This is a genomic window from Streptomyces phaeochromogenes (genome assembly GCF_001418655.1).
GTDB lineage: Bacteria > Actinomycetota > Actinomycetes > Streptomycetales > Streptomycetaceae > Streptomyces > Streptomyces phaeochromogenes.
Genome location: NZ_LIQZ01000192.1, coordinates 1 through 46,276, shown reverse-complemented (window position 1 = coordinate 46,276; position 46,276 = coordinate 1). Strand labels below are relative to the sequence as shown.

Below are 46,276 nucleotides of genomic sequence, written 5' to 3'. Positions count from 1 at the left end.
CTTCCTCGGTGGTCAGGCCCTCGATCGGGATTGCAGTCCCGGACGGGGGCCGTCGCATGTTCTGAAGTTGTCTTGCTGGGTGGCTTGCTGGGTGTCTCGGTTGTCGCGGGGCGAGCATATGCCCGCCAACCGGACGGAAATCCAGCTGAGTTGGCGATTGTCACCCTTGTGGGCGATGTGGCCTCGCGGTGCTGACGAGGTGCCGATGAGGTGCCTACTGGTCCTGATGCGGAGGGTCGGGTTGGGTTTGGTGAGGTTCTCTCCCGAAGTTTTTTAAGAGCTTTGATGTCGTGCGGTACCGGCCGGCCGCTCACCGGGACGGGAGGCTCCGGGGGCCGGTGGGAGCGGCGGGGTGCGCTTGGGGGCTGCGGTACTACTGCATGTTCTGCACGTGCGGATGGTCGGGCGAGGCCGTGCACACGTACAGCTGCAGGTTGTAGCTGCGGCCGATGTTCAGGCGGGTGGCGCAGGCCGGGCCGAGGAAGTGCAGGCCCGTGTAGTCGGCGTCCTCGGTCGGGCGCCAGCTTCCGCTGCCGCCGTCCCATTCGGTGCCGTCGATGGTGAGCAGCGGGCGTACGTCCGAGCCGCACTCGGGGCAGGCCATGGGGAACGGATCGCTGAAGCTCCAGGGCGCGTGGCCGCCGAGTTTGCAGCCGGGGGCGACGCTGAGGTCGTACTGATAGTCCACGACGGTGACGTCGTCCAGGTCGTCCAGGTCGTCCAGGTCGTCCGGGTCGTTGGGGTCGTTCGAGCCCTGGCCCTCCTCCCAGGCCTCGATGCGTTCCGCGAGGTCCTCGGGCAGCTCGTGCGGGGCCGGGTACTCGGTGACCGTCTCCGGGTGGAGGACGCAGGGTTCGGGGAGGTAGTTGTCGCTGCCGATCACCGACGGCTGTGGGGCGGCAGTCAAGGGGTCGGTCACGTCGGAGGACGCCCGCCAGTACAGCTCGACCGCGGGGAGGTAGTCCTCACCGTGGTCGAGGGCACCACAGCACCTGGAGCAGGTCGGTACCGGCCGGGCCGGGCAGCGCGGGGACGTCCGAGGCGTACAGCTGGACCACGGGGATCATGGGGACCGGACCGTCCTGGGGTATCCGCGTCCTGCCGGAGATCGAGGCACGGTCGACGATCACGCGTTCCTCCGGTGTGAGGAGGTCGGCGCCCTCGGCGCGCGGCCGGGCCCAGGCCTCGGCGAGGATGCGTCGCCCCAGCCGTACGTCGTCGGGGGCGACGCCGTGGTGCCGGGGGGCGTCGTGATCCGGGCAGGTGGGCCATGGCTCATCGGCCGGCCACAGCAGGGGGCCGCCGATCGAACTGTCCGCGGCGGTGGGACTACCGGAGCGGGGGTGCAGCCGGACGGCGGTACGTGCCAGGGGCGCCAACTCCGGGAAGAGGGCTAGGACATCGGCGGGCCGGGGTGGGGTGGTGCGGGGCATGGGGAGAGGTTATGGGTTGGACGGGCCGTCGCGGATGTCCCGTATCGGCTGGGCCTCGACAGATGACCTGCACGAGACTGTGGGGGTGTCCAAGCAATGCGAAGCAGGGGCCGAGAGTACGCCCGTACCTGAGGAGTCGCTCGCGCGTTCGGTGTTCGCGTCGCTCGGGGGCGTCGTGGAGATCGGTGCCGTGAATTTCACCGGTACCTGGAAGCTCGCCGACGTCTCGGTGGATGGCTTCCTGGCGGGCAGACGACAGGAACTGGGGCGTCTGATGGACGGCATTCAGGAGGTCTGCCGGTTCGGCGCCCCGGGCATGGCGATCGCGGACGAGCTGGGGTATTTGCGCGAGCACGAGGTGACGCCGGAGTTCCTGTTGCTGTGGTCGGCGGGCCTCACGGGCGTTCCGGAGCCTCTCGAAGAGCTTGCCGAACCGCGTGTGGTGCGGCGCATGTGCCGGATGGGCGCGGACCTCCAACTGACGCGATTCCTCCAGGATTTGATCACTGCGGCCATCTGCGCCGAGGTGGAGGAACGGGCCGGAGCGGCCCACATCGCCGAGATCCTCGGCATCGCCTCCGAACTGGTGGACTCCTCGGGCCGCAACTCCCCTGAAACGGCCTTCCGGATGTGGAGAGTCGCCCAACTGCCGGACCTCCTCCGCCCGGATTCCCCCGCCCCGCAGTGGGGCCGGGCCGCGTTCCGCGCGTACGACTTTGAGCTGGAGAAGGTTCTCGCGTCTGCCTGAGACCGGGTGGAGTGCCGGCTCACTCCTGTCCGGCTCGGAGTTTCGGGCGGCAGCTTGATCGCACCGGTGTTCCCGGTAAGTTCACGTGTGCACACGGATGTCTTTGGTATTGGCGTGACGGGGGTTGCGGCGTGGCGGGCTATCGGCCGACGGACTGGCATGTGCTGGATCTTGAGAAGGATCCGACGCCGGGGGATCCGGTACGGGTCAAGTCCTTGGCGAAGAGCCTGCACGACTTCGCCGATGACGTGCAGGACGCTCTGCGGCTGGTGAAGGGGATGGCGGACGAGGATGCCGTCCTGACGATGGTGGGCAAGACCGCCGATGTGTTCCGGGACGAGTTCTCCGGGGTTCCGAAGAATCTCAAGAAGCTGAAGAAGTCGTACGACCTTGCCGGGGACGCGCTGGCGGCGTACTGGCCGCAGTTGGAGCGGGCGCAGGCGTTGGCGGACAAGGCGCTGGCCCAGGGGCGGGAGGCTCAGGCGGATCTGTCTTCGGCCAAGTCCCGTCTGTCGTCGGCCGATTCATGGGTGACCCGGGCGAACAAGGAGGCGGACAAGTACAAGGAGGACAAGGACGCGGGCAAGGATGTCCCGAAGCCGGACGAGTCCAAGGTCCGTGCTGCGACGAGGGATGCGCAGAGCGCCGAGTCCGCGCAGACGTCCGCCCAGTCGGATGTGACCTCCGCTTCCAACGCCCTCGACGCGGCGAAGAAGATGGCGGCCGACGCGCGCAAGATGCGCGAGGACGCCGCCGGCGACGCCAAGCGGAAACTCGACGAGGCGTCGGACGCCGGTATTCAGAACCGCAAGTGGTACGAGGAGGTCGGCGACTGGTTCACCGACAACTGGGACACCATCGTCGCGGTCTGCAAGGTCGTTGTCGCCGTCCTCGGCATCATCGCGATGATCATCGGTGGGCCGATCCTCGGCGCGATCGTCCTCATCGCAGCGCTTGTCGTCCTGGCCGACACCCTCAACAAATATATGAAGGGCCAAGCGTCCCTGTTGGATGTGGCCTTCGCCGCGCTGGACTGCATCCCGGGCATGAAGGGCCTGACCAGCCTGGGTGGACTCGCCAAGGGTTTGAAATCCCTGGGCAAGGTGGGCCTCAAGGGCATGGCCATGGGCCTCAAGGGCCTCGGTCCGCGTGTGCAGGGTCTTGGACGCCAGATGAAGAACCTCTTCACCTGCGGTGATCCGATCGACATGGCCACCGGCCAGATGGTGATGTCGATACCGGACGTCTCGTTGCCCGGCGTCCTGCCCCTTGTCGTCGAACGCAGCCACCGCACCGGCGTGAAGGCCGGGCGCTGGTTCGGAGCCGGCTGGACATCGACCCTGGACCAGCGGCTCCTGGCCGACGACGAGGGCATCCGGTTCATCGCGGACGACGGCACCGTGCTGTACTACGCCGTTCCTGAAGCCGCCGAGCCGGCGCAGCCGATCGTCGGCCCCAGCTGGCCATTGAGCTGGGACGGCACCCCCGACGGCGAGATCACGGTGTGGCGGCCGGACAACGGCACGACGCTGCGGTTCAAGCGAATACCGAGCGGCGGGGCGGGCGAACTGCTGCTGGCCGGAATCGAAGACCGCAACGGCAACACCATCGATGTCCGGTACGCCCCCGACGGTTCCCCGGAAGAGCTGATTCACCACTCCGGCTACCGGCTCGGAATCACCACGGCTTCGAACCGCATCACCGCCCTCACCTTGCTCAGCGCTCCCGGCCGGCCGCGCCTCATGGCCTACGAGTACGACGAGCAGGGCCGCCTCACCGGTGTCAGCGACTCCTCCTCGGTGCCCCAGCGCTACAGCTACGACGACCGGCAGCGGATCACGGGCTGGCAGAGCAGGCAAGGCGACTGGTACCGCTACGCGTACGACGACGTCGACCGGTGTGTTCGCTCGGGTGGTGCGGACGGAGTCCTCGCCTACTCCTACGCGTACGACGACGAAACGCGCACCACCGTCGCGACCGACTCCCTCGGGCATTCCCTGGCGTACAGCTTCGACGAGGCGTACCGGCCTGTCAGCGAGACCGATCCGCTCGGCCACACCACGTCGCGCACCTGGGACGATCGCGGCCGACTGGTCGCCCTCACCGACCCGCTCGGGCACACCACGCGCTACCGCCATGACGTGGCGGGCAATGTCACGGAAGTCGTCCGCCCCGACGCGGGTGTCATCACCACCGAGTACAACGAACTCGATCTGGTCACCAAGGTGACGCAACCGGACGGCAGTTCATGGGAGTCGGTCTACGACGAGCGCGGCAACCGCGTGGCCGTCGTCGACCCGCTCGGTGCCACCACCTCCTTTACGTTCGACGAGCGCGGCGGCCTCACCGGCGTCATGGACGCGCTCGGCCACCATCAGCAGACCGTCGTCAACGACGCCGCCGGCCTGGTCGTCGGCATGACGGACGCGTTGGGTGCGAGCAGTTCCTTCGTCCGGGACGCCTTCGGCCGGATCAACGAACTCACCGATCCCCTCGGGGGAATCACCCGGGTCGGCTGGACGGTGGAGGGCCAGATCTCCTGGCGTGAGCTTCCGAACGGGACCACCGAGCGCTGGTCGTACGACGCCGAGGGCAATCCCCTGGAGTACTCGTCGTCGACCGGCCGCCACACCGCGTACCAGAACACCCACTTCGACCTCTGCTCCGTGCGCGAGAACGAGGACGGGACGCTGGAGCGGTTCGAGTACGACACCGAACTTCGGCTGAGGAGCGTCACCAACGGAGCCGGGCAGGTCTGGAGCTACGAGTACGACCCAGTGGGCCGGTTGACGTCCGAGACGGACTTCAACGGCCGCGGACTGACCTACCGCTACGACGCGGTGGGCCGACTGGTCGAGCGTGTCAACGGAGCGGGACAGGTCACGGCGTTCAGCCATGACTCGCTCGGCAACGTCGTGACCATGGACGCCGACGGCGCGACAACGACGTATGCCTACGACCCGCTCGGCAGGCTTGTCCGGGCGCGGAACACCGATGTCGAACTCGGTGTCGAGCACGATGCGGCGGGGCGGGTCCTGGCGGAGCGGTGGAACGGACACGAGGTCCGCACCGAGTACGACACCACAGGGCGCCGCACCCTTCGGAGGACGCCGAGCGGCGCGGTCACGCGCTGGACGTACGCGCCCGAACGGCGTTCGCTGGTGCAGCAGTTGGGGCGGCACGACGTCACCTTCCAGTACGACGTCGTGGGACGCGAGATCGAGCGGGCACTCGGCGATGCGGCACGTCTGACCCATGACTGGGACGTGGACCGTCTGCGGACGACGCAGCAGGTGCGCTCGTCGGGCTCGGGCGAAGTGGTACGGCGTACCTACCAGCACAGTGTCGACGGCGGCCTTGTCGGGATGTCCGACCTCCGCCAGGGCGAGCGGTCCTTCGAGCTGGATCGGGCGGGGCGGGTGACCGCCGCGCGGGGCGGCGCCGGCCGGGACGAGACGTATCGGTACGACGGCCTCGGCAATCTCGTCGCCTTCGGTACGTCCGCGCCGGTGGACGACACCGAGACGGGCCCTGGGGACCGGACGTATTCGGGCACCCTCATCGACCGGGCGGGCCGTACGTTCTACCGGCACGACGGTCAGGGCCGGGTGGTCCGGCGGGTCACGAAGCTACTGTCCGGCGGCAGGCGTGAGTGGCGCTATGTGTGGAACGCCGAGGATCAGCTCACGGACGTCCACACGCCGGACGGCGGCCACTGGCACTACGTCTACGATCCGCTCGGCCGGCGTGTGGCGAAGCAACTGCTCGGGGACGACGGCACGACCGTTGTCGAGCAGATCACCTTCTTCTGGGACGGTGACCGGCTCGCGGAGCAGACGGACGGCGTCGTCAGTACGTCGTGGGACTGGGGCAGCGGAACGACACCGGTCGGCCAACGGGTCCGCGGTCGCGGACCGGTGGGGCCGGATTCGCCGCAGGAAGAGATCGACGAGCGCTTCTACGCGATCGTCACCGACCTCATCGGAACGCCGACGGAACTGGTCGACGAGGACGGAGACGTCGTCTGGACGCGGTCGTCGACGTTGTGGGGTGTTCCGGCAGGACCGGCAGGAACGGCCGGTGGTGACCGCGCCGACTGCCCGCTGCGTTTCCCCGGCCAGTACTTCGACGCGGAAACCGGGCTGCACTACAACCATCACCGCTACTACGAGCCCGGCACGGCACGCTATTTGAGCCCCGATCCGCTGGGGCGCACACCCGCGCCGAATCACTACGCTTATGTGAAGAATCCCCTGCAGTGGATGGACCCCCTGGGGCTCAAGGCCCCGTGCATGGTGGATCTCTACCATGGAACTTTCGGGGGTGCCGCGGACAGCATTGTCAATGACGGAATCAATCTCGCGGTCAGCAATCGCAAGATGGACTTCGGCAGGGGAGGTTTCTATGTGACGAATGATCCCCGGCAGGCGCTCACCTGGGCCAAGAGGCTGGCCGATGACAAGGGTGATGTCCCTGCCGTACTGCACTTCAGAGTTCCGAAGAGTGAAATGGACAAGTTGAACGGCAAGATATTCGATGGTCCGAGTGATGAACTCGCTTCCTTCATGAAGCACCACCGCAGCGGGGGCGCAATGCATAACTATGAGCTCGTGGAGGGGCCCATGCTGAGAAATCCCGGAAGTTTTGTAAGGGGCAAAGCCGACCCCGTGTTCTCAGGCCACCAGGTAGCGATCTATTCGGACCGGGCGGCAGAACTCTTCAATAATTCATTCCATCAGAGGTTTGGGCCGGCATCATGAGAACCGAAGAGTTCCTGACTCGACTCGATGGCGAGATGCTCGACTATTTTCGAGAAATGGTGGACGTGCTGGTTGAACATTTCGGAATCTCGAGAGCTGAGGCCGTGGCGAGGATTAACGAGAGGTATGCCGACGAGGAGATCTCCGGTATGAACCAGGACCTTATGTGTCATGAGTTCCCGGAATTCTGGGCCTACCATCTCTACTTCAAGGCGACACGTGACGCGCAACCGCTTCCCTCAGGTGATCCGGATGTGGACGGTGACCTCTCGGAGTGGGAGGTTCGCCCACCGCCACCCAGAGAGTCCCCCTTCTGGACCCTCAAGGACGAGTAGGGCTAGGGCTGAAACAGATGAGTACCACTTTCAGGTATCGCCTCCAGGGCCCTCTGGGCGGCCTGGCCGCAGACCTGACGGCGGAGCACCGCGCCCCTGGTGCTGGTGCTGGTGCTGGTGCGGGTGAAGGGTTCCGGCTGCAGATCTACCGCAAGGTATGGCTGGCGCCTCCCCGCGGCATCAACTGGCGTGACGCCGCATGGCTCTCCTTCGGGCTCTCGGTTCACTCCTCCGACCTGTCCTCCGCGCACCCCGACGGTCTGCTCATCGAGGTCGCCGCGCTCACCTTCCCGCTCGCCCATTTCCGGTCCGAAGTGGCGGCACTGGCGATGGATGGCTGGGTGCGCAAGGAATTCGACCTTCCCGATCGCGGCCTCCTCGCTGTTTTCGACAGTGGAAGTGACGGCTATCGATTCCACTGGGGAGAGAATTCCGACCCGTTTTCGGACGAATTCTGAGGGCCGGTCATGGTGTCCGAGTGGGATTGGGGCAGCGGCGAGGGTCTGCTGGGGCTCGATGACCCCGATGAGTGGGACGCCGCGTTCGAGCGCGGCGAACCGCATCTCGGTACAGCGGTGATCGGGTTGGCATTCCAGTGCTCGCTGGAGGAGGCGTCACCGCGGATCGTCAGGGCGATGCGGTTGCCGGACCTTGGTCAGCGCGGGTTCGCGTTCACTGCGGCCGGCGTTGCGGCGCGGCTCAACGGCGAGTTGACGCCGGAGCTGTACGCCGCGCTGCGGGCGGAAGGGCCCGGGCGCATGAGCATCGCCGAGAACGCCATCGACGACACCCTCGACTACGTGCCGTTCCGGCAGCTGCCGCTGTGGCTCAAGTGGTGGAAGCTCGTGTCGAAGGTGCTGGACAAACTGGAGGCCTGGCGGCTGACCATCACGTACGCGGCTGAGGACGCCTGGAAGGCCCTGCGTCGACGCCGCTCCTGAGCGAGGGGCGTCCGCCGGAGGGCGTGTTCAGGGCCGCGCCGGAGTTGCAGGAGAGGAGCGGAGTGGTGGAACCGCAGGCCGGTGCGCGAGCCCCCGGGACTGGCTGACGCCGCAGAGATGTGGCGGCACGTGTCGACAGGTGATGACGCGGCCGAGAGCGTCCTGATGGGAGTGCGTGCTCCGTAGAACGTGCGGACGTGCGGTGGGTTGCTCGGGACGAGTACGCCGGCCGGTGGGGCGTTCGCGTTCACTGCGGCCACGACAAGGACGGCAGGGACGCTTGACGGAGTGCTGATCGCCGAGAGTCCGCGGGTCGGGGCCCAGTTGACCGGAGTCCCGCTGCGGATCACCGAACTGACACGGTCGAGATGACCAGTACCGGAGTTGACCAGCCGCGGTACGGGACACTGCTCTACTTCACCGCCGCGGAGTCCGAAGCCCCGCGGCCGGCAGCCGAGTTGGCCACCTGCCTCGCCCCGACGGGCGGCTGGTACACCGACTTCCACACCGCGACAGACACCTTCGTGGTCTTCGCGGAGAAGGTCTCCGCTACTCACGGGGTCAGGCGAAGGCCGTCGCGAGGCTCAGAGTCACGGACGTCCCGTCGGAGTCCCTGAACAGCGACTCGACTGGCAGGCCCGACCTCGGGATCCGAACTGATCTTGCATGCGAGGGACGCCGACGCCTAGTAAATTCGCTGCTGCGTACGGTTTCGTACGGGGCAGTTGTGACGGGGGTTGAGGCGTGGCGGGATATCGGCCGACGGACTGGCATGTCCTCGATCTGGAGAAGGATCCGACGCCGGGGGATCCGGTCCGGGTGAAGTCGCTGGCCAAGAGCCTGCATGACTTCGCGGACGATGTGCAGGATGCTCTGCGGCTGGTGAAGGGGATGGCGGACGAGGACGCCGTCCTGTCGATGGTCGGTAAGACCGCCGATGTGTTCCGGGACGAGTTCTCCAGCGTTCCGAAGAACCTGAAGAAGCTGAAGAAGTCGTACGACCTGGCGGGGGACGCGCTGGCCGCGTACTGGCCGCAGCTCGAACGCGCGCAGGCGCTGGCCGACAAGGCCCTCGCCAGCGGGCGCGAGGCTCAATCCGATCTCTCCTCCGCCAAGTCCCGTCTCTCGTCGGCCGACTCGTGGGTGACCCGGGCGAACAAGGAGGCGGACAAGTACAAGGAGGACAAGGACACGGGCAAGGATGTCCCGAAGCCGGACGAGTCCAAGGTCCGTGCCGCCACCCGGGACGCGCAGAGCGCCGAGTCCGCGCAGATGTCCGCCCAGTCGGATGTGACCTCCGCCTCCAACGCCCTCGACGCCGCGAAGAAGATGGCGGCGGACGCGCGCAAGATGCGCGAGGACGCGGCCGGCGAGGCGAAGCGCAAGCTGGACGAGGCGTCCGACGCGGGGATCCAGAACCGTAAGTGGTACGAGGAGGTCGGGGACTGGTTCGTCGACAACTGGGACACCATCGTCGCCGTGTGCAAGGTCGTCGTCGCCGTCCTCGGGATCATCGCCCTCATTATCGGTGGGCCCATTCTCGGCGCCATCGTGCTCATCGCCGCTCTCGTCGTCCTGGCCGACACCCTCAACAAATACATGAAGGGGCAGGCGTCCCTGTGGGATGTGGCCTTCGCGGCGCTGGACTGCATCCCGGGCATGAAGGGCCTCACCACCCTCGGCGGACTCGCCAAGGGGCTCAAGGGCCTCCGGACCATGAACGGGCTCAAGGTCGGGCTCAAGGGCATGGCCGAGGGCGTTCGCGGCATGAGCGGCGTCTTCAAGGGCGCAGCCCGCATGCCGGGTGGCCAGATCCCTTACCGGGCACTGTCCCCGAAGGCCAGGCAGCTCACCCGGGCGCTGGAGAACGGGCACATACCCATCCGGCCCGGAGAGGTGAATGTTTCCCACCTCTCCGAACTCCAGAGCTTCCACGGGGTCGAGCACGCCATCATCCAGAATCCGGCGGGAGATCTGCGTCTCTTCCGGGGGACGGAGCGGACGAGTTCCATTCCACGGGACCTCAGGGGGCAGGACTACGATTTCATCGCCCATACGCACCCCGAAGACCGAATTCCCGGACCGCCCAACCGAATAGAAGAGGCGCGAGGGATTCCCAACAGCATGTCGCGGGACCTGGAATACAAAGCGTCGGATCATATGGAAGTGGTCGTCAGCAGGGACGGGAACCTGAGATTCTTCGACGGTGCGGGAATCCGTGAGCTGCCGCAGGGGACATATCCTGAGGGTGGTCCGGTGAATCCGTTGGGGTTCATCGTTCCCGTGCGAATGGGATGACCGATGGGCACACCTGGCATGAACCGCGCCGCGGAAAGGGAAAGCTGTAATGAGTAATGAACACGCTTCGTGTGTCTTCTGCGGGGAATTCGTCCTGCACATCCCCGGGTGGGCCAGCAGCGTTCCTTCGTACCGCCTCATGCGGGCGACCTGGCAGGAGGACCACGCGTTCGTGGTCGGGTCGCTCCACTTCTCCTGCCTGCGTGCCTCGCCCGCCCGGTCGGAGTTCGCCGCCGAGTTCGCGCAGATCGCGACAGGACACGGAAGGGAGATCACGTATCAGGCGGCCGGCGAGACCCAGACCCTGATCCAGCCCGGTCTCGGCTACGTCGAGCAGATCTTCCGGGGCGACGAATGCGCCATCCATCGCAGTGACACCCGGGACAGCTGGTTCGTACAGGAGTATGCCGGGCCCTGGTACGTACTGGACCGGCCCCAGTTGGAGGACATCGCACAAGGGAAGCAGCCTCGTCTCGACCCCGGTGTGGAGCGGATCGTGCTCCCGGGCGAGCCGATGGTGAATCTCGCCGATGCCACGCTTACCGAACTCCTGGACAGCCTCGGTGTCACGGACCGGTATCCGGGTCTCGCGGCGGGGGAGCCGGAGTACGAGTTCTGGAAGTACTTCGCCCCGAAGCGCGTACTGGAGTACGCGGTGATCGCGACCCCGCCCCTGCCGACGGAGGCGACCGCGTTCCTGCGCGGCTACGCCCCGGGCTATCGGCCGATCGACTTCGACGCACTCGAACGCGACGAGCCCCGGAGCTGAGAAGGCGGACGACGCGGGCCGGGGCAGGCCCGCCCCTGCGAGCCTGTGTTTGACCTGCGTCACCCTGGGGGTATTCTCTCCGGCTCGATTGGCCAGCCGTATGCCCCGTATGGCAGACTGTCGGGGTTGCTCGGTTGAGTGCCGATGCTGCGCGCCTCCCGCCGGGAGGACCGGAAGCGAGTCCCACAGTACTCGTCGCCCCAACTGCCGTAAGGCAGCGCTGGAGCGGACGTACGGGAATCTTCCGGGAAGTGTCAGCGGGGTGCAGACCAGGCGCCCGGTGGGTGTTCAGCCCCCGGTCCAGCGGTTGTCTTTTGGGCTCAGCCGCGTCCCTCGGCAGGGAAAATCCACTCGTGGACATCTCTGTCAGCAGGAGCGCGACACGCCCGACCGCGTGGGTCGGAGGCAAGGGACGCGAACCCCCGGGTTCCAGAGCGTTAAACGAGACTAAGGACTACTGAGTAGCCATGGCGGGACAGAAGATCCGCATCCGGCTCAAGGCCTACGACCACGAGGTCATCGACAGCTCGGCGAAGAAGATCGTCGAGACGGTGACGCGAACTGGTGCGTCTGTCGCGGGCCCGGTGCCGCTGCCCACTGAGAAGAACGTGTACTGCGTCATCAAGTCGCCGCACAAGTACAAGGACTCGCGCGAGCACTTCGAGATGCGCACGCACAAGCGCCTGATCGACATTCTCGACCCGACGCCCAAGACCGTTGACTCCCTGATGCGACTCGACCTCCCGGCCGGTGTCGACATCGAGATCAAGCTCTAGGGGCCGGTGATCTGAGAATGGCTAAGCAGATCAAGGGCATCCTGGGCGAGAAGCTCGGCATGACGCAGGTGTGGGACGAGAACAACCGTGTTGTTCCCGTGACGGTCGTCAAGGCCTCCCCCAACGTCGTCACCCAGGTCCGTACGAATGACTCCGACGGCTACGAAGCGGTCCAGATCGCCTTCGGCGAGATCGACCCGCGCAAGGTGAACAAGCCCCTCAAGGGTCACTTCGCCAAGGCCGACGTCACCCCCCGCCGCCACCTCGTCGAGATCCGCACCGCGGACGCCTCCGAGTACACGCTGGGTCAGGAGATCTCCGCGGAGGTCTTCGAGGCCGGCGTGAAGGTGGACGTGACCGGCAAGAGCAAGGGCAAGGGCTTCGCCGGTGTCATGAAGCGTCACAACTTCAAGGGCCTCGGCGCCGGTCACGGCACCCAGCGCAAGCACCGCTCTCCCGGCTCCATCGGTGGCTGTGCCACCCCGGGCCGTGTGTTCAAGGGCCTCCGCATGGCGGGTCGCATGGGCAACGAGCGGGTCACCACCCAGAACCTGACCGTCCACGCCGTTGACGCGGAGAAGGGTCTGCTGCTCATCAAGGGCGCGGTTCCCGGTCCGAACGGCGGCCTCGTCCTGGTCCGCACTGCGGCCAAGGGGGCCTGAGGTAACGATGAGCACTGTTGACATCCTTTCGCCGGCAGGCGACAAGACCGGGACGGTCGAGCTCCCCGCGGAGATCTTCGACGTCGAGAAGATCAGCATTCCGCTGATCCACCAGGTCGTCGTCGCCCAGCTGGCCGCTGCCCGCCAGGGCACGCACAAGACCAAGACCCGTGGCGAGGTTCGCGGTGGCGGCAAGAAGCCGTACCGCCAGAAGGGCACCGGCCGCGCCCGTCAGGGCTCGACCCGCGCGCCCCAGTTCGCCGGTGGTGGCGTCGTGCACGGTCCCGTGCCGCGTGACTACTCGCAGCGGACCCCGAAGAAGATGAAGGCCGCGGCCCTGCGCCACGCCCTCACCGACCGGGCCCGCAACGCTCGTATCCACGTCGTCACCGGCGTGGTCGACGGCGAGATCTCCACGAAGGCCGCGAAGTCCCTGCTGGGCAAGATCAGCGAGCGCAAGAACGTGCTCCTGGTCATCTCCCGCGAGGACGAGCAGGGCCTGCTCTCCGCCCGCAACCTGCCCCAGGTGCACATCCTGGAGCCGGGCCAGCTGAACACGTACGACGTTCTCGTCTCGGACGACGTGGTCTTCACCCAGTCCGCGTTCGAGTCCTTCGTGTCTGGCCCCAAGGCCGCTGACACCGAAGGGAGCGAAGCCTGATGGCTACGCGTCACCCGAGCATTGCGCCCAAGGCGGCCAAGGCCGCCAAGGCCGCGCGCGTCGCCAAGGCGAAGCGCCACGCCACCGAGGGCAAGAACACCGTCGAGACCCCGCTGAGCAAGAGCTTCACGGATCCCCGTGACGTCCTCCTCAAGCCGGTCGTCTCGGAGAAGAGCTACGCGCTTCTCGACGAGGGCAAGTACACCTTCGTCGTGGACCCGCGGGCCAACAAGACCCAGATCAAGCAGGCCGTCCAGGCGGTCTTCTCGGTCAAGGTCACCGGGGTCAACACGATCAACCGTCAGGGCAAGCGCAAGCGCACCCGCACCGGCTTCGGCAAGCGTGCGGACAGCAAGCGCGCGATCGTGACCCTCGCTGAGGGCGACCGTATCGACATCTTCGGCCAGGCCTCCTAACGGAGCGCCCTGGTCCGAATATCGGACGAGGACTGAGAAATGGGAATCCGCAAGTACAAGCCGACTACGCCGGGCCGTCGTGGCTCCAGCGTCGCCGACTTCGTCGAGGTCACGCGGTCCACGCCGGAGAAGTCGCTGGTTCGCCCGCTGCACAGCAAGGGCGGCCGTAACAATTCCGGTCGTGTGACCGTTCGCCACCAGGGTGGTGGACACAAGCGCGCCTACCGTGTCATCGACTTCCGTCGCCATGACAAGGACGGCGTGCCGGCGAAGGTCGCGCACATCGAATACGACCCCAACCGCACCGCGCGCATCGCGCTGCTGCACTACGCGGACGGCGAGAAGCGCTACATCCTCGCCCCCCGCAACCTGTCGCAGGGCGACCGCGTCGAGAACGGTCCCGGGGCCGACATCAAGCCGGGCAACAACCTGGCCCTCCGCAACATCCCGGTCGGTACCACGATCCACGCGATCGAGCTCCGTCCCGGTGGCGGTGCCAAGTTCGCCCGCTCCGCCGGTGCCTCCGTGCAGCTGCTCGCGAAGGAGGGCCAGATGGCCCACCTGCGCATGCCGTCCGGAGAGATCCGCCTGGTCGACGTGCGCTGCCGCGCCACCGTCGGCGAGGTCGGCAACGCCGAGCAGTCGAACATCAACTGGGGCAAGGCCGGCCGCAAGCGCTGGCTGGGCGTCCGCCCGACCGTTCGCGGTGTGGCGATGAACCCGGTTGACCACCCGCACGGTGGTGGTGAAGGCAAGACCTCCGGTGGACGTCACCCGGTCTCGCCGTGGGGTCAGAAGGAGGGTCGTACTCGTTCGCCGAAGAAGGCTTCGAACAAGTACATCGTCCGCCGCCGCAAGACGAACAAGAAGCGCTAGGAGCGGGTTTAGATGCCGCGCAGTCTCAAGAAGGGGCCCTTCGTCGACGACCACCTCATCAAGAAGGTGGACGTACAGAACGAAGCCGGTTCCAAGAACGTCATCAAGACCTGGTCCCGTCGCTCGATGATCATCCCGGCCATGCTCGGCCACACGATCGCGGTGCACAACGGCAAGACCCACATTCCGGTGTTTGTCACCGAGTCGATGGTCGGCCACAAGCTCGGCGAGTTCTCGCCGACGCGCACCTTCCGGGGTCACGTCAAGGACGACCGGAAGTCGAAGCGCCGCTAACGCGGGGTGGAATCGACCATGACAGACACTGGAAGGACAACCATGGAAGCCAGGGCCCAGGCGCGGTACATCCGCGTCACGCCCATGAAGGCCCGCCGCGTGGTGGACCTTATCCGTGGCATGGATGCCACGGAGGCTCAGGCGGTCCTGCGTTTCGCCCCGCAGGCCGCGAGCGTGCCGGTCGGCAAGGTGCTTGACAGCGCCATTGCCAACGCCGCACACAACTACGACCACACCGACGCCGGCAGCCTTGTCATCTCCGAGGCCTACGTCGACGAGGGCCCGACCCTGAAGCGGTTCCGTCCGCGTGCCCAGGGCCGTGCCTACCGGATCCGCAAGCGGACCAGCCACATCACCGTGGTCGTCAGCAGCAAGGAAGGAACCCGGTAATGGGCCAGAAGGTTAACCCGCATGGGTTCCGGCTCGGCATCACCACGGACTTCAAGTCCCGTTGGTACGCCGACAAGCTGTACAAGGACTACGTCAAGGAAGACGTCGCCATCCGTCGGATGATGACGTCCGGCATGGAGCGCGCCGGCATCTCGAAGGTTGAGATCGAGCGCACCCGTGACCGCGTCCGTGTGGACATCCACACCGCGCGCCCGGGCATCGTCATCGGCCGTCGTGGCGCCGAGGCCGACCGCATCCGCGGCGACCTCGAGAAGCTGACCGGCAAGCAGGTCCAGCTGAACATCCTTGAGGTCAAGAGCCCGGAGACGGACGCTCAGCTGGTGGCCCAGGCCGTCGCCGAGCAGCTGTCCTCCCGCGTCTCCTTCCGTCGTGCCATGCGCAAGAGCATGCAGGGCACGATGAAGGCCGGCGCCAAGGGCATCAAGATCCAGTGTGGTGGCCGTCTCGGCGGCGCCGAGATGTCCCGCTCGGAGTTCTACCGCGAGGGCCGTGTGCCCCTGCACACGCTCCGCGCGAACGTCGACTACGGCTTCTTCGAGGCCAAGACGACCTTCGGCCGCATCGGTGTGAAGGTCTGGATCTACAAGGGCGACGTCAAGAACATCGCCGAGGTCCGCGCCGAGAACGCCGCTGCCCGCGCGGGTAACCGCCCGGCCCGCGGTGGCGGCCCGGGCGGCGACCGCCCGGCCCGTGGCGGTGGCCGCGGTGGCGAGCGTGGCGGCCGCGGCCGCAAGCCGCAGCAGCAGTCCGCGCCGGCTGCCGAGGCCCCCAAGGCCGACGCTCCCGCCGCCGCTGCCGCTCCGGCTGAGAGCACCGGAACGGAGGCCTGACCGAAATGCTGATCCCCCGTAGGGTCAAGCACCGCAAGCAGCACCACCCCAAGCGCCGTGGTCAGGCCAAGGGTGGTACGGAGGTTTCGTTCGGCGAGTACGGCATTCAGGCCCTCACGCCGGCGTACGTGACGAACCGCCAGATCGAGGCGGCTCGTATCGCGATGACCCGTCACATCAAGCGTGGCGGCAAGGTCTGGATCAACATCTACCCGGACCGCCCGCTGACCAAGAAGCCCGCCGAGACCCGCATGGGTTCCGGTAAGGGTTCCCCCGAGTGGTGGGTCGCGAACGTGCACCCGGGCCGGGTCATGTTCGAGCTGTCCTACCCCAACGAGAAGATCGCCCGTGAGGCCCTGACTCGCGCAGCCCACAAGCTGCCGATGAAGTGCCGGATCGTCAAGCGCGAGGCAGGTGAAGCGTGATGTCGGCCGGTACCAAGGCGTCCGAGCTGCGCGAACTGGGTGACGAGGAGCTTCTCGCGAAGCTCCGCGAAGCCAAGGAAGAGCTGTTCAACCTCCGCTTCCAGGCGGCGACCGGTCAGCTCGAGAACCACGGTCGGCTGAAGGCCGTCCGCAAGGACATCGCGCGGATCTACACCCTGATGCGTGAGCGCGAGCTGGGCATCGAGACGGTGGAGAGCGCCTGATGAGCGAGAGCAACGTGACTGAAGAGACCAACACGAGCCGCGGTTTCCGCAAGACCCGTGAGGGTCTGGTCGTCAGCGACAAGATGGACAAGACCGTCGTCGTCGCCGTCGAGGACCGCGTCAAGCACGCGCTGTACGGCAAGGTCATCCGCCGTACGAACAAGCTCAAGGCGCACGACGAGCAGAACGCTGCGGGCGTCGGCGACCGGGTTGTCATCATGGAGACCCGTCCGCTGTCCGCGACGAAGCGCTGGCGCATCGTCGAGATCCTCGAGAAGGCCAAGTAGTCCCCTTAGGGGAATACGACAGTTCCAGGATTCTCCTGCGGGGCACCCCCCGCAGGACAGTTCCGCCAGGCTCGGCAGGGGTCCGAATCCCGTACAGGACAAGGCCCCTGCCGGGAACCGGCAGACAAACAGGAGATAGACGTGATCCAGCAGGAGTCGCGACTGCGTGTCGCCGACAACACTGGTGCGAAGGAAATCCTTTGCATCCGTGTGCTCGGTGGCTCCGGTCGCCGCTACGCGGGCATCGGTGACGTGATCGTCGCCACCGTCAAGGACGCGATCCCCGGCGGCAACGTGAAGAAGGGTGACGTCATCAAGGCGGTCATCGTTCGCACCGTCAAGGAGCGCCGCCGTCCCGACGGCTCGTACATCCGCTTCGACGAGAACGCCGCCGTCATTCTGAAGAACGACGGCGACCCTCGCGGCACCCGCATCTTCGGCCCGGTGGGCCGGGAGCTGCGCGAGAAGAAGTTCATGAAGATCATCTCGCTCGCGCCGGAGGTGCTGTAAGCATGAAGATCAAGAAGGGCGACCTGGTACAGGTCATCACCGGTAAGGACAAGGGCAAGCAGGGCAAGGTCATCGCGGCCTACCCCCGCGAGGACCGCGTCCTGGTCGAGGGTGTCAACCGGGTCAAGAAGCACACCAAGGCCGGCCCGACCGCTCGCGGTTCGCAGGCCGGCGGCATCGTCACGACCGAGGCGCCCGTCCACGTCTCCAACGTCCAGCTGGTCGTTGAGAAGGACGGCAACAAGGTCGTCACGCGTGTCGGTTACCGCTTCGACGACGAGGGCAACAAGGTTCGCGTTGCCAAGCGGACGGGTGAGGACATCTGATGGCTACCACCACGACTCCGCGTCTCAAGACGAAGTACCGCGAGGAGATCGCGGGCAAGCTGCAGGAAGAGTTCTCCTACGAGAACGTCATGCAGACCCCGGGCCTCGTCAAGATCGTGGTCAACATGGGTGTGGGCGACGCCGCCCGCGACTCCAAGTTGATGGACGGCGCGATTCGCGACCTCACCACGATCACCGGCCAGAAGCCGGCCGTCACCAAGGCCCGTAAGTCCATCGCGCAGTTCAAGCTGCGTGAGGGCCAGCCGATCGGTGCCCACGTCACGCTTCGTGGCGACCGCATGTGGGAGTTCCTGGACCGCACCCTGTCGCTCGCGCTGCCGCGCATCCGCGACTTCCGTGGTCTGTCCCCCAAGCAGTTCGACGGCCGTGGCAACTACACCTTCGGTCTCACGGAGCAGGTCATGTTCCACGAGATCGACCAGGACAAGATCGACCGCGTCCGGGGTATGGACATCACCGTGGTCACCACGGCGACCAACGACGCCGAAGGCCGTGCCCTTCTCCGTCACCTCGGCTTCCCCTTCAAGGAGGCGTAAGCGAGATGGCGAAGAAGGCTCTGATTGCCAAGGCTGCTCGTAAGCCCAAGTTCGGCGTACGTGGCTACACGCGCTGCCAGCGCTGCGGCCGTCCGCACTCCGTGTACCGCAAGTTCGGCCTCTGCCGCGTGTGCCTTCGTGAGATGGCTCACCGTGGCGAGCTGCCGGGCGTGACCAAGAGCTCCTGGTAGTCCCGTACTTCGGGATTCCGGAAGCTCTCGGTAAGTAATGGGTGATGTCAGGCGCCCACCCCTTCATGGCTTAGGCTAGGAGGGTTGGGCGCTCTGACGCCCGTACGACTTACTACGCCGTAGGTCCCCGCACCGCACCCGTCCCGCCACTGAGTGGGGAGAGGGATGGCGCACTGGAAACCCCGGCGAGAGAGGCCGAAGGCCAATTCATGACCATGACTGATCCCATCGCAGACATGCTTACTCGTCTGCGTAACGCGAACTCGGCGTACCACGACGATGTCGCGATGCCGCACAGCAAGATCAAGTCTCACATCGCGGAGATCCTCCAGCAGGAGGGCTTCATCACCGGCTGGAAGGTCGAGGACGCCGAGGTCGGCAAGAAGCTCGTCCTCGAGCTGAAGTTCGGCCCGAACCGTGAGCGCTCCATCGCGGGCATCAAGCGGATCTCGAAGCCGGGTCTGCGTGTGTACGCGAAGTCCACCTCCCTGCCCAAGGTGCTCGGTGGCCTCGGCGTGGCGATCATCTCCACGTCGCACGGTCTCCTCACCGACAAGCAGGCCGGCAAGAAGGGCGTAGGCGGAGAAGTTCTCGCCTACGTCTGGTAGCGGAAGGGAACGGAAGAAGCTATGTCGCGTATTGGCAAGCTCCCCATCACGGTTCCCGCCGGCGTGGACGTCACCATCGACGGCCGTACGGTTTCGGTGAAGGGCCCCAAGGGCGCTCTCTCCCACACCGTCGCGGCGCCGATCGAGATCGCTAAGGGCGAGGACGGCATTCTCAATGTCACCCGCCCGAACGACGAGCGTCAGAACAAGGCCCTGCACGGCCTGTCCCGCACGCTGGTGGCGAACATGATCACCGGCGTGACCACGGGTTACGTGAAGAAGCTCGAAATCAGCGGTGTCGGTTACCGAGTCCTGGCGAAGGGTTCCAACCTGGAGTTCTCGCTCGGCTACAGCCACCCGATCCTGGTCGAGGCCCCCGAGGGCATCACCTTCAAGGTGGAAGCCCCCACCCGTTTCTCGGTCGAGGGCATCGACAAGCAGAAGGTCGGCGAGGTTGCGGCCAACATCCGCAAGCTGCGCAAGCCCGACCCGTACAAGGCCAAGGGTGTCAAGTACGAGGGCGAAGTCATCCGCCGCAAGGTCGGAAAGGCGGGTAAGTAAGCCATGGCATACGGTACGAAGATCGCTAAGGGCGACGCTTACAAGCGTGCTGCCATCAAGCGGCGCCACATCCGGATCCGTAAGAAGGTCAACGGAACGGCTGAGCGTCCTCGCCTGGTCGTGACGCGCTCGAACCGCCACATCGTGGCCCAGGTCATCGACGACATCAAGGGTCACACCCTGGCGTCGGCGTCGACCCTGGACGCGTCGATCCGTGGCGAGGGCGAGAAGTCGGCTCAGGCCGGCAAGGTCGGCGCACTTGTCGCCGAGCGTGCCAAGGCCGCCGGTGTCGAGGCTGTCGTATTCGACCGTGGTGGCAACCAGTACGCCGGGCGCATCGCTGCCCTGGCGGACGCCGCCCGCGAGGCCGGACTCAAGTTCTGAGTCCTGGTTCCGTAGCTAGCGGAAACAGAGAGAGGTAATTCCAATGGCTGGACCCCAGCGCCGCGGAAGCGGTGCCGGTGGCGGCGAGCGGCGGGACCGGAAGGGCCGTGACGGCGGCGCTGCTGCCGAGAAGACCGCGTACGTTGAGCGCGTTGTCGCGATCAACCGCGTCGCCAAGGTTGTGAAGGGTGGTCGTCGCTTCAGCTTCACTGCGCTCGTCGTAGTGGGCGATGGCGATGGCACCGTCGGTGTCGGCTACGGCAAGGCCAAGGAGGTGCCGGCCGCCATCGCCAAGGGTGTTGAGGAGGCCAAGAAGCACTTCTTCAAGGTCCCCCGTATCCAGGGCACCATCCCGCACCCGATCACGGGCGAGAAGGCCGCGGGCGTCGTCCTGCTCAAGCCTGCTTCCCCCGGTACCGGCGTTATCGCCGGTGGCCCGGTGCGTGCTGTCCTCGAGTGCGCCGGCGTCCACGACATCCTGTCGAAGTCGCTCGGCTCGTCCAACGCGATCAACATCGTGCACGCGACCGTGGCGGCCCTCAAGGGCCTGCAGCGTCCCGAGGAGATCGCGGCCCGCCGCGGTCTGCCCCTCGAGGACGTCGCCCCCGCGGCTCTGCTTCGTGCGCGTGCGGGAGCGGGTGCGTAATGGCTCGCCTCAAGGTCACGCAGACGAAGTCGTACATCGGTAGCAAGCAGAACCACCGTGACACCCTGCGGTCCCTTGGTCTCAAGGGGATCAACACCGTGGTCGTCAAGGAGGACCGCCCCGAGTTCCGCGGAATGGTTCACACCGTCCGCCACCTCGTGACGGTTGAGGAGGTCGACTGATCATGGCGGAGAACAACCCGCTCAAGATCCACAACCTCCGTCCCGCCCCGGGCGCCAAGACCGCCAAGACCCGTGTGGGTCGTGGTGAGGCGTCGAAGGGTAAGACGGCTGGACGTGGTACCAAGGGCACCAAGGCCCGTTACCAGGTTCCGGAGCGCTTCGAGGGTGGCCAGATGCCCCTCCACATGCGTCTCCCGAAGCTCAAGGGCTTCCGGAACCCGTTCAAGACCGAGTTCCAGGTCGTGAACCTCGACAAGCTGGGCGCGCTGTACCCGGAGGGTGGCGAGGTCACCGTCGAGGGGCTCGTCGCCAAGGGTGCCGTTCGCAAGAACAGCCTCGTCAAGGTCCTCGGCCAGGGCGAGATCACCGTGGCGCTGCAGGTTTCGGTTGACGCCGTCTCCGGCTCCGCCAAGGAGAAGATCACCGCCGCCGGCGGTACCGTCACCGAGCTCGTCTGAAATCACCAGGCGTCTCGATGACTTGAGCGATCCCGACCGGGGGTGCCCCACAAAAGGGGCATCCCCGGTTGGTCGTTCCTAGGGGAGCCGTGTCGCCGGTAAGGTGGCCTGCACTGCTAATTTCCGCCCGGTGTGACCTCTGGGAACTCAGGGCGGTTCTTAACTGTTAGTCAGCTGTCCGTTACTTATTCGTCGAACCTCAAGACCGTCACCTCTGACGCACTTGCGCGGGGGTCGCAGGAGGCACCGTGCTCACCGCGTTCGCCCGGGCGTTCAAGACGCCCGACCTGCGCAAGAAGCTGCTCTTCACGCTCGGCATCATCGTGGTCTATCGGGTTGGCACGCACATCCCGATCCCCGGTGTCGACTACAAGAACGTCCAGATCTGTATCGACGACGCGAGCCAGAACACGGGCCTGTTCGGTCTGGTCAACATGTTCAGCGGTGGCGCCCTGCTGCAGATCACGATCTTCGCGCTGGGCATCATGCCGTACATCACGGCGAGCATCATTCTGCAGCTGTTGACCGTGGTGATCCCGCGTCTGGAGGCCCTCAAGAAAGAGGGCCAGGCCGGTACGGCGAAGATCACGCAGTACACCCGTTATCTGACGGTGGCCCTGGCCATCCTGCAGGGCACCGGCCTGGTGGCCACCGCCCGCAGTGGTGCACTGTTCACCAGCTGCCCGGTCGCACAACAGATCGTGCCCGACCAGTCGATCTTCGTCACGATCACGATGGTCATCACGATGACCGCCGGTACGGCCGTCGTCATGTGGCTCGGTGAGCTCATCACCGACCGCGGCATCGGCAACGGCATGTCGATCCTGATGTTCATCTCGATCGCCGCGACCTTCCCGTCCGCGCTGTGGGCCATCAAGCAGCAGGGCAACCTCGCGGACGGCTGGATCGAGTTCGGCACCGTGATCGCGGTCGGTCTCGTCATGGTCGGTCTGGTCGTCTTCGTGGAGCAGGCTCAGCGCCGCATTCCCGTCCAGTACGCGAAGCGCATGATCGGCCGCCGGTCCTACGGCGGCACGTCCACGTACATCCCGCTGAAGGTCAACCAGGCCGGCATCATCCCTGTGATCTTTGCCTCGTCGCTGCTCTACATCCCGGCGCTGATCGCTCAGTTCGCAGGTGGGACGTCCGGCTGGAAGACCTGGATCGAACAGAACCTCACCAAGGGTGACCACCCGATTTACATCAGCACGTACTTCTTGCTGATCGTGTTCTTCGCCTTCTTCTACGTGGCTATCTCGTTCAACCCCGAGGAAGTCGCGGACAACATGAAGAAGTATGGTGGCTTCATCCCGGGCATCCGGGCTGGCCGGCCGACCGCTGAGTACCTGGGATACGTACTCAACCGGATCACCTGGCCAGGTTCGCTGTACTTGGGTCTGATCGCTCTCGTACCGACGATGGCGTTGGTTGGTTTCGGGGCAAACCAGAACTTCCCGTTCGGTGGTACCAGCATCCTGATCATCGTGGGTGTGGGTCTGGAGACGGTGAAGCAGATCGAGAGCCAGCTCCAGCAGCGCAATTACGAAGGGTTCCTCCGCTGATGCGTATCGTCCTCGTCGGGCCGCCCGGTGCGGGCAAGGGAACGCAGGCCGCGTTCCTTGCCCGGAACCTGTCGATTCCGCACATCTCCACGGGCGACCTCTTCCGTGCGAACATCAGCCAGCAGACCGAACTCGGCAAACTGGCGAAGTCGTACATGGACGAGGGCAACCTTGTGCCGGACGAGGTCACGATCGCCATGGCCAGGGACCGCATGGAGCAGCCGGACGCCGCCAACGGCTTCCTGCTCGACGGCTTCCCGCGGAACGTCTCGCAGGCCGAGGCGCTCGACCAGGCGCTCAAGGGCGACGCTGTGGAGCTGGACGCGGTGCTCGACCTGGAGGTCCCCGAGGACGAGGTGGTCAAGCGCATCGCCGGCCGCCGCATCTGCCGCAGGGATTCGAGTCATGTCTTCCACGTGACGTACAGCCCGCCGAAGAAGACGGACGTCTGCGACGCCTGTGGCGGCGAGCTGTACCAGCGGGACGACGACACCGAGGAGACCGTCCGCAAGCGCCTGGAGGTCTACCACACGCAGACCGAGCCGATCATCGACTACTACCGGGCCCAGGGCCTGGTCGTGACGATCTCGGCGCTCGGCAAGGTGGACGACGTCACCAAGCGCGCGATGGACGCCCTCAAGAGCCAGTCCGAGGGCAAGAACGACAGCGAGGGCGGCGACGACAAGTAGTCGTCCTGGCTGGTTCGGCCGCGGTGCCCTTGTGGGGCGCCGCGGCCGTACTGTTGTGTACGTAACCGAGCAGGCAGAGAAGACGGAGAGCGCGGGCCCTCATGGTGCAGATCAAGACCCCCGAGCAGATCGCCAAGATGCGTGAGGCGGGCCTGGTCGTCGCCGCCGTCCACAGCGCGACACGGGAAGCGGCGGTACCCGGGGCCACGACGAAGGACCTCGACGAGGTCGCCCGCAAGGTGCTGGCCGAGCACGGCGCCAAGTCGAACTTCCTGGGATACGGCGGCTTCCCCGCGACGATCTGCACCTCGGCGAACGAGGTCGTCGTGCACGGCATCCCGAGCGACGACGTCGTGCTCAAGGACGGCGACATCATCTCGATCGACGCCGGCGCCATCGTCGACGGCTGGCACGGGGACGCCGCCTTCACCGCCTTCGTCGGGTCCGGTCACGCTCCGGAGCTCATTGAGCTGTCCCGGGTGACCGAGGAGTCGATGTGGGCCGGGATCGCGGCCATGAAGCTGGGGAACCGGCTCGTCGACGTCTCCCGCGCCATCGAGACGTACATCCGGCGGCAGCCGAAGCCCGGCGGCGGCAAGTACGGGATCGTCGAGGACTACGGCGGCCACGGCATCGGCACCGAGATGCACATGGACCCGCATCTGCTGAACTACGTGGAGCGGCGGCGAGGGAAGGGGCCGAAGCTCGTTCCCGGGTTCTGCCTCGCCATTGAGCCCATGGTTTCGCTGGGTACGCCGAAGACCGAGGTTCTCTCGGACGACTGGACCGTCATCACGACGGATGGCACGTGGTCCTCCCACTGGGAGCACTCTGTCGCTCTGACGGAGGCCGGTCCGCTCGTGCTGACGGCTCCCGACGGGGGCAGGGCGAAGCTGGCCGAGTATGGGATCACGGCGGCTCCTGACCCTCTGGGCTGAGTTCGCTCCGTAGGGGTGGGCTGGTGCATGTGCCGCGGCTGCGGCCCTGTGGGGGCTGGTTGCGCCCACGCGGCGGAGCCGCACATCGATACAGTCCCGCGCCCCTATCGGGGGCGCCTCTGCCGGGCCCCGTTCCCAGTGATGGGGACAAGCCCGCTGCTTAGGGATCTTCCGTGCGGGGCAGGCTATCTCGATTCGTCTTTCCGAGGGCCCTGGCGTAGACTGACTCGTCGGCTCTCGTGCATCTGCATGTCTGCGTGCAGTAAGCGCGGGGTCGATCAAGGTAGTCGATTCGAAGGGCGAAGCGTGGCCAAGAAGCAAGGTGCCATCGAGATCGAGGGCACTGTCGTCGAGTCTCTTCCGAACGCCATGTTCAAGGTCGAGCTCCAGAACGGCCACCAGGTCCTGGCACACATCAGCGGCAAGATGCGCATGCACTACATCCGCATCCTCCCTGACGACCGGGTCGTGGTGGAGTTGTCTCCGTACGACCTGACCCGTGGCCGGATCGTCTACCGGTACAAGTAGATCTTGCCTGTGTCCCGTATTCCGCGGGGCGGTGGCACTGACCCGGAGAACCTCACCCAATGAAGGTCAAGCCGAGCGTCAAGAAGATCTGCGACAAGTGCAGGGTGATCCGCCGTCACGGCCGGGTCATGGTCATCTGCGAAAACCCGCGGCACAAGCAGCGCCAGGGCTGACGCACGACCGAACCCTCTGCACCCGCAGAGCTTCGCGCGACGCAAGTAGCACATGTTCATACGCAGAGCCCGGATCCACTGTTCGCAGGGATTCCGATACCCCCGGTCGGAGGCTGGGGACCCAAGTCGTACCTCATACGGCGGCTGGGAACCGGTTCTGCGGAAGACCTCCGAACGACAACTGGAGCCATTGAATGGCACGCGTTTCCGGTGTTGACATCCCGCGCGAAAAGCGCGTGGAGGTTGCCCTCACCTACGTGTTCGGCATCGGCCGGACCCTCTCGCAGAAGACGCTGGCCGACACCGGCGTCAACCCCGACACCCGCGTTCGTGACCTCTCCGAGGAGGAGCTGGTCAGGATCCGCGAGTACGTGGACAACAACTTCAAGACCGAGGGTGACCTCCGCCGCGAGGTTCAGGCCGACATCCGCCGCAAGGTCGAGATCGGCTGCTACCAGGGTCTGCGCCACCGTCGTGGCCTGCCCGTCCACGGTCAGCGCACCAGCACGAACGCTCGTACCCGCAAGGGCCCGCGTCGCGCCATCGCCGGCAAGAAGAAGCCGGGCAAGAAGTAGTCCCAGCGGACAACGCTTCATCAGCGGTCTTCGCTGTAGGACCGACCACCTCCCCGTAGGAGTTATAGATGCCCCCCAAGGGTCGTCAGGGCGCTGCCAAGAAGGTGCGCCGCAAGGAAAAGAAGAACGTCGCTCACGGCCACGCGCACATCAAGAGCACGTTCAACAACACGATCGTCTCGATCACGGACCCCTCGGGCAACGTGATCTCCTGGGCCTCCGCCGGCCACGTCGGCTTCAAGGGCTCGCGCAAGTCCACCCCCTTCGCCGCGCAGATGGCCGCCGAGTCGGCCGCCCGCCGCGCGCAGGAGCACGGCATGCGCAAGGTCGATGTCTTCGTGAAGGGCCCGGGCTCGGGTCGCGAGACGGCCATCCGTTCGCTTCAGGCGACCGGTCTTGAGGTCGGCTCCATCCAGGACGTGACGCCCACGCCGCACAACGGCTGCCGTCCGCCCAAGCGCCGTCGCGTCTGACGCACGGTTGTCTTGATTTTTCTGGGGTCCGGGCGGTATGGCCTTTCGGGGCCGTGCCGCCCGTACCCTTGTAGCTGTAACACAACGGGCTACCGCCCGGTGGCAAGGGCATCAAATAGTGGGTGCCCCTGACTGAAGGATTCACTTCATGCTGATCGCTCAGCGTCCCTCGTTGACCGAAGAGGTCGTCGACGAGTTCCGCTCCCGGTTCGTGATCGAGCCGCTGGAGCCGGGCTTCGGCTACACCCTCGGCAACTCGCTCCGCCGGACTCTTCTCTCCTCCATCCCCGGTGCGGCTGTCACCAGCATCCGCATCGACGGTGTCCTGCACGAGTTCACCACCGTGCCGGGCGTCAAGGAGGACGTCACCGACCTGATCCTCAACATCAAGCAGCTGGTCGTCTCCTCGGAGCACGACGAGCCGGTCGTGATGTACCTGCGCAAGCAGGGTCCGGGTCTGGTCACCGCCGCCGACATCGCGCCCCCGGCCGGTGTCGAGGTCCACAACCCCGACCTCGTCCTCGCCACGCTCAACGGCAAGGGCAAGCTGGAGATGGAGCTCACGGTCGAGCGTGGCCGTGGCTACGTTTCGGCTGTTCAGAACAAGCAGGTCGGTCAGGAGATCGGGCGCATCCCGGTCGACTCCATCTACTCGCCCGTTCTGAAGGTCACGTACAAGGTCGAGGCGACCCGTGTCGAGCAGCGCACCGACTTCGACAAGCTGATCGTCGACGTCGAGACCAAGCAGGCCATGCGTCCCCGTGACGCCATGGCCTCCGCCGGTAAGACGCTGGTCGAGCTGTTCGGTCTGGCCCGCGAGCTCAACATCGACGCCGAGGGCATCGACATGGGCCCGTCCCCGACGGACGCCGCGCTCGCCGCCGATCTCGCCCTGCCGATCGAGGAGCTCGAGCTCACCGTTCGGTCGTACAACTGCCTCAAGCGCGAGGGCATCCACTCCGTGGGTGAGCTCGTGGCTCGGTCCGAGGCGGACCTGCTCGACATCCGTAACTTCGGTGCGAAGTCGATCGACGAGGTCAAGGCGAAGCTCGCCGGGATGGGTCTTGCTCTGAAGGACTCGCCTCCCGGGTTCGACCCGACCGCCGCTGCCGACGCCTTTGGTGCCGACGACGACGCGGACGCGGGCTTTGTGGAGACCGAGCAGTACTAAGGGCTCGGGTCCACTGTTTGTTTTGGCTGCGGGACCGTTGTGACTGGTCGCGCAGTTCCCCGCGCCCCTCACGGGGCGCGGACCCTCCGAGGCGCTCTGACAAGGGCGCCCCGGATCTTCGACGGGCAGCCGCCCGCTCGGATACTGACTTCGGTACCTGATACGGCCGGGGCAGACACCTAGGAGAAACACCATGCCGAAGCCCACCAAGGGTGCCCGTATGGGCGGCAGTGCCGCGCACGAGAAGCTGCTTCTCGCGAACCTCGCGAAGTCGCTCTTCGAGCACGGCAAGATCACGACCACCGAGGCGAAGGCCCGTCGGCTCCGGCCGTACGCCGAGCGTCTGGTCACCAAGGCGAAGAAGGGCGACCTTCACAACCGCCGTCAGGTGCTCTCGGTCATCACGGACAAGAGCATCGTGCACACGCTCTTCACCGAGATCGGCCCGCGCTACGAGAACCGTCCGGGTGGCTACACCCGTATCACCAAGATCGGTAACCGCCGTGGCGACAACGCGCCCATGGCTGTCATCGAGCTGGTGGAGGCCCTGACCGTGGCCCAGCAGGCCACCGGTGAGGCCGAGGCGGCGACGAAGCGCTCCGCCAAGGACGCCGAGGCTGTTGTCGAGGCTCCGGTCGAGGACGCCAAGGTCGAGGACGCCAAGGTCGATGTGACCAAGGCTGACGAGGCCGAGGAGTCCAAGGAGGCGTAAGGCCTTCCTTTGGCCGCTGGTCCGTCGTGACTGGTCGCGCAGTTCCCCGCGCCCCTTACAGGGCGTGCTTGAGCGGGTCCGTTCCTTCCAGGGGCGGGCCCGCTTTTTCGTACCTGAAAGGATCCAGGGTGAGTGACGAAGTTCAGCCCGGCCATGTCCGTGTCCGTCTCGACCTGTCGTACGACGGGAGCGAGTTCTCCGGGTGGGCCAAGCAGGCCGGGGGGCGCCGGACCGTTCAAGGGGAGATCGAGGCCGCGCTGCGGACCGTCACCCGGTCGAAGGACACGACGTACGAGCTGACCGTCGCCGGGCGGACGGACGCCGGCGTGCACGCGCGCGGGCAGGTGGCTCATGTCGATCTGCCGGTGGAGCTGTGGGACGAGCACCGGGAGAAGCTGCTCAAGCGGCTGGCCGGACGGCTGCCCAAGGACGTGCGGGTGTGGGCCGTCAGGGAGGCGCCGAGCGGCTTCAACGCGCGGTTCTCGGCCGTCTGGCGGCGGTACGCCTATCGCGTCACCGACAACCCCGGTGGCGTCGATCCGCTGCTGCGCAGCCATGTCCTGTGGCACGACTGGCCGCTCGACGTCGACGCCATGAACGAGGCCGCGGAGCGGTTGCTCGGTGAGCATGACTTCGCCGCCTACTGCAAGAAGCGGGAGGGTGCCACGACCATCCGTACGCTTCAGCAGCTGAGTCTGGAGCGGGGGAGCGACGGGGTCATCACCGCCACCGTGCGGGCCGATGCGTTCTGCCACAACATGGTGCGGTCGCTGATCGGGGCGCTGCTGTTCGTGGGGGACGGGCACCGGGCGGCCGACTGGCCCGGGAAGGTGCTCGCCGCGGGGGTGCGGGATTCGGCCGTGCATGTGGTGCGGCCGCACGGGCTGACGCTCGAAGAGGTCGGGTATCCGGCCGACGAGTTGCTTGCGGCGCGGAACAAAGAGGCGCGAAACCGGCGGACCCTGCCGGGGGCGGGGTGCTGCTGACGGGAGCCGAGACCCTAGAACAAAGGGGCAAGTGGCTACGTATGCCCGCTGTGGCGCGTGATGAAACCCCTGCGTAACACGTACGTTCGGACGTAACCTCTGAAACTCGGTTATGATTCCGCTGCTCGGCTGAAGGTTCGATTAGGGGTTGGCCGAGTTCGGGTGGGGGTAACGGGCCGCAACGGCCCCGGGGGTTTTGCATGAGTGCAGTGGGGACTGCTCGTGTTCCGCAGAACAGGAAACGAAAAAGGACGCCGCAGAGTCATGGGCTCCTGCCGACGCCGCCTGACGACGTCGAGAAGTACTCGTACTCCCGTCGGCACCTGTGGGTGCTGACGGTCGGTTCGCTGATCAGCTTCGCGTGTCTGGCGATGAGCCAGTTCCTGTTCACGGCGTCGAGCCCGTGGTTCTGGCTGACGCTGCCGCTGCTGGCGTTCATCATCGCGGACTACCTGATCTCGTTGTACCTCGACGGGCTCAGCAAGGACTTCGACATCAAGGGCCACAAGCGTCTCGTACGCCAGTGGCGCCCAGCGGTGTACCCGAGCGTGGACATCTTCCTGCCGGTGTGCGGTGAGCCCCTGGAGGTGCTCCACAACACCTGGGTCCATGTGAACCGCCTCGCGGACAGCTACCAGGGTGTCGTGAACACGTACGTCCTGGACGACGCGGCCGAGGAAGAGGTCGGGGCGATGGCCCGCGACTTCGGGTTCAACTATGTGGTGCGGCCCAACCGCGGCTGGTTCAAGAAGGCCGGCAACCTCAACCACGCCTTCGAGAAGACCGACGGCGACCACATCCTCATCCTGGACGCCGACTTCGCGCCGCGCGCCGACCTGCTCGACGAGCTGCTGCCGCACATGGACGACGACGAGAAGTGCGCCATCGTGCAGTCGCCGCAGTTCTTCCGTATCGTCGACGCGCAGAACTGGATCGAGCGCGGCGCGGGCGCGGTGCAGGAGCAGTTCTACCGGTCCGTGCAGACCTCCCGTGAGGACCTGGACGGCTCCATCTGCGTCGGTTCGTGCGCCGTCTACCGGCGCGCGGCCCTGGAGCAGACCAACGGCATCACGCTGATCGAGCACTCCGAGGACATGTACACCGGCTTCGACCTGAGGGCCCTGGGCTGGAAGCTGCGCTACGTGCCCGTCGCGCTGTCCGCCGGTGTGTGCCCGGACACGGCCGGTGCCTTCCACAACCAGCAGTACCGCTGGTGCATGGGCTCTCTTGAGCTCCTCACCAGCAAGCGGTTCTGGGAGATGGACCTCAAGTTCAAGACCCGGCTCTGCTATGTGTCGGGGTTCCTCTACTACCTTCAGACCGCGCTCGCCACGTTCATCGCGCCGGTCATCCCGCTCGCCCTGATGATCCTGCGGCCCGACCTGCTGCGCGCCGAGGCCGCCCTGTGGGTGCTGCCGAGCGTCGCGTACGTGACGCTGGTCCTGCCGCTGTGGCACCGGGCTCCGTACCGTCTTGAGGCCTGGGCCGTCCGGATCATGTACGGGTGGTCGCACGTCTTCGCGGTCTGGGACGTGCTGCGGGGACGTCCGATGGGCTGGAAGCCCACGGGCTCGGCGGGCGCCAAGAAGAACGGCATGCGCCGCTACTGGAACTGCATGATCTTCTGGACCGGCGGTACCGCCGTCCTGTGGATCATCGTCGCCGCCTGGCGCATGCTCACCCTCTATCCGCCGGACTTCGCGCTGATGCTGTCCGCCGGCCTCTTCTACGCGATGGTCGTCGGCCGTGTCCTCGTACAGCCGCGTGCCCAGGAAGTGCAGGAAGCGACCGCATGAGTTTTTCCGTACGCCGAGTGCGGGCATCACGTCCCGTGCGGGCGCTCGCCGCCACGCTCATCGCCGGTGCGCTGCTGGCCGGGTGCAGCACGTTCTCCGAGGAGGGCCGCGACCAGTACGAGCGCGGACAGGGCGAGCAGCCGGGTGCCGAGGGCACCGGTGAGGCCAGTGAGTCCGCGAAGCCGGAGCCGCCGTACGACGTGCGGCCGCTGCTGGACCCGAAGAAGAAGTACCTGGGCGTGGCCGCCGACGGCGCTCCCGCCAAGATGAAGGCCGTCGAGGACTTCGCGAAGCGCGCCGGCAAGAAGCCCAACCTGATCGAGTTCTACTCCGCCTGGGGCGACCAGTACGAGCAGGAGCTCGTGAAGAACTCCTGGGACTACGGCTCTGTCGCGTTCATCGCCTGGGAGCCCTTCGAGACCAGCATGAAGGACATCGCCTCCGGCAAGGAGGACAAGTACATCCGTGAGTACGCGAAGTCCGTCAAGGAATTGAACCTCCCCGTCGCGATCAGCTTCGCGCACGAGATGAACGGCTTCTGGTACCCGTGGGGCACCAAGAAGACCAGCGCCGCCGACTTCACCGCCGCGTACAAGCACATCCACGACCTCTTCGACGACGAGGGCGCCACCCAGGTCATCTGGGTGTGGAGCCCGAACGTCACCCACCCGATGCCGAAGGTGAAGCTCAAGCCGTACTGGCCGGGCGACGACTACGTCGACTGGGTCGGTGTCATCGGCTACTACGCGGCCACCGGCCCCAACACGTACCAGACGCTGTACGGGCCGACGATGACGCAGATCCGCGGCTTCACGAACAAGCCGTTCATCATCGCGGAGACCGCCGCGCAGGCCGGTGAGCGCAAGCCCGCCGACATCAAGTCCCTCTTCCAGGGGACCGTGCAGCGCGACGACGTCATCGGGTTCGTCTGGTTCAACTTCGACAAGGAGACGGACTGGCGCATCAACAGCGGTCCGCTGTCGGAGAAGACCTTCAAGCAGCAGGCGGCGAACTCCAGCTTCGGATTCGATGTGACGAAGCCATGAGCGACCGACGCACGCCCACCTGGGCGGACGACTCCGAGTTGCACGACGAGTACGGGTACGGGCAGCAGCAGGGCCAGGCGCAGGGGCATCAGCAGGGGCAACAACAGCAGGGCCAGCAGCAGTACGCCGACAACGGGTACCCGCAGCAGTACCAGCAGAACGGGCAGCAACAGCAGCACCAGCAACAACAGCAGTACGGTCACGGAAACCAGCAGCAGTACGCCGCCACCGACGAGGACCAGCGGCGGTACGCGCAGCAGGAGAGCCTGCGGCAGTACGCGCAGCAGGCCCAGACCCGGCCCCGGGTACAGCCGACCTACCCTCCGTACCAGGAGCAGCAGGCCTACCAGGGCGGCTATGTCACGGAGACCGGCAGCTGGCGCTTCGACGTCCACGACCGGACGACCTCGTACCCGGACCAGCAGACCTACGACACCTACGCGCCCTACGACCCGTACGCCTCGTACACCGCGGTCGAGCCGGAGGCGGCTCCCGCGTCCGTGGAGCCCGAGGCCGAGTCGGAGGAGAAGCCGGGATACACGCTGCCGCCGGTGCAGGAGTCGGCGTGGGCGGTGGACGGCGGGCGCAGCAAGCTGCTGGGCCGCTGGGTGATGCTCTGCGTCCTGCTGATCCAGACCGGGCTCTCGCTGCGGCTGCGCGGCACCGCGTTCCAGGACGAGGCGCTCTACATCGCGGCCGGCCACTACGAGGTCGGGAACATCCTGCACGGGACGCCCGTGCCGGGTGACTTCGAGGGCTACTTCTCGGGCTACCCGAAGCTGTACCCGGTGCTCGCGGCCATGGTCGACAGCGTGGCCGGGCTCGCCGGAGTGCGTATCGTCAGCCTCTTCTTCATGCTCGGCGCGACCGCGCTGCTGTACGCGACGACCCGCCGGATGTTCAACGTCCGGGCGGCGCTCGGCGCGGCGGCGCTGTTCTCGGTCATCCAGTCGACGGTGTTCCTCGGCAACTTCGCCACCTTCGACGCCGCGGCGATCTTCCTGCTCGCGCTGTCGTTCTGGATCGTCGTACGGACCGGCCGCTCGCACATCCTGGCGGTCGTGCTCGCGGCGCCCCCGGCGTTCCTCGCCTTCGGCACCAAGTACGCGGCGGGTCTGTACCTGCCGACCCTGGTGGTCCTGGCGGTGCTGACCACCTACCGGTACCGCGGGCTGCTCGCGTTCGCCCGCGGTGTGGTGTTCGGCGGGGCGATGCTCGCCATGCTGGTCGCGTCCTACCTCTACACCGGGTCGCTCGGCGGTATCAGCCAGACCACCACCGACCGTGCCAAGGGCGCCGACACGGCGGCGACGATCCTGCAGCACAGCTCCGAGTGGGGCGGGCTGATGTTCCTCGCCGCGCTCGGGGGCTCCATCGCCTATGTGATCCGCCCGAGCATGGGCGAGATGCCGTGGGTCGACAAGCAGGGACCGGGCAGGTTCCGGCGGATATCGCTCGGTGTGGTGCTGACCGGCACCGCGCTGCTCGCCCCCGTCTACCAGATCCACCTGCAGACCGAGATCTCGCTCTTCAAGCACGTGGGCTTCGGTCTGCTCTTCGCCGGACCGATGGCGGGCCTCGGCATGTCCCGGCTCGTCGGCCCGCACTTCCGGCACCCGCAGCTCGGGATCATGCTCTACGTCCTGACGCTGGTGTTCGGCATGGTGCAGTCCCAGCAGGCGTACAGCTTCCCGGACTCCAAGGAGATGACGGCGATCCTGCGCAACATGGTCGACCGCAAGGGCAGCTACCTCGCCGAGGAGCACGAGGTCCCCGCGTACTACCTGCGGGACAAGACCGACTACGACCAGTGGCAGAGCACGTTCGGCATGGACTACAAGGACAAGAAGGGCAAGCAGCACTCCGGCACCGATGCCTACAGTGCCGCGGTCAAGGACGCGAAGTTCGACGTCATCGTGTTGCGCGGGACGGTCACGCCCGAGGTCGATACGGCCGTGACCGACGCGCTGCGCGGCAATTCCCACTACCGCCTGGCAGCCGTGTCGCGCTTCACCACGAGTAAGGGCGACGGCGCGTTCCGGATTTGGGTGAAGCGATGAGTGTCAATGCCTCTCCGCCGTACGGCGGCGGATATCCCGATGCCCAGGGTGGCCATGATCCGTACGCGGGTCAGGGCTCCTACGCCGGGCAGGGCGCGTACGCCGACGGTCAGGGCGGCTACGCCGGTCCTGGTCAGGGCACCTATGCGGACCCGGCGCAGGGCGCGTACGCGGCTCCCGGCCAGTACGCCGACCCCGGTCAGTACACCGATCAGGGCGCCTACAGCGCGCCCGGGCAGCAGCAGGCGCGGGCCGCCGAGCCCGTCGCGCCGGCGCCGGTGGACCCGGAGCCGCCCGCGGACGAGCCCGGGGAGGACGAGCCCGAGGAGTCGAAGGGCGGCCGGCTCGTCACTGCCGTGACGTTTCTGCTGCCCACGGCGCTCGCCTTCGCCATGATCTGGCGCGGGATCGGCGACCGGCAGCTGTGGCGGGACGAGCACGCCACCTGGTGGGCGGCCTCGCTGTCGTTCCACGACCTGAGCCTGCTGATCCGCTCGATCGACGTGGTGTTCACGCCGTACTACGTGCTCATGCACATGTGGCTCGCGGTGGCCGGGGACTCCCCGACCGCGATGCGCATCCCGGGCGCGGTGGCCATGGCGGCCTCGGCCGGTCTGCTCGCCCTGCTCGGGCGGCGGCTGTTCACCACCCAGGCGGGCATCCTCGCGGGGCTGGCCGTCGCCGTCATGCCGTTCACCACCCGGTACGGGCAGGAGATCAGGCCGTACGCCTTCGCCGTGGCGGCGGTGCTGCTGTCGACGCTGCTGCTCGCCCGGGCGCTGGACAAGCCGTCGTTCAAGGTGTGGGTCGCCTACACCCTGTCGGTGCCGCTGATCGGCTGGAGCCACCTGGCCTCGATGGCGGTGCTCGGCGCACATCTCGTGATGATCGTGATCGCGCGCCGCTCGGGCGACAAGATCGTGGGCTGGGCGTACGCGGCGGCCTTCACGCTCGGCATGTGCTTCGTCGTCCCGATGGCCGTCTCGGGCTCGGGCCAGAGCGGCCAGATCGCCTGGAACAACCCCGGCATCGACGACCTGATGGACTTCCCCATGAACCTCTTCGGTTCCTGGGCGGTGGCCGTACCGGTGATGGCGCTCGGCACGGTCGGGCTGTTCTTCGCCGGCCGGATGGCCCTTCCGCTGGCCGCCTGGATCGTGCTGCCGCCGCTGGTGACCTATGTCACCGCCGCGCAGCTGCACCTCTTCCTGCCGCGCTATCTGCAGTTCACGGCACCCGCGTGGGTGCTGCTCGCGGCCGTCGCGGTGGTCCGGATAGCCGGCCCGGTGGCCGGGGCGAAGGCCGGTACGGGTGCGGCGGCCCGGCGCGGCTTCGGCTGGGTGCTCGTGGCGGCCACGGTCGCCGGAATCGCCTTCCAGTCGCTGCCCGGCATCCGTGAGACCCGGCAGAACGCGCTGGGCGAGCCGGACTTCCGGGGCGCCGCGCAGCTCATCGAGGCCGGGCAGAAGAAGGGCGACGGCATCGTCTTCAGCGGTGTGCAGACCGAGCGCCGGGCCATGGACTACGAGCTGCGCGACGACGCGGGCCGGCCCAAGGACTGGCTGATGTACCGCACACCGCAGGAGCGGGGCTCGTTCGACGCGGCCGAGTGCCCGCATCCCGCCAAGTGCCTGGCCAAGGCCGACCGGCTCTGGCTCGTGTCGACCACGCTCGACGGGAAGCCGTTCAGCGGCATGCCGAAGACGTCGGCGACCGTGATCCAGCGAAGCTTCAAGGTCGTGAAGACTAAGAAGCTCAAATACCTCCAGCTCGTGCTCCTCGAAAGGACACGCGCGGCGACGGACGACTCGTCCGAGGAAAAGGACGACGCCGCCAAGCGCAAGGTGCATACCTGAGTTGGGTTTCCGGACGCGGGCCGAGTCCCGCGTCCGGTGGGGGGCAAACAGAGAAATGGGGAGGGAAAGAGATGTCGTACGACGTGGGGGCGGACGTGGCTGTCACCGTGGTGATGCCTACGTACAACGAAGCTGCCAATCTGCCGAGAATGGCCGAGGCTGTGCTTCAACTGCCGCTGAACGGGCTCCACTTGAAGGTAGTGGACGACTCTAGTCCGGATGGTACAGGACGGATCGCCGAGGAGCTGGCGGAGAAGTACAACTGGGACGGGCGGCGCCGGATGAGCGTGCTGCACCGGACCGAGAAGGACGGCCTGGGGCGTGCGTACGTCGCGGGCATGAGCGCCGCCGTCGACGAGGGCGCGCAGTACGTCGTGCAGATGGACGCCGATGGCAGCCACCCCGTGGAAGCGGTCCCACGGATGCTCGGCACCGCCGTGGCCTCGGGCGTCGGCCTGGTCATCGGCAGCCGGTACGTCGAGGGCGGCCAGCTCGACGACGACTGGGGCGCGCACCGCGTGCTGCTGTCCCGCTTCGCCAACCGCTACGCGCGTACGGTGCTCGGCACGAAGATCCGCGACATCACGGCGGGCTTCAACCTGTGGTCGGCCCAGACCCTGCGCGACGTCGACCTGCACTCCCTGGACAGCGCGGGCTACAGCTTCCAGGTCGAGCTCAAGTTCAAGGCCGTACGGGCAGGTCACGCGGCCGTCGAGATCCCGATCCGCTTCGAGGAGCGGACCGAGGGTGTCTCGAAGATGACCCTGCGTACGCAGCTGGAGTCGGCCGTGGTGCCGGTGAAGCTGCGGCTCAAGCACAAGTAGGCATGCGCGCAGGTAGGCGTGCAGAAGCGCGAGCAGCAGTAGGCGAGTAGACAAGGGGACGGCGGCCTGCCGGGGGGCGGGCCGCCGTTCTGTTCTCCGGCGGCCGTTCCGCCGGTCGAACGAGGTCTACTGGCGCGGTCTACTGGTTGGCGGCCGCGGACGCCTGGGACTCGCCGCGGCGGTGGATCTGGCGGAAGGTGAACTCGGCCAGGTCGTCGCCGGTGGTGAAGACCTTGGAGTCCTTCTGGGTCACGTCCTTGCCGTTGGTGAAACCGGCGACCGTGAAGTACGTGTAGCGGCCGTACGAGTTGGTGGTCGAGCGGCAGATCGCCGAGCGGCAGAAGGTGGGGACGCCCTCGCCGGACAGGGACTGGACGACGCTCTTGGCGTCGGCGTCGTTCTTCGCCTTGAGGGCCTGGCCCTCGGCGTCGAAGACGGCCACGCCCACCGTCACCGCGATCCCGTCCTTCTCGTACGTGACACGCATGAAGCGGGTGCAGTCGTTCTTGGTGAGAACCGGGCCGAGCGTGCCCTGGGCGGCCGACGCGCAGTTCTTCGTGGACGCCATCGCGCCCTTCTTGTAGACGGTCTCGCCCATCGTCAGCTGCGTACCCGGGAAGAGGAGGTCCGGAGCGAGCGGCGCGGTGTCCTTCTTGACGTTGCCTATGAAGTCCTTCGGATCCAGCGGCGGCGGCGCCGAGGTCTCCTCGAAGGACGGGCCGGTGCCCGTGGTGTCCGAGGGGATGGCCGCGGACGTGGGCAGCTCGGAGGCAGGCCGGTTCGACGCCTGTTCGTTGCCGTCCGCCGAGACCACGGCCATGGCGACGGCCGTGCCGACCGCGACCGTGGCCAGCGCGCCTCCGCCGATCAGCAGCCATCTGCGGCGCCGGTTGCGCGTCTCGGACGCCTCGGCCAGCGCCGCCCAGTCCGGTGACTGACCGCCCCACTGAGGCGGTTGAGAACCTGATCCCCCGGAACCCCACGAGGGTCCCCCCTGCCCAAAGCTCATGGGGCGCATCTTAGACGGGACAAGGGGCGTGCTGGTCCGTCTCCGGCAGCACCGGGACCCCTGATGTGTCAAGCGGGAATGAGGCCAAAGGGGGTATCTCGGGGTGGTTGGTACGAGCCGGGGAGGGGCGGGGTCACTCGTTTTGACCCTTCCGGGGCGGCGCGAGTACTCTTGCAGTTCGTTATGCGTATCGGCTTGGTCGTTCTCACGCGAGAGGCCCTTACGTAGGTTCCCTGGAGCAGTTACCAGTGGGCGGCATACGGGCAGCGTCCCCGGCATTGTCGTCCCCAGCTGCACGATCGCTTCAGTGATGCCATGTGTCAGGACCCATCCACTGAAGAAGCGAAGGCTACGAAGTGCGTACGTTCAGCCCCAAGCCCGGCGACATCACTCGCCAGTGGTATGTCATTGACGCTCAGGATGTCGTCCTGGGCCGTCTGGCGACCACCGCCGCGAACATCCTCCGGGGCAAGCACAAGCCGATTTACGCCCCCCACGTCGACGCTGGTGACTTCGTCATCATCATCAACGCCGACAAGGTGCACCTCTCCGGCAACAAGAAGACCCAGAAGCTGGCGTACCGCCACTCCGGTTACCCGGGTGGTCTGCGCTCCGTCCGTTACGACGAGCTGCTGGCGAAGAACCCCGAGAAGGCCGTCGAGAAGGCCATCAAGGGCATGATCCCCAAGAACACCCTGGGCCGTCAGGTGCTCTCGAAGCTGAAGGTCTACTCGGGCGACCAGCACCCGCACGCTGCTCAGCAGCCGGTGCCGTTCGAGATCACCCAGGTCGCGCAGTAGTTCCGGCCACCCCCTAAGACTGAACAGAATCTGAGGAGAATCGTGGCCGAGACCACTGTCGAGCAGCCGGTCGAAGAGACTGAGACCGAGCTTGTCGATGTCGAGCAGTACACCACCGAGTCCGAGGTGCCCGTCGAGGGCGAGTACACCTCGGAGTCCCTCGCCGGCCGCTTCGGCGACCCGCAGCCGGCCGCCGGCCTGGGCCGTCGCAAGAACGCCATCGCCCGCGTCCGGATCGTCCCGGGCTCCGGCAAGTGGAAGATCAACGGTCGCACCCTTGAGGACTACTTCCCCAACAAGGTGCACCAGCAGGAAGTCAACGAGCCCTTCAAGGTGCTCGAGCTCGACGACCGCTACGACGTGGTCGCCCGCATCTCGGGTGGCGGCGTCTCCGGTCAGGCCGGTGCCCTGCGCCTCGGCGTGGCCCGCGCGCTGAACGAGGCGGACGTGGACAACAACCGCGGCGCCCTGAAGAAGGCCGGATTCCTCAAGCGTGACGACCGTGCGGTCGAGCGCAAGAAGGCCGGTCTCAAGAAGGCCCGTAAGGCCCCGCAGTACAGCAAGCGCTAAATATCGCTCAGCTGTTTTGCACGAAACGCCCCGGCGGCACGTTCTGTGCCGCCGGGGCGTTCGTTTACCACAACCTTGGAACAGGTCCGGAAGTCTGTCTCGAGAGAGGCCTGCAAGGCGGCAGCCTTGCGACGGACCTGGGAGATATACAGGTCCGGGGGATATACCTGACAGGGGTCGTAGCCGGACCCTGACAAGGGCCGCAGCCGGACCCCTGGCCTGAGCCGCACGTTTCTGAGTAAGCCTGAGCAAGTTCGGAGGACACCAGTGGGACGACTCTTCGGGACGGACGGCGTACGTGGTGTCGCCAACGCGGATCTGACGGCCGAGCTCACGCTCGGCCTCTCCGTGGCGGCGGCGCACGTACTGGCCGAAGCGGGAACCTTCGAAGGCCACCGGCCGACGGCGGTGGTCGGCCGGGACCCGCGCGCGTCCGGGGAGTTCCTGGAGGCCGCCGTGGTCGCGGGCCTCGCCAGCGCGGGCGTGGACGTCCTGCGCGTCGGCGTCCTGCCGACCCCCGCGGTGGCGTATCTCACCGGTGCGCTCGGCGCGGACCTCGGTGTGATGCTCTCCGCCAGCCACAACGCCATGCCGGACAACGGCATCAAGTTCTTCGCCCGCGGCGGACACAAGCTCGCCGACGAGCTGGAGGACCGGATCGAGGCCGTCTACGAGGAGCACCGCACCGGCGCTCCCTGGGACCGGCCCACCGGCTCGGGCGTCGGCCGCGTCCGCTCGTACGAGGAGGGCTTCGACCAGTACGTAGCCCATCTCCTCACGGCCGTTCCGAACCGTCTGGACGGTCTGAAGGTCGTCCTCGACGAGGCGCACGGCGCTGCGGCCCGGGTCTCGCCCGAGGCCTTCACCCGCGCCGGCGCCGAGATCGTCACGATCGGCGCCGACCCGGACGGGCTCAACATCAACGACGGGTGCGGTTCCACGCACCTCGGCCTGCTCAAGGCCGCCGTCATCGAGCACGGGGCCGCTCTCGGTATCGCGCACGACGGTGACGCCGACCGGTGCCTCGCCGTGGACCACACGGGTGCTGAGGTCGACGGCGACCAGATCCTCGCCGTGCTCGCGCTCGCGATGCGGGAGCGTTCCGAGCTGCGGTCCGACACCGTCGTCGCGACGGTCATGTCGAACCTCGGGTTCAAGCTGGCCATGGAGCGGGAGGGGCTGTCCCTCGTGCAGACCGGGGTCGGGGACCGGTACGTGCTGGAGGAGATGAAGGAGCACGGGTACGCGCTCGGCGGCGAGCAGTCCGGGCACGTGATCATCCTTGACCACGCGACCACGGGCGACGGCACGCTGACCGGGCTGCTGCTCGCGGCGCGGGTCGCCCAGACCGGTCGTACGCTTCGGGAACTCGCGTCCGTGATGGAGCGGTTGCCGCAGGTTCTCATCAACGTGCCGGATGTCGACCGGTCTCGGGTGGGGACGTCCGCGGAGCTCGCCGCGGCGGTGGGTGAGGCCGAGCGGGAACTCGGGGCCACCGGGCGGGTGTTGTTGCGGCCTTCCGGGACCGAGCCGTTGGTTCGGGTCATGGTCGAGGCGGCGGATATTGATCAGGCTCGGTCTGTGGCGGGGCGGTTGGCTGATGCGGTGAAGTCTGCGCTCGGTTGATTCTTCGGCCGGGTAGGGGGCGGGGGGAGCCGTTCGTTGCGGGGTGCGGGTTGGTTGTGGCTGGAGTGCGCAGTTCCCCGCGCCCCTAAAAGCAAAGGACTGCGCCGTTCCCTGCGCCCCTGGAAGCTGAAAGATTGCGCCGTTCCCCGCGCCCCTGGAAGCTGCGCGGTTCCTCGCGCCCCTTAGGCGCGCGCCCTCTGCCTTGACCACAGCCATTTCTGGGCCAGGAGGGTCAGGGTTCCTGCCAGGACGATGCCCAAGAGGTTCAGCAGGAGTTGGTTGGTGGAGCCGATGGTTTGGGTGGTGTCTCCGTAGCTGAGGGCGACGGCCGCGTTGGCGGCGGCCGGGACCGTGGTGACGGAGATGGCCACGCCGACCAGGAGGCCCGACTTGGCCGAGGTCAGGGAGAGGGTGCCGGCGATGCCGGCGAGGACCGCCACGACGAACGAGAAGGCGTCGGGGGCGTAGACGAAGGCGGTGTTGGGGCGGTCGCCCTCCAACTGGGCCTCGCTGAACAGGCCGAGGCCGTCCATGAAGAGGCTGAAGCCGACCGTCACCGCCATCGCCACCGCGAAGCCCACCAGCAGCGCGATCAGGGAGCGCAGGGCCAGCCGCGGGCGCCGTTGGACCAGGGCCGTGCTGAAGCCGGCCAGCGGGCCGAACTCCGGGCCCACCGCCATCGCGCCCACGATCAGGATCGCGTTGTCGAGCACCACACCGCACGCCGCGATCATCGTGGCGAGCGTGATGAAGGCGATGTACGTGACCGAGAGCGTCGACTCCTCGTGCGTCGCGTCCGCCAGGTGCTCCCACAGGACCGCGTCCGCGCCCTCGCCGGGCGCGTCGTCCGCCGCCTTGTCGGCGCGCTCCGACAGCGACAGGTCGATGTTCTCGACGGCGATCGAGCCGTGCGTGTCGATCTTCAACTCGCGCAACCCGGCGATGAGTTCGTCGCCGGCCTCGCGCGCCACGTCGACCATCACGATGTCGCCCGCGGGGTTGCGGGCGGCACCCGGTACGACCGCCAGGTGGGTGGTACCGACCGTGTCCTCGATCAGGCGGACCACGGCGTCGGTTCTGTCGGCCGGGGTGATCAGGCGGAGATGCAGCATGCCCCGCAGAGTAGCCGCGAGGGGTGACGGCCCGGGACACCGGCCGCGCGGCCCGTCCACGGCTCGTCCGCGGCCGTTCTCCAACTGGCCTACAGCTTGCGCAGGCTCAGTTTCTGCACCTTGTGGTCCGGGCCCTTGCGGACGACGAGGGTGGCGCGGCCACGGGTCGGGGCGACGTTCTCCAGGAGGTTCACCTTGTTGATGGTGCGCCAGGTCGTGCGGGCGTAGTCCAGGGCCTCGTCCTCCGACACCTGCGTGTACTTGCGGAAGTACGAGGACGGGTTCTGGAAGGCGGTGGCGCGCAGCTTGCGGAAGCGGTTGAGGTACCAGGCCTCGATGTCCTCGGCCCGGGCGTCCACGTACACGCTGAAGTCGAAGTAGTCGGCGAGGCCGACGCGGGTGCGGCCGTCCTTGCCGGGCAGGGCGGGCTGCAGGACGTTCAGGCCCTCGACGATCAGGATGTCCGGGCGGCGGACGGTGAGCCGCCTGCCGGGGACGATGTCGTAGATGAGGTGCGAGTAGACGGGGGCCGTCACCTCGTCCTTGCCCGCCTTGATGTCCGCGACGAAACGGGTCAGCGCGCGGCGGTCGTACGACTCCGGGAAGCCCTTCCTCGACATCAGGCCGCGGGCCTGGAGCTCCTTGGTGGGCAGCAGGAAGCCGTCCGTGGTGACCAGCTCCACGCGCGGGTGCTCGGGCCAGCGGGACAGCAGGGCCTGCAGAAGGCGCGCGACGGTGGATTTGCCGACGGCGACCGAGCCCGCGACGCCTATCACGAACGGCGTACCGGACTGGGAGCCCTTCTCGCCGAGGAACGTGTTCAGGGCGCCGCGCAGGCCGTCGGTCGCGCCGACGTAGAGGTTGAGGAGCCGGGAGAGCGGCAGATAGATGTCCCGCACCTCGTCGAGGTCGATGACATCGCCCAGGCCGCGCAGCTTCTCCACCTCCTCGGCGGTCAGCGGAAGCGGCGTCTTCTCACGCAGCGCGCTCCATTCCGAGCGGGTGAGGTCGAGGTAGGGAGTCGCCTCCGGCCTGGGCCGGTGGGCGCTCCGCGGCAACGAGGAGACCGGTGAGATCACAGTTCATTGTTACGGGAGTTTGAACAGGGTGGCGGGTGGAGTCCGTCACGTCGGTGCGTTCTACACGCGTCCGGGTGGGTCCCGGGTGCGTCCGGAAGTCTGGACCGCCCGCTCGTACGGGGATAGCGTCCGCCCATCCGGGAGCGAGCCGCCTTCCGGTGTTCTCGGGGGTTGGGGTGGTCGTCATGGCCGTGCGTTTCCGTGTGCGTGGATTCGGCAGACGCAGACCGGGGCCCGCCGTCGGGGCCGTCCCGTCGGCGGAGCACGAGGCCCGGGTCTGCAGCGAGCTGTCCGTCGACCTCCCGGACGAGGACCTGGGGGAGTACCTCTACGACTGCATCGACCTCTACGAGATGGGCAGCAAGCCGCGCTGCGAGGAGGTCGAGTACCTGGGCATGGTCCAGGAGGCGATCGACCGGATCGAGCGCGGGGAGTAGGGAACAGGGGAGCAGGGGAGCTCCGAGCGCTCCGGACCCTCCGGGCGGCAATTTCCGATATCGGGCACGCGGTGCCGGGGCGGGGCGTGCGTCGGCATCTAGGCTGCCGCCATGTGCGGAATCGTGGGATACGTGGGGTCGCAGTCGGCGCTCGATGTGGTGGTGGCCGGACTGAAGCGGCTGGAGTACCGGGGTTACGACTCGGCGGGCGTCGCGGTGCTCGCGGACGGCGGGATGGCCGCCGCGAAGAAGGCCGGGAAGCTCGCCAACCTGGAGAAGGAGCTGGTCGAGCGGCCGTTGCCGACCGGGTCCACGGGCATCGGGCACACCCGGTGGGCCACGCATGGCGGGCCGACCGACGCCAACGCCCATCCTCATCTCGACAACGCGGGGCGCGTCGCCGTCGTCCACAACGGCATCATCGAGAACTTCGCCGCGCTGCGCGCCGAGTTGGCGGAGCGGGGGCACGAGCTGACCTCCGAGACCGACACCGAGGTCGTCGCGCATCTGCTCGCCGAGGAGTTCTCCGCCTGCGCCGACCTCGCCGAGGCCATGCGGCTGGTGTGCCGGCGGCTGGAGGGCGCCTTCACACTGGTCGCCGCGCACGCCGACGAGCCGGACGTGGTCGTGGGCGCGCGGCGCAACTCGCCGCTCGTCGTCGGGGTCGGGGAGGGCGAGGCCTTTCTCGCCTCCGATGTCGCCGCCTTCATCGCGCACACCCGGTCCGCCATCGAGCTCGGGCAGGACCAGGTGGTCGAGCTGCGGCGGGACGCGGTGAGTGTCACCGGGTTCGACGGGCGGCCAGCCGAGGTGCGGCCGTACCACGTCGACTGGGACGTCTCCGCCGCCGAGAAGGGCGGCTACGACTACTTCATGCTCAAGGAGATCGCCGAGCAGCCGAAGGCCGTCGCCGACACGCTGCTCGGGCGCATCGACGCGAGCGGGGCGCTCTCGCTCGACGAGGTACGGATCCCCGTCACCGAGCTGCGCGAGGTGGACAAGGTCGTCATTGTCGCGTGCGGTACGGCCTTCCACGCCGGGCTGATCGCCAAGTACGCCATCGAGCACTGGACGCGGATCCCGTGCGAGGTGGAGCTCGCGAGTGAGTTCCGGTACCGGGATCCGATCCTGGACGCGCGGACGCTGGTGATCGCCATCTCGCAGTCCGGCGAGACCATGGACACGCTGATGGCCCTGCGGCACGCGCGGGAGCAGGGGGCCAGGGTGCTGGCCGTCTGCAACACGAACGGGTCGACGATTCCCCGGGAGTCCGACGCCGTGCTCTACACGCACGCGGGGCCGGAAGTAGCGGTCGCCTCGACCAAGGCGTTCCTGACGCAGCTCGTGGCCTGCTATCTGGTGGCGCTGTATCTGGGCCAGGTCCGCGGGACGAAGTGGGGCGACGAGATCCAGGCCGTGGTGCGTGACCTGTCCCGGATCTCGTGCGAGGTCGAGCGGGTGCTGGAGACCATGGAGCCGGTGCGGGAGCTGGCCCGGTCGCTCGCCTCGAAGAACACCGTGCTGTTCCTGGGGCGGCATGTGGGGTATCCGGTCGCCCTGGAGGGCGCGCTCAAGCTCAAGGAACTCGCCTACATGCACGCCGAGGGCTTCGCGGCGGGGGAGTTGAAGCACGGGCCGATCGCTCTGATCGAGGAGGATCTGCCGGTGGTCGTCGTCGTTCCGTCGCCTCGGGGGCGGTCCGTCCTGCACGACAAGATCGTGTCGAACATCCAGGAGATCCGGGCGCGGGGGGCGCGGACGATCGTGATCGCGGAGGAGGGGGACGAGACGGTCGTCCCGTACGCCGATCACCTGATCCGGATCCCGGCCACCCCGACGCTGCTTCAGCCGCTGGTGGCGACTGTGCCGTTGCAGGTGTTCGCCTGCGAGTTGGCTACCGCCCGGGGCAACGAGGTGGATCAGCCGCGGAATCTGGCGAAGTCGGTGACGGTGGAGTAGGGCGACTTCAGCGCCTCTATGAAGGGGGTGAAGGCTCCGGCCGGGAAGGTGAGGGTTGCCCTGGCCGGGGGCTCGCGCTGGTCCGGGCGTGCTCGGACCCTTGGGGCTGGCAGCCGCTGTCCAGATTCGGCAATCGGGGCAAGTACATGTGGTGCGAGCTGGCAGCCGTCGCCTGAACATTAATCTCGCCCATCGGAAGGGTGGACGCATCCCGTGTTCGCCGAGGACCCGGAGGTTCCTGGAACCACTCCTGAGCAGGCCTGAGCGTTGGCTGACCAGCAAGACAGCCGACAGGACGAGCCGCCGGAGTTGCTCGACCTCTTCCGGCGGATCGTAGAGTCCCCGGATGAGCATCATCGGTGTCGGGATCGACGTAGCTGAGATCGACCGGTTCCGGGCGTCGTTGGAGCGGACGCCCGGGATGGCCGAACGGCTGTTTCTGGAGAGCGAGTTGCTGTTGCCCAGCGGGGAGCGGCGGGGTGTCGCCTCCCTTGCCGCTCGCTTCGCGGCGAAGGAGGCGTTGGCCAAGGCGTTGGGCGCGCCGGGGGGGCTGCGCTGGACCGATGCCGAGGTCTACGTCGAGGGCAGCGGGCAGCCGCGGCTGCGGGTTACGGGGACCGTTGCTGCGCGGGCGGCTGAGCTGGGGGTTCGGTCGTGGCATGTGTCGTTGAGCCATGACGCGGGGGTGGCTTCTGCGGTGGTGGTTGCGGAGGGGTAGGGGTGGCC

The 46,276-nt window shown here is 67.0% G+C and carries 53 protein-coding genes and 2 pseudogenes; 50 read left to right on the top strand and 5 right to left on the bottom strand.

Translation table 11 applies throughout. The annotated features are described in order from the left end of the window. Nucleotides 1-373 precede the first annotated feature (373 nt). The gene (locus tag AOK17_RS53795; protein ID WP_342671519.1) at nt 374-919 is read right to left on the bottom strand and encodes a hypothetical protein; all 546 of its coding nucleotides are present in this window, start codon (nt 917-919) and stop codon (nt 374-376) included. A gap of 46 nt (nt 920-965) precedes the next feature. Beyond that, nucleotides 966-1,433 (bottom strand): hypothetical protein, encoded by a 468-nt coding sequence (locus AOK17_RS53790; RefSeq protein WP_342671518.1) that lies wholly within the window; start codon nt 1,431-1,433, stop codon nt 966-968. Between the two features lie 85 nt (nt 1,434-1,518). On the opposite strand from AOK17_RS53790, the gene AOK17_RS25805 reads away from it, so the two are divergent. The 43 genes and pseudogenes from AOK17_RS25805 (at nt 1,519) to AOK17_RS25595 (ending at nt 36,958) form a co-directional block, all read left to right on the top strand. Continuing rightward, on the top strand, nt 1,519-2,181 hold the full coding sequence (locus AOK17_RS25805) for a hypothetical protein (protein ID WP_157881389.1): 663 nt from the start codon (nt 1,519-1,521) through the stop codon (nt 2,179-2,181). Between the two features lie 131 nt (nt 2,182-2,312). After that, the gene (locus tag AOK17_RS53620) at nt 2,313-6,941 is read left to right on the top strand and encodes an RHS repeat-associated core domain-containing protein (RefSeq protein WP_055614935.1); all 4,629 of its coding nucleotides are present in this window, start codon (nt 2,313-2,315) and stop codon (nt 6,939-6,941) included. Then, nucleotides 6,938-7,276, top strand: a complete 339-nt coding sequence (locus AOK17_RS25795; protein ID WP_063997289.1) for a hypothetical protein — start codon at nt 6,938-6,940, stop codon at nt 7,274-7,276. The genes AOK17_RS53620 and AOK17_RS25795 overlap by 4 nt, the downstream gene beginning before the upstream one ends. Before the next feature lie 17 nt (nt 7,277-7,293). Continuing rightward, entirely contained in the window at nt 7,294-7,734 is a 441-nt protein-coding gene (locus AOK17_RS25790; protein WP_055614933.1) for a hypothetical protein, read from the top strand. Between the two features lie 9 nt (nt 7,735-7,743). After that, complete coding sequence (locus AOK17_RS25785; protein ID WP_055614932.1) at nt 7,744-8,217, top strand: hypothetical protein; 474 nt, start codon at nt 7,744-7,746, stop codon at nt 8,215-8,217. A 744-nt stretch (nt 8,218-8,961) separates the two neighbouring features. Further along, nucleotides 8,962-9,990: pseudogene (locus tag AOK17_RS25780) on the top strand (putative T7SS-secreted protein); the annotation flags it as partial. A gap of 574 nt (nt 9,991-10,564) precedes the next feature. Further along, a complete protein-coding gene (locus AOK17_RS25775) occupies nt 10,565-11,284 on the top strand; it encodes a hypothetical protein (RefSeq protein WP_055614930.1) in 720 nt (239 codons plus the stop codon). 467 nt (nt 11,285-11,751) lie between these two features. Continuing rightward, complete coding sequence (gene rpsJ / locus AOK17_RS25770; protein WP_003948644.1) at nt 11,752-12,060, top strand: 30S ribosomal protein S10; 309 nt, start codon at nt 11,752-11,754, stop codon at nt 12,058-12,060. A gap of 17 nt (nt 12,061-12,077) precedes the next feature. Then, the gene (rplC, locus tag AOK17_RS25765; protein ID WP_055614929.1) at nt 12,078-12,722 is read left to right on the top strand and encodes a 50S ribosomal protein L3; all 645 of its coding nucleotides are present in this window, start codon (nt 12,078-12,080) and stop codon (nt 12,720-12,722) included. 7 nt (nt 12,723-12,729) lie between these two features. Further along, nucleotides 12,730-13,383: a 50S ribosomal protein L4 gene (gene rplD / locus AOK17_RS25760; RefSeq protein WP_055614928.1), complete on the top strand. Its 654-nt coding sequence runs from the start codon at nt 12,730-12,732 to the stop codon at nt 13,381-13,383. Next, nucleotides 13,383-13,799: a 50S ribosomal protein L23 gene (gene rplW / locus AOK17_RS25755; protein WP_055614927.1), complete on the top strand. Its 417-nt coding sequence runs from the start codon at nt 13,383-13,385 to the stop codon at nt 13,797-13,799. The genes rplD and rplW overlap by 1 nt, the downstream gene beginning before the upstream one ends. Nucleotides 13,800-13,838: 39 nt before the next feature. Next, nucleotides 13,839-14,675 carry a 50S ribosomal protein L2 gene (rplB, locus tag AOK17_RS25750; RefSeq protein ID WP_055614926.1) on the top strand — a complete coding sequence of 279 codons (837 nt, stop codon included), beginning with the start codon at nt 13,839-13,841 and terminating at the stop codon, nt 14,673-14,675. Between the two features lie 12 nt (nt 14,676-14,687). Continuing rightward, nucleotides 14,688-14,969, top strand: coding sequence for a 30S ribosomal protein S19 (gene rpsS, locus AOK17_RS25745; protein ID WP_006376029.1), 282 nt, complete (start codon nt 14,688-14,690; stop codon nt 14,967-14,969). 42 nt (nt 14,970-15,011) lie between these two features. Further along, entirely contained in the window at nt 15,012-15,359 is a 348-nt protein-coding gene (rplV, locus tag AOK17_RS25740) for a 50S ribosomal protein L22 (protein ID WP_006604878.1), read from the top strand. After that, on the top strand, nt 15,359-16,210 hold the full coding sequence (gene rpsC / locus AOK17_RS25735; RefSeq protein WP_055614925.1) for a 30S ribosomal protein S3: 852 nt from the start codon (nt 15,359-15,361) through the stop codon (nt 16,208-16,210). The genes rplV and rpsC overlap by 1 nt, the downstream gene beginning before the upstream one ends. Nucleotides 16,211-16,215: 5 nt before the next feature. Further along, nucleotides 16,216-16,635 (top strand): 50S ribosomal protein L16, encoded by a 420-nt coding sequence (rplP, locus tag AOK17_RS25730; RefSeq protein ID WP_055614924.1) that lies wholly within the window; start codon nt 16,216-16,218, stop codon nt 16,633-16,635. Continuing rightward, a complete protein-coding gene (gene rpmC, locus AOK17_RS25725; protein WP_003998824.1) occupies nt 16,635-16,859 on the top strand; it encodes a 50S ribosomal protein L29 in 225 nt (74 codons plus the stop codon). The genes rplP and rpmC overlap by 1 nt, the downstream gene beginning before the upstream one ends. Then, nucleotides 16,859-17,146 (top strand): 30S ribosomal protein S17, encoded by a 288-nt coding sequence (rpsQ, locus tag AOK17_RS25720; RefSeq protein WP_055614923.1) that lies wholly within the window; start codon nt 16,859-16,861, stop codon nt 17,144-17,146. Before rpmC ends, rpsQ begins: the two co-directional genes overlap by 1 nt. Before the next feature lie 141 nt (nt 17,147-17,287). Beyond that, the gene (rplN, locus tag AOK17_RS25715) at nt 17,288-17,656 is read left to right on the top strand and encodes a 50S ribosomal protein L14 (RefSeq protein ID WP_003992364.1); all 369 of its coding nucleotides are present in this window, start codon (nt 17,288-17,290) and stop codon (nt 17,654-17,656) included. A 2-nt stretch (nt 17,657-17,658) separates the two neighbouring features. Further along, on the top strand, nt 17,659-17,982 hold the full coding sequence (gene rplX / locus AOK17_RS25710) for a 50S ribosomal protein L24 (RefSeq protein ID WP_055614922.1): 324 nt from the start codon (nt 17,659-17,661) through the stop codon (nt 17,980-17,982). Next, nucleotides 17,982-18,539, top strand: a complete 558-nt coding sequence (gene rplE / locus AOK17_RS25705) for a 50S ribosomal protein L5 (protein WP_055614921.1) — start codon at nt 17,982-17,984, stop codon at nt 18,537-18,539. Before rplX ends, rplE begins: the two co-directional genes overlap by 1 nt. 5 nt (nt 18,540-18,544) lie before the next feature. Then, the gene (locus AOK17_RS25700; protein ID WP_003948630.1) at nt 18,545-18,730 is read left to right on the top strand and encodes a type Z 30S ribosomal protein S14; all 186 of its coding nucleotides are present in this window, start codon (nt 18,545-18,547) and stop codon (nt 18,728-18,730) included. 209 nt (nt 18,731-18,939) lie between these two features. Then, the gene (rpsH, locus tag AOK17_RS25695; protein WP_055614920.1) at nt 18,940-19,338 is read left to right on the top strand and encodes a 30S ribosomal protein S8; all 399 of its coding nucleotides are present in this window, start codon (nt 18,940-18,942) and stop codon (nt 19,336-19,338) included. Nucleotides 19,339-19,359: 21 nt separating this feature from the next. Beyond that, nucleotides 19,360-19,899, top strand: a complete 540-nt coding sequence (gene rplF, locus AOK17_RS25690; RefSeq protein ID WP_055614919.1) for a 50S ribosomal protein L6 — start codon at nt 19,360-19,362, stop codon at nt 19,897-19,899. 3 nt (nt 19,900-19,902) lie between these two features. After that, nucleotides 19,903-20,283, top strand: a complete 381-nt coding sequence (gene rplR, locus AOK17_RS25685) for a 50S ribosomal protein L18 (RefSeq protein WP_055614918.1) — start codon at nt 19,903-19,905, stop codon at nt 20,281-20,283. Nucleotides 20,284-20,326: 43 nt separating this feature from the next. Beyond that, nucleotides 20,327-20,929, top strand: coding sequence for a 30S ribosomal protein S5 (gene rpsE, locus AOK17_RS25680; RefSeq protein ID WP_055513610.1), 603 nt, complete (start codon nt 20,327-20,329; stop codon nt 20,927-20,929). Beyond that, the gene (gene rpmD / locus AOK17_RS25675) at nt 20,929-21,111 is read left to right on the top strand and encodes a 50S ribosomal protein L30 (protein WP_006376032.1); all 183 of its coding nucleotides are present in this window, start codon (nt 20,929-20,931) and stop codon (nt 21,109-21,111) included. The genes rpsE and rpmD overlap by 1 nt, the downstream gene beginning before the upstream one ends. 2 nt (nt 21,112-21,113) lie before the next feature. Continuing rightward, on the top strand, nt 21,114-21,569 hold the full coding sequence (gene rplO, locus AOK17_RS25670; protein ID WP_055614917.1) for a 50S ribosomal protein L15: 456 nt from the start codon (nt 21,114-21,116) through the stop codon (nt 21,567-21,569). A 248-nt stretch (nt 21,570-21,817) separates the two neighbouring features. Then, nucleotides 21,818-23,131, top strand: coding sequence for a preprotein translocase subunit SecY (secY, locus tag AOK17_RS25665; protein WP_055614916.1), 1,314 nt, complete (start codon nt 21,818-21,820; stop codon nt 23,129-23,131). Beyond that, on the top strand, nt 23,131-23,820 hold the full coding sequence (locus tag AOK17_RS25660; RefSeq protein WP_055614915.1) for an adenylate kinase: 690 nt from the start codon (nt 23,131-23,133) through the stop codon (nt 23,818-23,820). The genes secY and AOK17_RS25660 overlap by 1 nt, the downstream gene beginning before the upstream one ends. A 101-nt stretch (nt 23,821-23,921) precedes the next feature. Further along, nucleotides 23,922-24,758: a type I methionyl aminopeptidase gene (gene map, locus AOK17_RS25655; RefSeq protein ID WP_055614914.1), complete on the top strand. Its 837-nt coding sequence runs from the start codon at nt 23,922-23,924 to the stop codon at nt 24,756-24,758. 306 nt (nt 24,759-25,064) lie between these two features. Beyond that, nucleotides 25,065-25,286 carry a translation initiation factor IF-1 gene (infA, locus tag AOK17_RS25650; protein ID WP_003948620.1) on the top strand — a complete coding sequence of 74 codons (222 nt, stop codon included), beginning with the start codon at nt 25,065-25,067 and terminating at the stop codon, nt 25,284-25,286. A 59-nt stretch (nt 25,287-25,345) separates the two neighbouring features. Beyond that, the gene (gene rpmJ, locus AOK17_RS25645) at nt 25,346-25,459 is read left to right on the top strand and encodes a 50S ribosomal protein L36 (protein WP_003998809.1); all 114 of its coding nucleotides are present in this window, start codon (nt 25,346-25,348) and stop codon (nt 25,457-25,459) included. 194 nt (nt 25,460-25,653) lie between these two features. Beyond that, nucleotides 25,654-26,034 carry a 30S ribosomal protein S13 gene (gene rpsM, locus AOK17_RS25640; RefSeq protein ID WP_055513621.1) on the top strand — a complete coding sequence of 127 codons (381 nt, stop codon included), beginning with the start codon at nt 25,654-25,656 and terminating at the stop codon, nt 26,032-26,034. Nucleotides 26,035-26,102: 68 nt separating this feature from the next. Next, nucleotides 26,103-26,507 carry a 30S ribosomal protein S11 gene (rpsK, locus tag AOK17_RS25635; RefSeq protein ID WP_003956432.1) on the top strand — a complete coding sequence of 135 codons (405 nt, stop codon included), beginning with the start codon at nt 26,103-26,105 and terminating at the stop codon, nt 26,505-26,507. A gap of 148 nt (nt 26,508-26,655) precedes the next feature. Then, entirely contained in the window at nt 26,656-27,678 is a 1,023-nt protein-coding gene (locus AOK17_RS25630) for a DNA-directed RNA polymerase subunit alpha (RefSeq protein WP_003966937.1), read from the top strand. 193 nt (nt 27,679-27,871) lie between these two features. Then, nucleotides 27,872-28,390 carry a 50S ribosomal protein L17 gene (rplQ, locus tag AOK17_RS25625; protein WP_055614913.1) on the top strand — a complete coding sequence of 173 codons (519 nt, stop codon included), beginning with the start codon at nt 27,872-27,874 and terminating at the stop codon, nt 28,388-28,390. Nucleotides 28,391-28,518: 128 nt separating this feature from the next. Continuing rightward, nucleotides 28,519-29,376: a tRNA pseudouridine(38-40) synthase TruA gene (truA, locus tag AOK17_RS25620; RefSeq protein WP_055614912.1), complete on the top strand. Its 858-nt coding sequence runs from the start codon at nt 28,519-28,521 to the stop codon at nt 29,374-29,376. 200 nt (nt 29,377-29,576) lie between these two features. Then, nucleotides 29,577-31,172, top strand: coding sequence for a glycosyltransferase family 2 protein (locus tag AOK17_RS25615; RefSeq protein ID WP_055614911.1), 1,596 nt, complete (start codon nt 29,577-29,579; stop codon nt 31,170-31,172). Continuing rightward, a complete protein-coding gene (locus AOK17_RS25610; protein WP_079053281.1) occupies nt 31,169-32,218 on the top strand; it encodes a glycoside hydrolase family 26 protein in 1,050 nt (349 codons plus the stop codon). The genes AOK17_RS25615 and AOK17_RS25610 overlap by 4 nt, the downstream gene beginning before the upstream one ends. After that, nucleotides 32,215-34,278, top strand: coding sequence for an ArnT family glycosyltransferase (locus AOK17_RS25605; RefSeq protein ID WP_079053280.1), 2,064 nt, complete (start codon nt 32,215-32,217; stop codon nt 34,276-34,278). The genes AOK17_RS25610 and AOK17_RS25605 overlap by 4 nt, the downstream gene beginning before the upstream one ends. Then, nucleotides 34,275-36,134 (top strand): glycosyltransferase family 39 protein, encoded by a 1,860-nt coding sequence (locus AOK17_RS25600; protein ID WP_055614909.1) that lies wholly within the window; start codon nt 34,275-34,277, stop codon nt 36,132-36,134. Before AOK17_RS25605 ends, AOK17_RS25600 begins: the two co-directional genes overlap by 4 nt. A gap of 71 nt (nt 36,135-36,205) precedes the next feature. After that, complete coding sequence (locus AOK17_RS25595; RefSeq protein ID WP_055614908.1) at nt 36,206-36,958, top strand: polyprenol monophosphomannose synthase; 753 nt, start codon at nt 36,206-36,208, stop codon at nt 36,956-36,958. 139 nt (nt 36,959-37,097) lie between these two features. Here AOK17_RS25595 and AOK17_RS25590 read toward each other — a convergent pair whose 3' ends face one another. Beyond that, nucleotides 37,098-37,967 carry a hypothetical protein gene (locus AOK17_RS25590; RefSeq protein ID WP_055614907.1) on the bottom strand — a complete coding sequence of 290 codons (870 nt, stop codon included), beginning with the start codon at nt 37,965-37,967 and terminating at the stop codon, nt 37,098-37,100. Between the two features lie 356 nt (nt 37,968-38,323). On the opposite strand from AOK17_RS25590, the gene rplM reads away from it, so the two are divergent. From rplM to glmM, 3 genes are all read left to right on the top strand, one after another. Then, nucleotides 38,324-38,767, top strand: a complete 444-nt coding sequence (rplM, locus tag AOK17_RS25585) for a 50S ribosomal protein L13 (RefSeq protein ID WP_055614906.1) — start codon at nt 38,324-38,326, stop codon at nt 38,765-38,767. Between the two features lie 42 nt (nt 38,768-38,809). Then, a complete protein-coding gene (gene rpsI / locus AOK17_RS25580) occupies nt 38,810-39,337 on the top strand; it encodes a 30S ribosomal protein S9 (protein WP_055614905.1) in 528 nt (175 codons plus the stop codon). 267 nt (nt 39,338-39,604) lie between these two features. Then, on the top strand, nt 39,605-40,963 hold the full coding sequence (gene glmM, locus AOK17_RS25575; RefSeq protein WP_055614904.1) for a phosphoglucosamine mutase: 1,359 nt from the start codon (nt 39,605-39,607) through the stop codon (nt 40,961-40,963). A 182-nt stretch (nt 40,964-41,145) separates the two neighbouring features. On the opposite strand, the gene AOK17_RS25570 is transcribed toward glmM, so the two are convergent. Next, on the bottom strand, nt 41,146-42,075 hold the full coding sequence (locus AOK17_RS25570) for a DUF389 domain-containing protein (protein ID WP_055614903.1): 930 nt from the start codon (nt 42,073-42,075) through the stop codon (nt 41,146-41,148). Between the two features lie 89 nt (nt 42,076-42,164). Further along, nucleotides 42,165-43,154, bottom strand: coding sequence for a type I pantothenate kinase (coaA, locus tag AOK17_RS25565; protein WP_055614902.1), 990 nt, complete (start codon nt 43,152-43,154; stop codon nt 42,165-42,167). Between the two features lie 185 nt (nt 43,155-43,339). Between coaA and AOK17_RS25560 the strand changes: the two genes are divergently transcribed. The 4 genes and pseudogenes from AOK17_RS25560 (at nt 43,340) to AOK17_RS25550 (ending at nt 46,268) form a co-directional block, all read left to right on the top strand. After that, a complete protein-coding gene (locus AOK17_RS25560; protein WP_157881388.1) occupies nt 43,340-43,591 on the top strand; it encodes a hypothetical protein in 252 nt (83 codons plus the stop codon). 111 nt (nt 43,592-43,702) lie between these two features. Continuing rightward, complete coding sequence (gene glmS / locus AOK17_RS25555; RefSeq protein WP_055614901.1) at nt 43,703-45,550, top strand: glutamine--fructose-6-phosphate transaminase (isomerizing); 1,848 nt, start codon at nt 43,703-43,705, stop codon at nt 45,548-45,550. A gap of 59 nt (nt 45,551-45,609) precedes the next feature. After that, a pseudogene (locus AOK17_RS52445) lies at nt 45,610-45,726 on the top strand (ATP-binding protein); the annotation flags it as partial. A 170-nt stretch (nt 45,727-45,896) separates the two neighbouring features. After that, entirely contained in the window at nt 45,897-46,268 is a 372-nt protein-coding gene (locus AOK17_RS25550) for a holo-ACP synthase (RefSeq protein ID WP_055614900.1), read from the top strand. The last annotated feature ends 8 nt before the right edge of the window (nt 46,269-46,276 follow it).

Excerpts from the sequence above, each read along its gene's own strand:
- AOK17_RS53790 (WP_342671518.1), bottom strand. The coding sequence starts at position 1,433 with ATGCCCCGCACCACCCCACCCCGGCCCGCCGATGTCCTAGCCCTCTTC.
- AOK17_RS25795 (WP_063997289.1), top strand. The coding sequence starts at position 6,938 with ATGAGAACCGAAGAGTTCCTGACTCGACTCGATGGCGAGATGCTCGAC.
- AOK17_RS25790 (WP_055614933.1), top strand. The coding sequence starts at position 7,294 with ATGAGTACCACTTTCAGGTATCGCCTCCAGGGCCCTCTGGGCGGCCTG.
- AOK17_RS25785 (WP_055614932.1), top strand. The coding sequence starts at position 7,744 with ATGGTGTCCGAGTGGGATTGGGGCAGCGGCGAGGGTCTGCTGGGGCTC.
- AOK17_RS25775 (WP_055614930.1), top strand. The coding sequence starts at position 10,565 with ATGAGTAATGAACACGCTTCGTGTGTCTTCTGCGGGGAATTCGTCCTG.
- rpsJ (WP_003948644.1), top strand. The coding sequence starts at position 11,752 with ATGGCGGGACAGAAGATCCGCATCCGGCTCAAGGCCTACGACCACGAG.
- rplC (WP_055614929.1), top strand. The coding sequence starts at position 12,078 with ATGGCTAAGCAGATCAAGGGCATCCTGGGCGAGAAGCTCGGCATGACG.
- rplD (WP_055614928.1), top strand. The coding sequence starts at position 12,730 with ATGAGCACTGTTGACATCCTTTCGCCGGCAGGCGACAAGACCGGGACG.
- rplW (WP_055614927.1), top strand. The coding sequence starts at position 13,383 with ATGGCTACGCGTCACCCGAGCATTGCGCCCAAGGCGGCCAAGGCCGCC.
- rplB (WP_055614926.1), top strand. The coding sequence starts at position 13,839 with ATGGGAATCCGCAAGTACAAGCCGACTACGCCGGGCCGTCGTGGCTCC.
- rpsS (WP_006376029.1), top strand. The coding sequence starts at position 14,688 with ATGCCGCGCAGTCTCAAGAAGGGGCCCTTCGTCGACGACCACCTCATC.
- rplV (WP_006604878.1), top strand. The coding sequence starts at position 15,012 with ATGGAAGCCAGGGCCCAGGCGCGGTACATCCGCGTCACGCCCATGAAG.
- rpsC (WP_055614925.1), top strand. The coding sequence starts at position 15,359 with ATGGGCCAGAAGGTTAACCCGCATGGGTTCCGGCTCGGCATCACCACG.
- rplP (WP_055614924.1), top strand. The coding sequence starts at position 16,216 with ATGCTGATCCCCCGTAGGGTCAAGCACCGCAAGCAGCACCACCCCAAG.
- rpmC (WP_003998824.1), top strand. The coding sequence starts at position 16,635 with ATGTCGGCCGGTACCAAGGCGTCCGAGCTGCGCGAACTGGGTGACGAG.
- rpsQ (WP_055614923.1), top strand. The coding sequence starts at position 16,859 with ATGAGCGAGAGCAACGTGACTGAAGAGACCAACACGAGCCGCGGTTTC.
- rplX (WP_055614922.1), top strand. The coding sequence starts at position 17,659 with ATGAAGATCAAGAAGGGCGACCTGGTACAGGTCATCACCGGTAAGGAC.
- rplE (WP_055614921.1), top strand. The coding sequence starts at position 17,982 with ATGGCTACCACCACGACTCCGCGTCTCAAGACGAAGTACCGCGAGGAG.
- AOK17_RS25700 (WP_003948630.1), top strand. The coding sequence starts at position 18,545 with ATGGCGAAGAAGGCTCTGATTGCCAAGGCTGCTCGTAAGCCCAAGTTC.
- rpsH (WP_055614920.1), top strand. The coding sequence starts at position 18,940 with ATGACCATGACTGATCCCATCGCAGACATGCTTACTCGTCTGCGTAAC.
- rplF (WP_055614919.1), top strand. The coding sequence starts at position 19,360 with ATGTCGCGTATTGGCAAGCTCCCCATCACGGTTCCCGCCGGCGTGGAC.
- rplR (WP_055614918.1), top strand. The coding sequence starts at position 19,903 with ATGGCATACGGTACGAAGATCGCTAAGGGCGACGCTTACAAGCGTGCT.
- rpsE (WP_055513610.1), top strand. The coding sequence starts at position 20,327 with ATGGCTGGACCCCAGCGCCGCGGAAGCGGTGCCGGTGGCGGCGAGCGG.
- rpmD (WP_006376032.1), top strand. The coding sequence starts at position 20,929 with ATGGCTCGCCTCAAGGTCACGCAGACGAAGTCGTACATCGGTAGCAAG.
- rplO (WP_055614917.1), top strand. The coding sequence starts at position 21,114 with ATGGCGGAGAACAACCCGCTCAAGATCCACAACCTCCGTCCCGCCCCG.
- AOK17_RS25660 (WP_055614915.1), top strand. The coding sequence starts at position 23,131 with ATGCGTATCGTCCTCGTCGGGCCGCCCGGTGCGGGCAAGGGAACGCAG.
- map (WP_055614914.1), top strand. The coding sequence starts at position 23,922 with ATGGTGCAGATCAAGACCCCCGAGCAGATCGCCAAGATGCGTGAGGCG.
- rpmJ (WP_003998809.1), top strand. The coding sequence starts at position 25,346 with ATGAAGGTCAAGCCGAGCGTCAAGAAGATCTGCGACAAGTGCAGGGTG.
- rpsM (WP_055513621.1), top strand. The coding sequence starts at position 25,654 with ATGGCACGCGTTTCCGGTGTTGACATCCCGCGCGAAAAGCGCGTGGAG.
- rpsK (WP_003956432.1), top strand. The coding sequence starts at position 26,103 with ATGCCCCCCAAGGGTCGTCAGGGCGCTGCCAAGAAGGTGCGCCGCAAG.
- AOK17_RS25630 (WP_003966937.1), top strand. The coding sequence starts at position 26,656 with ATGCTGATCGCTCAGCGTCCCTCGTTGACCGAAGAGGTCGTCGACGAG.
- rplQ (WP_055614913.1), top strand. The coding sequence starts at position 27,872 with ATGCCGAAGCCCACCAAGGGTGCCCGTATGGGCGGCAGTGCCGCGCAC.
- AOK17_RS25615 (WP_055614911.1), top strand. The coding sequence starts at position 29,577 with ATGAGTGCAGTGGGGACTGCTCGTGTTCCGCAGAACAGGAAACGAAAA.
- AOK17_RS25610 (WP_079053281.1), top strand. The coding sequence starts at position 31,169 with ATGAGTTTTTCCGTACGCCGAGTGCGGGCATCACGTCCCGTGCGGGCG.
- AOK17_RS25605 (WP_079053280.1), top strand. The coding sequence starts at position 32,215 with ATGAGCGACCGACGCACGCCCACCTGGGCGGACGACTCCGAGTTGCAC.
- AOK17_RS25600 (WP_055614909.1), top strand. The coding sequence starts at position 34,275 with ATGAGTGTCAATGCCTCTCCGCCGTACGGCGGCGGATATCCCGATGCC.
- AOK17_RS25595 (WP_055614908.1), top strand. The coding sequence starts at position 36,206 with ATGTCGTACGACGTGGGGGCGGACGTGGCTGTCACCGTGGTGATGCCT.
- AOK17_RS25590 (WP_055614907.1), bottom strand. The coding sequence starts at position 37,967 with ATGAGCTTTGGGCAGGGGGGACCCTCGTGGGGTTCCGGGGGATCAGGT.
- AOK17_RS25570 (WP_055614903.1), bottom strand. The coding sequence starts at position 42,075 with ATGCTGCATCTCCGCCTGATCACCCCGGCCGACAGAACCGACGCCGTG.
- AOK17_RS25560 (WP_157881388.1), top strand. The coding sequence starts at position 43,340 with ATGGCCGTGCGTTTCCGTGTGCGTGGATTCGGCAGACGCAGACCGGGG.
- glmS (WP_055614901.1), top strand. The coding sequence starts at position 43,703 with ATGTGCGGAATCGTGGGATACGTGGGGTCGCAGTCGGCGCTCGATGTG.
- AOK17_RS25550 (WP_055614900.1), top strand. The coding sequence starts at position 45,897 with ATGAGCATCATCGGTGTCGGGATCGACGTAGCTGAGATCGACCGGTTC.